We start from the raw sequence: 57671 nt of genomic DNA on the forward strand, positions 1-57671 counted from the left end.
AAAATGTTCAGTTCCTTTAGGCAAATTTAATATGGCTTCTAAATTTATGATTTCAGCAATTAGTTCATTGGATTGTGCATTTTTCATCTAGAGAACTCCTAACTATTGTCTTTGGGCTAGATCCTCAATAATCGTTGTGGTTTCTTCAATCGACTTTTTATCAACATTGATGACGAGTGCATTGTATTTTTCAAAAACAGTGTTGGCATAATCTAATTCTTCTTGAATCCGATCAGCATTCGTATAAGCAGAGTCTTCTTTTAAACCTAGGGAATGCAAACGAGACTTGCGAATGTCCATTAAGCTTTCAATGCTAGTCGTTAGACCAATAATTTTTTTAGGATCGATTTGATCTAATTCAGCTGGTAAGGGAACCTCAGGAATTAAAGGCAAGTTTGCCACTTTATGATTTCGATTGGCCATATACATACTTAGGGGCGTTTTTGATGTACGTGAAACGCCCAATAGAACATAATCTGCTTCTAGGAAACCTTTTGAATCTTTACCATCATCATATCTAACCGCAAATTCAATTGCTGAAACACGGCTGAAATACTGTTCATTCAACTTATGGATTGCTCCTGGTTCTTGCAACGGCTGAATTCCAAAAGTACCTTCAACAATTTCACTTAGAGGACTCATGTAATCAACATATTGTAAACCAGTTCGATTAGCAAAATCTTTGACTAAATTGACTAGTTCCTTATTAACTAACGTGATGACAACGATTGCCTTGTCGTGTAAAGCATCTTTTAAAATTGGTTGTAATAGTTCTTCGTCTGTAATAAATGGAAAACGTTGAATATCGGTCATATCAACACTTGGGTATTGTGCTGAAACGGCTGAGATGATTTTTTGAGCGGTTTCTCCAACTGAGTCTGAAACTAAATAAATTTTGATTTTGTCCTTTTGCATGAGTACACTCTCCTATTTTTGAATGATTTACTTACACAATTTAAATGGAAGTAAATGAAATGGATCATTGTTTCCTAATAATTTTCTTTTTCAACATCATTACCTGCGTTGATAAAATAAGACATTATTCGAGTTTTTGTGACTTTCCCGATAACTTTTTTTGGCTGATCCAACTCGACAACAGGTATGGTATCGATACTATGTTGCATCAACAAGCCACCAGCTTCTAAAATCGTACGGTCTTGTGTTATTGTGATGATATTTGGCATCCGACTCATGATCATAGCGACCGGTGTCTTTTCAGTATTTGGATTACTGATAGCTGCACGGAGTAAATCCTTCCGCGATAAAACGCCATTTAATTCATCATTATCATCTTTTACGTATAACGAGCCAACATCATACATAAATAGATTTGTTACAGCATCATAAACTGTTGTGCTTTGATGAATTAGGATAGGGGGCAGCATGATGTCTTCGACGGTCTTTTTATACAGTTTTTCATATAATAATGGCTCAATTGTTTGGCCTGTATAAAAATAGCCAACTTTTGGTCTTGCATCAAGCAAACCAGTCATCGTCAAAATAGCTAAATCGCTTCGCAAAGTTGCTCGACTTAAACCAAGCGTCTTAGCAATGCTATCACCACTGATAGGCTCATTTTCTTTAACGATCTTGATGATCTCTAATTGCCTTGAGGTAAGTTTCATTCTATCGACCTACTTTCTAAATGTGACACACTAATTATTATATATTTCTTATAATAATAAATCAACAATAAAAAAAAGACACACTAATTATTATTGACATCCAATGTGATACACAATATAATCGTATTTATATAAATGTGATACACTATATGAAAATGAGAAGGAGAGTTTGCTTGTGCAATATGTGATTGATTTTTTCGATGGAAGTAAAGAACAAAATGATTTGTTAGGAGGTAAAGGAGCAAATTTAGCTGAAATGACGAAAATGAAGTTGCCAGTTCCAACGGGCTTTACGATCACTACAGCTGCTTGTTTAGATTACTTAAAAAAACAAGAAAAAGTTTCAAATGAGCTCAATGAAGAGATTCGTCAACATGTTCGTAGCATGGAACAAAGAACGAGAAAACGTTTAGGAGATGGGGTTGATCCATTACTGGTCTCAGTGAGAAGCGGGTCAAAATTTTCAATGCCTGGAATGATGGATACAATTTTAAATCTAGGACTTAATGATGAAACCGTTCTTGCGTTAACACAAAAAACTGGAGACGCTCGTTTTGCTTATGATTGTTATAGAAGACTTTTGCAAATGTTTGGTGATGTAGTTTGCGATATCGATAAGAATCGATTTGAAGAGCAATTAGATTTTTATAAATCAAAAAACGGTTATACTGTGGACACTGATATGCAAGCGGATGATTGGAAAGAATTGGTAGCGGTTTATAAAGATATTTTTCTTGAAGTGACCCATCGAGCATTTCCACAAGATCCATATGAACAATTAAATTTAGCTGTAGAAGCCGTTTTTCGATCATGGAACAATCGAAGAGCGATCACGTATCGTCGTTTACATGATATTTCAGACTCATTAGGAACGGCGGTCAACATCCAAGAAATGGTTTTCGGAAATTTTGGCACTGAAAGTGGTACTGGGGTTGCATTTACAAGAAACCCTGCAACAGGAGAAAAAGGGATTTTCGGTGAGTTTTTATTGAATGCACAAGGTGAAGATGTAGTTGCGGGGATACGTACCCCACAACCAATAAGCGAGTTGGAAGCACTGATGCCAGAAGTTTATCAAGAATTTTTGAAATTAGGCCATCTATTAGAACGTCATTATAAAGATATGCAGGACATTGAATTTACGATCGAAAATAGAAAGTTATATCTGTTACAAACAAGAAAAGGCAAAAGAACGGCTAAATCGTCTTTTAAGATTTGTATTCAGCTAGTTGAGGAAGGGATCATTTCTAAGAAAGAAGCGATTCAACGAATCAATCCAACAATGGTGACGCAACTACTGCATCCCGTTTTTGAACCAGAGTACTTAAAAAATGCAGAAGTATTTGCTAGAGGGTTGCCAGCAAGTCCAGGAGCAGCAAGTGGAGCCATTTATTTTACTGCAGAAAACGCCAAAAAAGCGAGTGAACAAGGAGAAAAGGTCATTTTGATCAGACAAGAAACGTCTCCAGAAGATATTGAAGGGATGGTTGTAAGTGAGGCCATCGTTACTTCTAGAGGAGGGATGACTTCTCATGCCGCTGTAGTAGCGCGTGGTATGGGTGTCTGCTGTGTTGCAGGGTGCGAGGAAATTTATGTAGACGAGTTTCTTGAACAAGCAACAGTAGGTTCAGTTATCTTACATCAAGGAGATACGATTTCAGTAGATGGAACAACAGGAACCATCTATCATGGCAGTATTCCTTATGTGGACGGAGATGAATGGCAATTACTAGAAACAATCACTAATTGGGCTAAAGAAGAAGCAAGCATTGGTGTTAAAGCAAATGCTGAAACACCAATAGATATTCAAACGGCTCTAAAATTAGGAGCGGAAGGGATTGGTTTAGCGAGAACAGAGCATATGTTTTTTGGAGAAGAGAGAATTGGGGAAATGCGGAAAATGATCCTTGCCCAAAATGAAGAATCACTCATGGCTCCATTAAATAAGCTAAAAGAATTTCAAAAAGAAGATTTTCGGGCAATGTTTACATTACTCAAAGGAAAAGCGTGTACGATTCGTTTATTAGATCCACCCTTACATGAATTTTTACCTCAAACAGTTGAAGAAATTAACCATCTAGCGGATGAAACGAAACGGACGGTTGCACAAATCAATTATCGAATCGAAGAATTACATGAACAAAACCCGATGCTAGGGCATAGAGGTTGCCGTCTAGCCGTTACTACACCTCAGATTTATGAAATGCAAGTTGCTGCTATAATCGAAAGCGCAATCGAAGTGACACAATTAGAAGAGGATCTAGTGATCGTACCAGAGATTATGATTCCGCTGATTGGTAGTCAAGAAGAAATGAAGTGGTTGAGAGAGCGATTAGAACAAACCATCCAGGAAATTTTTGATCAGACAAATTGCGTCATTTCTTATAAAATCGGAACCATGCTAGAAATCCCTAGAGCTTGTTTGACTGCTGAAAAAATAGCCGAAGAAGCTGACTTTTTCAGCTTCGGAACAAATGATCTAACGCAACTGACTTATGGTTTTTCTCGCGATGATTCAGGAAAGTTTATTGCAGCGTATCAAGATAATAAATTGTTGAAAGAAGATCCATTTCAGCATATCGATGAAGAAGGTGTAGGAGCTTTAATGAAAATTGCAGTAGATAAAATTAGAAATTTTGATCCTTCAATCAAAATTGGTGTATGTGGTGAAGTTGGCGGTGACCCACAATCGATTCGATTCTTAAAGAAAATCGGTGTAGATTATATATCATGTTCGCCATATCGAATTCCATCGGCTATTTTGACCATTGCACAAGAACAGTAGAAAAAATATAGGAAAAAGTGTTTCACTTAAAAGATCAAAAACCGTTGCTTTATAGTGCTATCTAATCAACTAAAAAGGTTCTGAAAGATGACTTTTGCGTTATCTCTCAGAACCATTTTTTTATAGTAAATGGTATACTTTAATAGAATTGGTTTGAAAAGGAAGTGAATGAAGTGAAAAAACAATGGAAAATTGGTATCCTGATTGGAGCAACGCTTTTATTCGTGACAGTATTAGGTGGTTGTTTTTTTACGAAAGAGAACAGCGTGTTTAAAAAAGACATACCAGAAAAAAATCAAAATAGCACCGTAGATCAAAAAGATGCTAAAAAAAATAGTGACGATTTACTAGAAAAATCCCATTTTCAAGGAACAGCATTACTCGTCAGTGGGGATCAAATTTTGTATCAAAAAAGCTACGGGTATGCCAATGTAAAAGAAAAGCTGCCTAACAAGGTAAAAGGAACATTTCCAATAGCATCATTACAGAAAATAATCACTGGATCAATTATTTTAGAATTAGTAGAAGAAGACAAACTGACATTAAATACAACGTTAGATACCTTTTATCCCGAGGTAGATTTTGGAAAGTCCATCACAATACAAGATTTGCTTGACCATAAATCAGGTATTTTGATGGATGAAAAAGAACCTAGTGAACTCTTGAGTGATCAAAAAAGTCAAATCAATTATGTCTTGGATACGTTATCTGTTGTTGGGAATAAAGAATTTAATTACACAAATAGCAACTACAGTCTTTTAGCTGGGATTATATCTAAAATTATGGGGAGTCCATACCAAGAAGTTGTAAAAGAACGCGTAATTGATAAATTATCATTGCATGATACTTATTTTTGGGATGATATACCCAAAAATGAAATACTCCCTAAGCCATATTATTATATGGAAAAGGATTATGTTGAGGATCCCTCGCCTACAACTGAAAAATTATTATCAAGTCTTTTGGGGGCTGGTAACATGTATATGTCAACAGAGGATTTTTTGGTTTTCATAAGGAGTCTGGCAAATGGGCAACTGTTTAAACAAGATGAGTATGAGCGACTTACTGGTGCAAAACAAGAAGGATATCGAGCTGGGATAATCTATTTTGATGACTTAAAATATTCAGAAGGAAGTCTAGGAGGCTACGATACAGTTATTTATGGCGATCAAGACAATAAAAATCTAGTGATTCTTTTCGCAAACCAGCCTGCAAAAAATGGAATGAGAACATTAAGTGAAGCACTCTATGATCAGTTGTAACCATTGTTTCTATTCATTGGTGAAAATAATGAAAAAGAGATAGGAAGTTTTTCATTTTTATGCTATTATTTTTAATAAATCGATTAAAGAAGGTGAAGAGATGCCACTATTATTTGGAACGGCGAAATTTAATGAACAGGAACATCTAACAATTGGCGGGTGTGATACAGTTGATTTAGCTGAGAAATATGGGACGCCATTATTCGTTTATGATGTTGCGCATATTCGAGAACGCGCTAGAGGATTTAAACAAACATTCAACTCTTTAGGAGTAAAAAATAAAGTTATATATGCAAGTAAAGCATTCTGTTGTTTGGCAATGTACAAACTTTTAGAAGAAGAAGAACTAGGGTGTGATGTGGTTTCTGCTGGTGAAATCTATACGGCAATCAAAGCAGGCATGTCACCTGAAAATATTGAATTCCATGGAAATAACAAAACAAAAGAAGAATTAGTTTATGCAGTTGAGCAAGGTGTTGGAACAATCATTATTGATAATTTTTATGAAATTGAGTTATTAAGTGCTGTATTAAAAGAAAAAAATCAAAAACAGAACGTGATGTTTCGTATCACGCCAGGAGTAGATGCCGAAACACACGAATATATCTTAACGGGACAAGTAGATTCAAAATTCGGTTTTGATGTTAATAGTGGGCAAGCAACAGAAGCTCTGGAAAAAATAATAGCAGATGATCGTCTGGTTCTTAAAGGTGTACATTGTCATATTGGCTCACAAATTTTTTCTGCAGAAGGGTTTTTAGCTGCTGTAGAGAAGATGCTTCTTATTTTAAATGAGTGGAAAACAAAATTTGACTATACCGTTGATAGTTTGAATATGGGCGGTGGCTTTGGTGTTCAATATACAGAAGCTGATGACCCCTTAGAACCAGAAGCCTTTGTAAAAGCCATTGTTAATGCGGTGAAAGGCCAATGTGAATTATTGGATTACCCATTACCAGAAATATGGATTGAACCAGGTCGTAGTATCATTGCAGAAGCTGGAACAACTATTTATACAGTTGGCTCCCAAAAGGTCATCCCAAATGTTCGTCACTATGTTTCAGTTGATGGCGGTATGGGGGATAATATTCGGCCTGCTTTATACGATGCACTATATGACGGTTTTTTGGCAAATAGAATCAGTACAGAATCACCTGAAACTGTGAGGGTTGTCGGTAAATATTGTGAATCAGGCGATATTTTGATTAAAGAAATCGATCTGCCTCCGCTTAAACCCGAAGATTTATTTGCAATGACAAGTACAGGAGCATACGGTTATTCAATGGCAAATAATTATAATCGTAATTTAAAACCTGCTGTGGTTTTTGTTGAAAATGGACAGGATAAATTAGTTATTCGTCGTGAAACGTATGCTGATTTGATTTCATTAGATTGTGAGTAAAAAGGATTCAGAACTTCTCCAAATTGGAGAAGTTTTTTTGTTTTCGAGTGCATTCATATATTTTTTCATAAATAAGCGTATAATTAAAATAGAAATAGAATTTTTAGAATTGAGGTGTCATGTTTGAAGTGGATTGTGTTGATTTTGGTGATTGTGTTACTTTTGCTTATTGCTATTTCGGTTTATGCGGCAAATTTTTTCTTGAACGTTGCACTTTTTAGAGAGAATGATTGGTATGATAAGGCAGGTCACAAGATGATGAATCCTGATAATTTTAATAAAGGAAAGTCTAAGTATGACCTTATTGAAGAGCAACAAATTCAGGACGGCGATATTTTTTGGAACCGAGATTTTGCGAAAGATTACTGGTTGGAAATAAACGGAGAAAAGTTATATAGTCGTTTGATTACGCCACATCCCACTAGTAAAAAATGGGTAATTTGCGTTCATGGTTATCGTTCATTTGGGAAACGCGATATGGCGTTTGTTGCTTCGAAGTTCGCTGATCAAGGCTATAATATTTTGGTTCCAGATTTAAGAGCCCATGGTAAAAGTACAGGGAACGTGATTGGTATGGGCTGGTTAGATCGTTTGGATTTGATGAATTGGATCCAAGAAGTAATGAGGATTGAACCGCTAGCTGAAATTGTCCTATTTGGAGGATCGATGGGTGCTGCAACAGTGATGATGACTAGTGGAGAAGCGCTACCCAATACAGTTAAAGGATTAGTTGTGGATTGCGGATATTCATCTGTTTATAACGAATTTTCGGCTATGCTACGTTCAGCTTTTAAGTTGCCTGCATTTCCGATTTTAACGATCGCAAATGTCATGGCTAAAAAAAGAGTAGGATACTCGCTTAAAGAGGCGTCATCAATCAGACAGTTAACAAAAAATAAATTGCCAACACTTTTTATACATGGGACAGGGGACAAATTCGTTCCACATCAAATGCTTTATGACAACATGGAAGCAACCAATGGTGTAAAGGAAAGTTTGATTATTGAAAAAGCGCCTCACTTATCTTCGTTTATTTATGAACCAGAGCACTATTTTGATACGGTATTTGAGTTTATTCATCGTTATTGTTAGGAGAGGGGAAATCATATGGAAACTAAAAATCAACAAAAGCTAAGTTTAGGCGTCTTACTCATATTGATTGCGGCAGCTTTGAGTAGTTTAGGTCAATTAGCGTGGAAATTTGGTGCGGATGGAACAAGGGCAAACGCTATTATCTTGTATGGACTTGGTTTTTTAGCTGCTGGAGCAGGTATGTTTTTTATGATGGCAAGTTTTCGTTATGGTCAGGTGTCGATTTTACAGCCGATGATGAGTTTGGGTTTTGCACTGTCGATTGTTTTAGGTGCCTTGTTTTTAGATGAGAGTATCACGTGGTATAAATTGTTAGGAACAGCATTTATTATTGCGGGATCGATTCTTTTGGGGATAGAAGGAAATGAGGAATCGCTATGATTGATTATGCAGCGATTTTGACTATTTTAGTTGTGACAACTTTTTCTGGCAGTGCAGGTGCTTTGGCACTGAAGAAGGGGATGAATGACTTACCAAAACTCAGTCTTAACTCCGTGTTAAAAAATGGTTGGATTTATTTAGGTTCATTTTTATATATTTTGAGTGCTATTACAAATATTATTTTGTTGAAATTTTTAGATTATTCAATCGCTTTTCCAATGACATCTTTAACCTATGTTTGGACTGTGATTATCAGTTATTTTATTTTTAAAGAAAGCCTAAGTTTCCGAAAAGTTCTAGCAGTGATTTTGATTATTATTGGTGTTTTTATTATTAGCCAATAAGACGTGGTGTTGGCAATGAATTAGTTCTGGTTGTAGTATAGAGAGTAGACAACAGGAGGGATTACGATGACAGTCAACTCAAGAAAAATCGATAAAATCAAGTTAGTCCAGGCAGTAACAACGATCGTGACAGGCATCATCATGTTGAGAGCAGTACTGAAAGCCACTAAAAAGTAGACTTGGCATTATGAGTGTTACTATTGTAATTAAATAAGAAATGGAACAACTCTGCTTATAACGTTATGCAGAGTTGTTCCATTTTTATCGACTTAAATGTTTAAAAAAAGAGGTTGATGAACTATCCCTGGAAATCTAGGCTCTTAATCAAAGAGCGAGCTAAAATTATGCGTAAAAGATGCTTCTTCTTTCATTTTACGGATTAAAAGCCGTAACTTTTCTGTTACTATTACTGTAAAGGAGTGTGAAATTATTGAGTAAAAATTATCCAGGTACAATAAAAGAATTTTTTCAATGGTTAGAAGATGGTGGTTATAATCAGTTTGGGATTCATTTGAGTGCAAACACAAATCCAGAAGGGTATGGCGTAAGAAGAATCGGACCAACATTAGAATTATTTTATTCTGAAAGAGGCCAAGCTTATCCAGAAAAAGAATTTAATACGGAAAAAGAATTAGTCGGTTACTTAGCAGCAAAATTAGAGAAAAGTGATTGGGCGAGAACACATTGCATTTCTGCTACAGAAAATAAAGACGAATCAGAGGCTTTAGCGAAGAAGCTGAGCAAACTAGGAATCAAATTTGACCAACAAGAACTATTATATTCAGATGATGGAAGAATGTTGTACAGAACGATGGTTTATGGAACAGATATAAAAAAAGTAGCTCACTTGAAGTAGGAATAGTGGCGGTAAACAAATAAGAGTTTGAGTAATCACTTTGATTACTCAAACTCTTATTTGTTTAAAGGTGTGTTACTTATTAGCGAATACCTAAAGCGATTCGCGCATAACGAGACATTTTATCAGTTGTCCAAGCGGGATACCAGACAAGTTTTACTTCTGGGTTTTTCACTTCGGGGATTTCTTTTAAGGCTTCATGGATTTGTTCTGTAAGAACATCGGCTAAGGGACAACCCATAGTGGTTAACGTCATTTTGATGACAGTATCACCATTTTGAGCAAAATCGACTTCATAGATCAACCCTAAATTTACAATATCAATTCCTAATTCAGGGTCAATCACCGTTTCCAGTGCTGTTAAAATCTGTTCTTTGATATCTTCTATTTCTTCAGCAGACCATTCTTGATTTGTTTCAGTCATTGTATCTACTCCTTTTTCTTATTCGTCCGTTGAACCGATTCGGATAAATCCGTAACAGAAACGGGACTCCTTTACAGTTTGTTCTTTCCATATGATACCTTTTTTTAAAAGCTTTGTAAATGAGAATCTTTTTCAATAGTGGAAAGCGTATATGGATCTTCAAGTGAAATTTCAGCTCTGATCAATGTTTATTTTCAAGAGAAGTTCGTTCGTTGTTTACACTATTAAAATTGCAGAGTGAAGAGCATCAATTCATTATCTGTTGCATTGATAATATTATGTTGGGTAAACGCTTCTAAAAAGATTGCATCACCTTCTTTTAAGGTGAGTACCTCTTCGTTTAGTTCAACTGTTGCTTCCCCTTTAAGAACGTAATTAATTTCACAAAGATTATGAGCAATCTTTCTTCCACTAGATGATGATTGCGCATCAATATAAATCTTTGAGATAACCATATTGTTTGTATGTACTGGTAAATTAAACAAAGTATCATAGTAAGTTGAGTTCGTTTGCCATGGATTATAAATAGTGCCAGAAGAGTTTCGAATCACTTTATAACCATTTTTAGAGCTTTCGTCATCTTGTATGACTTGAGGTGCTTCGTTAGCTAGAAGGGAAGCTACTGTAACATCTAATGAATCAGCTATTTTTCTTAAAGCTTCAAGAGAAGGTCTGTTTGTACCACGTTCAATTTGTGATAAAAAACTGGCTGAATAACCTGTTCGTTTTCCTAATTCCGTTAGGGTGATTTTTTGTTCTTTCCTTAAATTCTTGATTTTTCTAAATTCCATCTGCAGCCGTCCTTTGTTTAGAATCCTTTTTTCATTCATATTATCTCGAATTCGTTACAAAATTACAAGCACTTGAATTTTGATGAAAAAAGGCACATCAAAATCTCATTAATATGTTGACATTTCCATAGACTAAATTTAAAATTGGAACAAATAATTCAATTTTTGAACAAGAATTTAATTTCAGATTAAAAAAAGACTGGTTATTGTTTCATTTAGGCTTGTTTTGTTTTTTGAGAGTGATTAAACGAAAATTAGAAATGAGTTTTAAGTTAGAGTAATGAATAGTGGAGGAATTAAAGTGAAAATAACAAAAATCAATGTAGAACCAAAGGCAGCCAAATTAAAAGAGCCTATTACAATTTCTCTGGGGACGATCAATCATTCGATGAGTGCTGTTGTAGAAATTGAGACAGACGAAGGAATCATTGGATACGGGGAAGGATCACCAGGAATTTTAATTACAGGTGAAACATTAAAAGGTACAACAGAATGTATTCAATTATTTGAAAAACAACTTATTGGTGTCGATCCGTTAGATATCGAGAAAATTCACAGTATCATGAATTCTGTCGCTGCCCAAGCACCTTCAGCTAAGACGGCGATCGATATTGCGTGTTATGATTTATTTGGAAAAAAAGCGAATTTACCTGTATATAAACTTTTAGGTGGTTTTGATTCTAGTGTAAAAACAGACATGACAATCGGTCTTGATAAGGCTGAGATAATGGCTGAAAAAGCAAAATTAGCTGTTTCCCAAGGGTTTGATACATTGAAAATCAAGGTCGGAACTGGTTTTGATGCCGATGTTGCACGGATTAAAGCGATTCGAGAAGTTATCGGTAGTCACGTAAACCTGCGTTTAGATGCAAATCAAGGTTGGAAACCAAAAGAAGCTGTAAATACAATCAATCACTTAGCGCAGTATGGAATTGAATTGGTTGAGCAACCTGTTGCTTATCATGACATAGAAGGCTTAGCGTTTGTGACAAATCACGTATCAACACCCATTATGTCGGATGAAAGTTGTTTCAATTCAAAAGATGCACTTCGTTTGATTAAAGATCGTGCAGTCGATTTTGTTAACATCAAATTGATGAAGTGCGGTGGTATTCATGAAGCGTTAAAAATCAATAGTATTTGTGAGGCCGCTGGTGTTGAATGTATGATTGGTTGTATGGTAGAAGAAACCAATATTGGTGTTACGGCAGCGGCTCATTTAGCTGCTGCTACTAAAAATATTACTAGAGCCGATTTAGATGCAACATTCGGTTTGAATGAAGTAGCTATCCCAGGTGGTGTTGGTTTGAATCCGACAAGCATGATTTCTTTATCTGAGCAGGCTGGTTTAGGGTTAAGCAAATAAGAAAGGTGAGGGTGTTAGATGTATTACGATTTAAAGTATATGAGCGTACCGCTACCTGAAGATGTGATCAAGCTAAAAAGTTATGGAGACTTTGATGGCGCTGAAAAACGAATTGAGCTTCTGCTATCACAAGAATTACCAGAAGCATTGAGAAAACGGTTAGAGATCGAGCAAGACATTATCCGAATCGTGGGAATAGATGAATACCCATTTGATTTTTCAAAAGCAAACAGTATGATGAAAAAAACGTTCAAAGACTATCAAGAACATGAATTAAGTGAACTAAAAGAGAGCGGAAAAGTTGATTGGCTTTATATTGATGGGGAAATTCATTTCCAACGGCGTTTCCTAATGAATCTGATCAAGACACAAGCTGATTATGAAGCAAGGTTACTCGTTAAAGAAGACAATGAGGTAGATCGCCTGCGGAAACAAGAATTGACCCAAAATGTTCAACTAATGAAAGAACAAGGCTATAGAAAAGTAAAAATACAGTTGATAACAAGTATTCAAGTGAAAAAGGAATATGAGCGACCAGGGGAAACAGTCAGAGTGTATCTTCCTTTACCAAAGGAGTGTAAACAAGTATCAGACATCCAAATTTTGAAGACCACTCCAGAAGCGACCTTTATTGCACCAGAAAATGAAGCGCAACGAACGGTTTACTTTGAAACGACTTTAGAAAAAGATCAAGTTTTCTCTGTTGAATATAGCTATATCAATCATGTGGAGTATGTGGAGCTAGATCCAGAATTAGCTGCTGAAATACAACCAGAATATTCGTTAGGTGAAGAACTACCTCATATTCGTTTTACACCTTATTTGGAACAAGTACTTGCTGAAATCTTATCAGGAGAAACGAATCCTGTAAAAAAAGCGAGAAAGATCTATGATTTTATCACAACAAAAGTCAATTATTCTTTTATGCGCGAATATTTTACGATCGATAACATCTCAGAGTATGCTGCAGTCAATTTAAAAGGGGACTGTGGCGTTCAAGCGATATTGTTCATTACATTATGCCGGATGGCTAAAATACCGGCTAAATGGCAATCAGGACTTTATGTATCGCAATATTATACGGGGTGTCATGATTGGACGCAATTTTATGTGGCACCGTACGGTTGGATTTTTGCAGATTTATCTTTTGGTGGAGGCGCACGCAGGGCGGGGGATTTAGATCGTTGGAATTATTATTTTGGTAATTTGGATATTTTCAGAATGCCTGCCAACAGTGAAATTCAAAGAGATTTTAACCCATCAAAACAATTTTTACGAGCAGATCCAATCGATAATCAACGAGGAGAATTCGAGTATGAAAATCAAGGGCTTCCATATGCATATTTAGATGTAAAACAAGAATTGGTGTCAATGGAGGAACTTGCATAATAAATAAAAAAGAAGGAAAAGGTGGAACGTATGAAAAAAGGGGTAAAACAAAGTATTACATTGATCACAACAGTACTGTTACTTTCAGCTTGCGGGGGAAATACAAGCGATAAGTCAACACAAAACACAGATAATAAGACAGCAACAGATCAAAAATCAACAAAAGTACTGAATTTAATGGAAGCGTCTGAAGTAGGGTCAATGGACACTATTTTTACTCAAGACGAACCAAGTGTTAATGCGCAATCTAATGTTTTCGAAGGGCTTTATCAATTAGATGAAAAAGATAACGTTATTCCAGCTGTGGCAAAAGAGATGCCTGAAATTTCAGAAGATGGAAAAACATATACCGTCAAACTCAGAGAAGATGCTAAGTGGTCGAATGGAGACAAGGTCACAGCAAATGATTTTGTCTTTGCTTGGAAAAAAATGGCGGATCCTAAAAATCAAGCCAATTACTTTTTCTTAATGGATGGTACCATTCTCAATGGAACTGAAATCGTAAATCAAGAAAAATCGGCAGATGAATTAGGGGTAAAGGCACTTGACGATTATACACTTGAAATAAAAATGGCCAAACCTGTGACTTATTTTACTTCGTTATTGGCATTTTCACCTTTCTTTCCACAGAATGAAAAGTTTGTAACAGAAAAGGGAAAAGAATATGGAACGTCTAGCGATAATATCGTGTCTAATGGTCCTTTCTTAATGGAAAACTGGGATCAATCTTCAATGTCATGGGATTTAGTTCAAAATCCAAACTATTATGATGCTGATAAAGTTAAATCAGAGAAGATTCATTTTGAAGTCTTGAAAGAAACGAACACGGTGTTTAATTTGTACGAATCTGGTGAATTGGATGTCGCAATCTTAACAGGAGATTTTGCAAAGCAAAATAAAGAAAATCCTGATTATGAAGCAATCCAACGTTCAAAAGTCTATTCATTAAGAATGAATCAAAAAAGAAATGACAAGCCCTCTATTTTTGCCAATGAAAATGTCCGAAAAGCTGTTGCCTACGCACTTGATAAGAAGAGTCTAGTTGAGAATATTTTAGCAGATGGCTCTAAAGATATTTATGGCTATATCCCAAAAGACTTTGTTGCTAATCCTGAAACAGGAGAAGATTTCCGAAAAGAAGCGGGCGATTTAGTTAAAACGGATGAAAAATTAGCAAATGAATATTTAGATAAAGCGAAAAAAGAGCTGAATGGTGATGTGACAATCGAATTGCTATCAAAAGATGGCGATGGTGATAAAAAAGTAGCAGAGTTTATTCAAGGTCAATTGGAAAAGACATTACCTGGCTTGAAAATCAACGTAAAAACAGTGCCATTAAACAATTCAATTGAATTAATGAAAAAAGGCGACTATGAATTGTCTGTCAGCATGTGGGGACCAGATTACCAAGATCCGATGACTTTCTTAGAAAGTTCAGTAAGTACAAAAAATAAAACGAACTACCGCAGTGAAAAATATGATCAGTTGATCGATGATGCATCAAATAAATATGCTAATGAACCTGAAAAACGTTGGGAAGCATTGATAGCTGCTGAAAAAGTATTAGTTGAAGAAGATGTAGCGTTGATTCCACTGTATCAACAAGCGAGAGGACAATTAGTTCGGCCAGGTGTCGAAGGAATCGAATACCATAACTTTGGCGCAACAAGTACGTATAAAAATGCTTACATCAAAGAGTAAATGTGTGTAGAGTTAAAACTTGACTAAAAAAATAAAAATCTTCCAATAGAAAAACTTGACCTCAAACTGATTTGCTTGTATTATACTACTTGGGCACCTTTGAGAAGGTCAGAAGTTTACAACGAATTTCAGCTCCCTATTCATTTTTTGGATAGGGAGCTTTTGTTTTTTTATGGCTGTTAAAAACAATTGATTCGTTGTTCACTCATCTCTACAATTCTATTTTGAGAAAGGGTTTTTTATATTATGACAAAATACATCTTTGTTACAGGTGGCGTAGTTTCTTCCATTGGGAAGGGAATCGTTGCAGCATCTTTAGGACGTTTATTAAAAAATCGTGGCTTGAAAGTAACGATTCAAAAATTTGATCCGTATATCAATGTGGATCCAGGAACAATGAGTCCTTACCAACATGGAGAAGTTTTTGTCACTGATGATGGTGCCGAAACAGACTTGGATTTAGGTCACTATGAACGATTTATTGATATCAATCTAAATAAATATTCAAACGTGACAACAGGGAAAATTTATTCAGAAGTACTGAGAAAAGAGCGTAAAGGCGAATATTTAGGTGCAACAGTACAGGTCATTCCTCATATTACAAATGAAATCAAGGATAAAATCATGCGTGCAGCTACCATGACAGATGCAGATATCATTATTACAGAGGTTGGCGGAACAGTTGGAGATATTGAATCTTTACCATTTTTAGAAGCACTGCGCCAAATGAAAGCGGAAGTAGGGAGCGACAATGTCATGTATATCCATACAACATTGATTCCTTACCTAAAAGCAGCGGGTGAAATGAAAACCAAACCAACACAACACAGCGTAAAAGAATTACGTAGTCTTGGTATCCAGCCAAATATTCTTGTTATTCGTACAGAATTACCAGTTTCTCAAGGAACAAAAAATAAATTAGCTCAATTTTGTGATGTAGCACCAGAAGCGGTCATCGAGTCACGTGATGTAGAAACGCTTTATTCTATTCCATTAGCCTTACAAGCGCAAAATATGGATCAGATTGTCTGTGATCACTTGAAACTTGATGTGCCAGTTGCAGATATGACAGAGTGGCAAGCTTTGGAAGAAAAAGTATTAGGCTTGAAAAAGACAACCAGAATTGCATTAGTTGGTAAATATGTAGAACTTCCAGATGCCTATCTTTCTGTGGTAGAAGCGTTGAAACATGCAGGTTTTGCTTTTGACTCTGATATTGCGATCGATTGGATCGATTCACAAGAATTAACACAAGAAAATGCTGATGCTATGCTGAAAGATGCCGATGGAATCTTGGTGCCAGGAGGATTTGGTGATCGTGGAGTAGAAGGGAAAATCGAAGCAATTCGTTATGCACGTGAAAACGATGTACCATTTTTAGGTATATGTTTAGGGATGCAAATGGCTTGTGTTGAATTTGCTCGTAATGTGGTAAATCTAGAAGATGCAGGATCGGCTGAAACCAATCCAGATGTTCTAAATAACATTATCGATTTGATGGCGGATCAAGAAAATGTTGAGAATCTTGGTGGAACGTTACGATTAGGTTTATATCCATGTAAACTTAAAAAAGGCAGTGTTACAGCTGCAGCATACGAAGGACAAGAAGTCGTGCAAGAACGTCATCGTCATCGCTATGAGTTTAACAATAAATACCGTCAATTATTTGAAGAAAATGGGTTAGTCTTTTCGGGAGTTTCACCAGACAATCGCTTAGTTGAAATAGTTGAATTGCCAGAGAAAAAATTCTTTGTTGCTTGTCAATTCCATCCAGAATTGATTTCTAGACCTAATAGACCGCAACACTTATTTAAAGGGTTTGTTGAAGCAGCTTTAACGAATCAATAAAAAAAAGGTATGATGTCATTTTCATAGACATCATACCTTTTTTATTGATGTGTCAGTCAGAAGATGTTCGTCTTCTGACTGTATTAACTGGTTCAGGTGGAGCAGAGGAAGGTTCCACCGGTTGATCGCTACTTGCAGGTGGATCAGTAGGTGCGGATGATATAGGTGGTTCAGATTGTTGAGTAGATGTAACGGGCGGTTCTTCACTTGATTGAGAGACAGGTGGCTCTGTTTGTGAAGAAGCAGTAGAACTAGTACTCGTTGATGAGTCTGAGCTCACTGGGCTTTCCCAGGATGAAGTACTTTCATAGCCAGTATTTGAAGGCAATAATTGTTCTTCATATGCGCCTTTAACATATAATTCACTTCCTGAACGTATCACAGAATCTGGCATGAACCAATCATCATTTGAAACACCTTCAGAGAGATAAGTCATCATTTCTCTGTAGACATCAGAAGCAGTTCCCCAATATTCATACGGAATAGGGGTTAATCGTTGTTTGTATCCAGTCCAAACGGAAACCGAATAATGAGGTGTATAACCAACGAAAGTACTATCAGGTGCGATACTAGACGACGCTGAGGCACCAATTTTTGCAAGGTCTTCTTCAGTGTAGTTTGCTGTTCCGGTTTTACCAGCTTGAATCAAACCTGGAACGCCTGCATTAAAGGCAGTACCGCCTGTGATAACATCTTTGAGCATATCCGTCATCATATACGCGGTAGAATCTTTCATCGCACGTTTACTTTCAGTTTCAGTAACATCTTCTGAACCGTCTTGATACACTATTTTATTCACGTAATAGGGTTTGTTATAAACACCCATATTTCCAAATGCGGCATAAGCTGCAGCCAATTTTAAGGAAGAAACGCCGTATTTATTTCCGTCTAACTCACTGGTATTACTAGAAATTGCATTTGCTGCAACGATCTCTTTAAATTCAATGCCTAAATCTTTAAGGAAAGCAGCAGATTTATCACTTCCAACAGCATCGAATGTCCGAATGGCTGTTGTGTTACGAGAATACATGATGGCCTTACGCATTGTGATAGCGCCATAGTATTGCATATCTGCATTTGTTACAGGAATAGTAGTTCCTTCATAAGTAGTCGGCTGATCCATCATGATACGACCAGTTGAATAGTTTAAGTTTTCAATAGCAGGACCATAATCTGCAATAGGTTTCATTGTAGAACCAACATCGCGATCTGTTTCTATTGCTGAGTTAGTACCAAGTTGTACATCGTCAGGAATATTCCGACCACCGATTTGAGCTTTGACTTGACCTGTTTTTACATCGATTACGGTTGAAGCAACTTGAAAATCAGGATCTGGGTATTCTACATACGTATCAGTATTGATAATGTCATAAAGACGTTTTTGCGCATTCATGTCGAGATTGGTATGAATATCTAAACCATCTGTGTACGGATTTTTACCCATACTTTCTACTTCAGCAATAACTTCTCTAATATAGTTATCAACGATTTTACGGTTTTCATTTGATTGTTTTAAAGGTTGTAAACCATCATCGATAGGAGTCGCTTTAGCCTCTTCATATTCTTTTTGAGTGATTTTCTCATTTTCTTTCATTGTAAACAAAACAACGTCACGTCGTTCTTTAGCCACATCGGGCTTCAGATAAGGATCATAATCATTAGGCGCTTGAGGCATTCCAGCCAGTAATGCTGTTTGAGGAAGACTTAGCTCAGATAATGGTTTTCCAAAGTAGGATTGAGCGGCTGTTTCCATTCCATACAGGCCATTGGCCATATAAACTTTATTGATGTAATACGTCAAAATCTCTTCTTTTGATTTTTCCTTCTCTAACTGTATCGCAAGCCAGGCTTCCTGAGCTTTTCGTTTAAGGTTTTGATCTTTTTCTTGTGTAGAGAAATAAGAAAGCTTGATCAATTGCTGTGTTAGTGTACTACCACCTTGAAGGCCGCCTGTTTTAAAATTTGAGAATGCAGAACCCAATATCCGAATTGGATCTACACCACTATGCTTGTAAAAACGTTTATCTTCTACCGAAACAACTGCATCTTTGAGCAGTTGGGGAACATCTGTTGGCTTGATCATTTCACGTTTTTCAGCACCGAGTTCTTCAAAAACTTCATTGTTAGCATCATATAATTTTGAAGAAACAGTGGCACTTAGTTTATCGTCTTCTAGTTTTGGTGCATCTTTAGCATACGACCAAAAAAGACCTAAACCAGCTAAAAGACCTAAGATTCCAAGGAGAACTAATCCAAGAAAGATTTTTAGAAGGATTCTTTTTTTCTTTGGTTTTTTACCGCCATTTGTCGATAGATTTCCAGTGTTGCTAGATGCAGGGGTATGCCCATGTCTTGCAGCACGTGAACTTATTTCATCAGTTGTCATTAATCGCAACTCCTTTGCTTGATTGAATATGTTGCCGGACTGCATCTAAGTAAGGGACTCTAGGTGCAATGCCGATTGAAATCTCTATTCCATTTTTTTCAATAGTAGATAAAGGCAACGATTTTTTTCCAGTATCTTTTTGTTCAGACCAATAGGTTACTAATTTCTCTCCACTAAAAAAGAAACATCTATTCAATGAAGAGAACCACAATAGAACAAAGCAAATTCCTTTTTGGCCCAAACATTGCTGGATATGATCAATCTGGTGTTGATGAAAGTTTTTGAAAGGAAAAGAGGTTTTATTCTTCGTTTCCTTTGCTTCAAAATCCAGATAGTATCCATCGTAAACGCCGTTATAATCAGTAGTGGAGGCTTGTCTAAAGTAAGCTTCCTTGATGACGGCAGCGCTGCGGCTGGGATAATCAACTTTAACAATTTGGACGGGGGTAGGCTTTTTGTGAACGACTGCGATGTTACGGTCTAAGTAAAACGCATTACTTTTATTGATTTCTTCTTCAAAATCCATTCCTCGTTTACCAAATTGAATTGATTTTTGGTTTTTTACTTGTTTTTTTGATTTAGGTGCTTCATGATTATTATAGGGAGTACCATTAGGATAATGAAAAGCCATTTCTATCACACTCCTAGCAAATATTATAACAAAAAATCTTTATGAAAGAAAAGGAATGTCTATGGAAAACGTAAAAACACTTTATGTGACTGGTTATAAAAGCTTTGAAATCGGGGCTTTTCAAGACAATGACCCTAAAATTACAGTTATTAAAAATGTATTAAAAAAGGAAATTATGGGCTATTTGGACACTGGATTGGAGTGGGTTTTAGTTTCTGGCAATCTCGGAACAGAGATTTGGGCAGCCGAAGTTGTGGCTGAATTGAAAAATGATTATCCGGAATTAAAACTAGGCATTATTTTTCCATTTAAGGATTTTGGCAGCAATTGGAACGAAAAAAATCGAGCCAACTTGGAAAAAATTGAACTTTTAGCAGATTTTGTAGATTCAGTGAGTCATCAACCTTATAAATCACCAGCACAATTAAAAATGCATACGCGATTTTTATTGGAACATTCTGGAGCAAGTTTACTCGTTTATGACAAAGAATATCCAGGAAAGACGGAGTATTTCCTAAAAGATGCCGAACTTTTTTCTGAGAAATTCCCTTATGAAATTCGGCTAATTACAATGGATGATTTACAAAACTCGATGGAATCGTGAGAATCTGTTTGATTTTCTGACGATTTTCCTATACAATAATGCTGTTGAACTATGAACTTTTATCCTAATCAAAGAAAATAATGAGGTGTAAATATGGCAAATTTAGTATACAGTCCAAAAGATATTTTACAAAAAGAATTTAAAACGAAAATGCGTGGCTATGACCCAGTTGAAGTTGATGAATTTTTAGACAACGTAATTAAAGATTATGAAGCTTATAACAAAGAACTTTTGACGCTTCAAGAAGAAAACAACCGTTTATTAGCGAAGATCGATCAAGCTTCTAAAGTACAACAAGCAATGCCATCACGTGGCACACAAGAAATGCCTAAGAGTGCTGCCGTGACAAACTTTGATATTCTAAAACGTTTATCTAATTTAGAGCGTGAAGTATTTGGCAAAAAATTAGATGATACTCCAGCATCAAACCCTATTTCAGGTATGAGTCACTCTAATTCATATGAAAGCAGTCTACATAATCCATATGAACGTGAGATCGATCATTCAGAAACACGCCAATTTTAATTGATTCAATGAAATATTTGTAATTTTCGGGTGATCGCGGTTTGAATTTATTCAGGCTGAGGAAAGTCCATGCTCGCACAAGCTGAGATGCTTGTAGTGTTCGTGCTTAGCGAAATCATAAGCTAAGGTATTCTAGCAATAGAATAACGGCAGGAAAAATGACTAAGGTCTAGGCTATGTCAAAGTACCCTTGAAAGTGCCACAGTGACGAAGCAATTTTGGAAACGGAATTGGTGGAACGCGGTAAACCCCTCGAGCGAGCAACCCAAACTATGGTAGGGGCGCTCTTCTAAAGGAAATGAACGAGTAGAAGAGGCAGAATTATTTCTGCAGATAGATGATGACCGTCGAATGTTTTCTCCTGAGAAGCATTTGATACAGAACATGGCTTACAGAAAATTACAGTTATTCAGGATGACCTTCCAACTTTGTTGTGAAGGCTTTTTTTAAAGTAAGAGATAAATTAGTTTTATATTTAGATAAAGAATCAATATGTTCTTATTACAATAACAAGGACAAGAGGAGATATAATGACAAACGAAAAAACATTTAAACTTGTTGCAACAGCAGCCAGTGGACTAGAAGCTTTAGTTGGCAAAGAATTAAGAGATTTAGGAATTCCATGTGAAGTAGAGAATGGAAAAGCTTTGTTTGAAGGGACAATGGAAACAATCGCTACAGCCAATTTATGGTTACGTACAGCAGATCGAATCAAAATCATCGTAGGAGAATTTGATGCATTTAGTTTTGATGAATTATTCGAGAAAGTCAAAGCGTTGCCGTGGGAAGACTATTTACCAATGGATGCTGAATTTCCTGTAGCTGGAAAATCAATTAAGTCCAAATTGTATAGCACTCCTGATTGTCAATCAATCACTAAAAAGGCGATCGTTAATCGATTAAGAGAAGTGTATCATCGTCCAGCAACTGTGCCTTTAGCTGAAACAGGCGCATTCTTCCAATTAGAAGTTGCATTGTTAAAAGACCATGTGACCTTGACGATTGATACAACAGGTCCAAGTTTATTTAAACGTGGGTATCGTATAGAAAAAGGTGGAGCACCTTTAAAAGAAAATATGGCAGCAGCTTTAGTGGCATTAACGAATTGGCGTAAAGACCGTCCGTTTTATGATCCCGTTTGCGGGTCAGGTACGATCTGTATTGAAGCAGCGCTGATTGGACATAATATTGCTCCTGGATTCAATCGTGAGTTTGTTTGTGAAACATGGGATTGGTTTGATTCAGCAGTATTTGAGAAGGTTCGAAAAGAAGCCGATGAAAAAGCAGATTATGATATTGAACTAGATATTACTGGTTCAGATATCAATGGTAAGATGATCGAGATTGCCAAAGCGAATGCAGAAGAAATTGGATTAGGCGGTTCGATCACATTCAAACAATTAGCAGTGCATGATTTTACAACAGAAAAAGAATATGGTGTAATGGTCGCAAATCCACCTTACGGAGAACGTTTAGGGGAAGAAGAGTCCGTTCGTAAATTATATAAAGAAATGGGAGAAGTATTCCGTCCTTTAAAAACATGGAGCAAATATATTTTAACGAGTGACTTAACTTTTGAGCAATACTACGGAGCGCGAGCTACTAAAAAACGTAAGCTTTACAATGGGGCTTTAAGAACTGATTTATTCCAATATTGGGGCGAAAGACCACCGAGAAAACCAAGAGAAGAGTAGGTGAGGGAAATATGAAAGAACAAGAATTTCTACAAGAAATTAAAGAAATCGAATTATTAAATGAAGCCCTAGCTTTATTAGAGTGGGACAGCCAAACAGGTATGCCAGAAGCCAGTAGCGAGTTCAGAGGAGAAACTGTAGGGTATTTGTCAGGAATATCATTTGAACGCAGTGTAGGCCCTAAAATTCAAGAAGCATTGACTTATTTTGAGACACATCAAGATGAATTATCTGAACTTGGCTTATCTGTTTATAAAAAGACGAAAGAAAACTATGAATTGAATCATAGTATCCCTGCTGAACGTATGCAGGCTTATAATATTGCACTAACTAATGCACATGCAGCTTGGTTAAAAGCAAGAAAAGCAAAAGATTTTGCTGAAATGAAAAATGAAATCCAAACGCTGATTGCATTTTTAAAGGAATTCATTCCCTATTGGAAGAAAGATGAAACGACAAATTATGATGTCCTATTAAATCAATATGAACCCGGCTTAACCGTTGAAAAGTTAGATGAAATTTTTGCGCAAGTTAAAACAGGAATTATGGAGATCAGAGCAACAATAGCTGAAAAAGGGACTGTTCCACGTACAGACTTTTTGTCTCGACGTGTAACGAAAGAGCAACAAAGAACCTTTGTAATGGGAGTTGCACAACAACTTGGTTATGATTTTACTCGTGGGCGTTTAGATGATACAGTTCATCCATTTATGCTCGATTTAAATCGCAATGATGCACGAATCACAACGCGATGGGATGAAACCAATTTTTCTATGGCTACTTTTGGTGTTATTCATGAAGCAGGGCATGGAATCTATGAACAAAGTATCGATCCTAAATATGATCATACACCACTTTCAACAGGTGCTTCGATGGGAATCCATGAATCTCAATCGCTGTTTAACGAAATTATTATAGGAAGTAACAAACAGTTTTGGGAAAAACAATTTCCTTTTTTCAAAGAATGCACTGCAGGGGCATTTGACGATATCGATTTTGAAACGTTTTATGATTCTTTAAAAGAAACCAAGGCGAGTTTAGTTCGAATCGAAGCAGATAGTTTAACTTATCCGCTCCATATCATCATTCGTTATGAGATTGAGAAAATGATTTTCAACGAGAATGTTTCAATTGATGAACTTTCGCAAATTTGGAATGATAAATATGAAGAGTATTTAGGTATTCGTCCTGAGAATGATTTAGAAGGCATCGTACAAGACGTTCACTGGTCTGGTGGTAGTTTTGGTTATTTCCCATCATATGCGTTAGGGTATATGTATGCTGCACAATTACGTCATGCTATGGGTAAGGAAATCGATGTAGATACTATTTTAGCAAGTGATGATTATTCTCCAATCAAAAATTGGTTGACAGAACATATTCATCAATATGGCGCTTCAAGAAAACCAAATCAATTGATTTTAGATGCAACGGGGGAAGCTTTAAACCCTCAGTATTTGATCGACTATATGAAGTCGATTTATTATGACGTATATAAAATCAACGAATAACAAGTTTATTTAGCAACAGAAATGAGGGAGCAGTTATGTTATCAATCAATGAATACCTAAATGCTGGTGAAACAACTGTCTCCAATTTAGTAATCGAAAATTATCAAAAAATTGGGTTGACGGATGAAGAATTTTTATTTTGGTTGCAGTTGTTTCGATCACAAGCTAAAGGCGATTTATTCCCTGATTTAGCAGCAATTAGTCTAATTATGGGGAAACCAATCGATGTTATTTATAAGCTGTTGAATCAACTTGTTTCACGAGGCTTTTTGATTATTCAAACAAAGCAAAATGAACAAGGCCAGATGATGGATACTTATGACCTATTGCCTATTTTTGAAAAAATATCCTTACTAAAACAAAAACAGACAGAACAAAAACAAGAACAATCATCGGAAGAAACAATTAAGCAACTTTATCAAGGGTTTGAAAAAGAGTTCGGTCGTCAATTATCACCGATTGAACTAGAAATGATCGGACAATGGCTGGAGACAGACCATTATCAACCAGAACTTATTCGACTGGCGTTAAGAGAAGCCGTTTTGAATCAAGCGTATAGCTTAAAATATATTGATAGAATCTTGCTTGCTTGGGAACGAAAAAACATTACAACAAAAGAGCAAGTGGCCGAAGATCAAAAACGTAGAAAACAAGCGTTGATCCAAAAAGAGATCGAACAACAAGGTACGCAAAATGAGCCGATTCCTAAAGTCACGCTACACAATTGGCTTAATCCTGAAGATAGCGAATAGGAGGTAGGTCAATGCTTTCCAAGGAAAAAACAATGGAAGCAATAGAAATCATGTATGACATGTTCCCAGAAGCGGAATGTGAACTCAAACATAGCAGTCCTTTTCAGTTGCTAATTGCTGTTATTTTAAGCGCACAAGCAACAGATGTTTCTGTAAATAAGGCAACGCCCGAATTATTTGCGGCCTATCCGACGCCTGAACTATTAGCGAAGGCTCCTTTAGAGGACATTATCCAAAAAATCAAGACAATTGGATTATATCGCAATAAGGCGAAGAATATTAAAGCTTGCGCTGCTCAATTATTAGAGCAGTTCGATGGAAAAGTCCCTGAAACACGTGAAGAACTTGTTTCTTTACCTGGTGTTGGACGAAAAACAGCGAATGTAGTAATGGGTGATGCCTTTGGTGAGCCTGCTATTGCAGTAGATACACATGTTGAACGCGTATCAAAACGGTTACGTATCTGCAAATTAGATGCGAACGTAATGGAAGTTGAACAAACGTTGATGAGAAAAATCCCTAAAGAATTATGGGTGAAAACCCATCATACGATGATTTTCTTTGGGCGTTATCATTGTTTAGCACGAAGTCCTAAATGCGATATTTGTCCGCTGCTTTATATGTGCCAAGAGGGGAAATCTCGTATCGTTAAAAAATAAAAAAGTAATGTGAACACACTTTCGTTCACATTACTTTTTTTGTTTTTTAACCGATCCCTATAACGAAATGGAACAGTTTATCTGAGTATGTTAGTTCATCTAAGTCTGTCTGAATAGTCTCATTAAGCAGTTTCAATTCATCTGTAACGATACCATCAACACCGTAAAACATCATCCGTGTCATCGTATCCTCATCATTAACTGTCCATGCATAGACTTTTTTCCCATCCTGATGTGCTGCATTGATAAAATTTCGATTCAAAGTAGTGTATTCCATTGTAAAGAAATCAACCGTTGATACAGGTGGTCCTACGATATTGAAAGGAAGAATATACCCTACATAAAAATCCGGTTCTTCTTCTTTCAATTGTGTAGCTGTATCGAACGTTAAGGTATGCAGAATGTGTTTTTCTGATAAAATGATTTCTCGGTATTGATCAGTAAATCGTTTCACCAAATCAGGACTATCCTGTGGTGTTGTTTTAATCTCAATCAATAATTTTTGATTTAAGGCTTTTGCTTTTTTTAGATAGTCATCGAACGAACAAACTTTTGCTTCCATACCGTTTTCTTTAGCCGTTAGTTTGGTTAGTTCCGCTAAAGTTAATTGGTTTGGTCGTTTATTTACACCTGTCAGATTTTTTAAGTTGAAGTCATGCATTACGACAAATTGTTTATCTTTTGTTTCTTGAATATCCATTTCTATATAAGTGGGATGTTCCAAACTAGTTTTCTCAAGAGCCGGTAACGTATTTTGAACGCCATTTGCTGCATCAACACCGCGATGTGATATTGTTAAAGGTTCGGTGACGGAGGGGTTACTTAAATAATTCGTATTGTAAGTTCCTACACCAATTCCAAATATAGCGGCGGTAAAAGAAAATAAGCCGATTTTAAATGCAGACCATTCCTTTCTTGACTGCTTAGGTTGATCGAAAAACCATTGCGGTAACTCAGGTAAAAAGCCTTCGTCATCCATGTAGTCGATCGTAATATAAAAGATACCGACTGTGGAAAAAACAATATTTAATAATAAAATAAATTGTAAGAGAGTCATCGCGATAACAGCGCTGACTAAAGCGTAACTTGGGATAGTTGTTTCAATGATTGCTTGAGCGCTCAATATTACTGTATAACTAATAATAAATAGGACGAGAATACTGCCACCAATTACGACAAATTGACCTAGAATTCTAAAAAAGTGATTTTTAGTTGAGCGCCAGCTTTCTTTAACTGCTTGACGAAATGGTACGTCTCTTAAAATCATTTCAGGTAAAGCAAATATCAAACGAATCGAAAGATAGAAGAAAATCAAGTATCCTAAAACAACTAAGGCAATAATCGTTACTCGGTTAGCGAAAATAAAATCCATGATGAACGCCGGAATCTTTATTTTTGCAAGTAAGTCTGAGTGAAAGCCTAAACCACTAAGTGGTAAAACTAAGAAAAAATAAAATAAGAAAAACAAAAGTGTACTAAACCGAATCTTTTTAAGTTGAAGAAAAGTTCCTTTAAGTAAGTTTCTCAAAGATATGGGTTCTTTTTTCTTTATAAAAAAAATACTTAACAGTAAAAAAGTAAACTCAAAGAAAACAGCGACGACAATTGTTAAAAGTACCATAATCAATGCAATCAAAACGCCAGGATGTTTTGAAAAGATTATTGGAATCGTATCATACGATAGATAATTTATTTTTCCTTGTTTTAAGATAAAACGGGTTGAGCTAGCCAAAAGAGGCAATAATACAAACAGCATGAAACCATGCATGAGTAGAACATCTCGGAAATAAGCCGACGTTCCTGCAAAAAAATCAATCATATTTTTAAAACTATTTTTTATGTATCTCATTATTTATCCACCCTTACGAAACTAAAATAAAAGAGGATAGGATACAAGTGCATCCTATCCCACTAAATACTATTATATAATTTAAATCATTAAAAACCTAATAAACCGTTCAAGAATGTACCACCATATATCAATGCTAAACTATATAAGAAAATTGAAACAGGTTTTGCTAAGATGATGATCAATGTAAATTTCTTTAAGGACATTTTAGTTAAACCAGCCATTAAACAAAGGGCATCGTCTGGTGCGATCGGAAGAAAAATCGCTAAAGCGAAAAGGCGTTCAAAGCGTTTTTCATTGTCTAACCAACCAATATACTTGTTATAAGTTTTGTCACTGACTAAACTTAAAATGAAAGGTTTACCATATTGGCGTCCCAACAAGAAAATAATGACTGAACCGATGGCAATACCTACGTAATTATAGATAAAACCTGCAAAAGGGCCAAAGATCAACACACCTGCAGCACAACTGATGCCGCCTGGGATGATAGGAATGACTACCTGAATTATTTGAATCAACATAAATAAAATTGGGCCTAAGATAACTGAGTCACCGACTAATCCTCTCAAAGCGTCTACGTCTTTAAAAACACCTAATCGTATAAAGTAAATTGTCACAGCAATCGTTGCTATTATCCCTACGATCGAAATGCAATTAATAATTTTTCTTGAAAGCGCGATGCTCATGTTTATCATCTCCTTAATTGAACTACCTTTAGTATAAAAGGCTTCTTATGATTTTACCATTGTTATTTATGATTTTTGACGAACAAAGTTGTAAGAAGTAATTTTCTATGATCATTATACTAAGATTGTATAAAAAATGCATCCTACTTTAGCCCTAAAAGATGAAACATCTACGTGTTTCCTATTTACAAGAAAGAATGAGAGGACTATAATTAATTTAAGAGTTATGGTATACCTAAAAATTAAATTACATAAACCTGATGTTTTATAAATGGAAGAAGGATAATTATGGAAGAAGATAACAATGAAAAAGAACGGTTATTAGATTACGCAAATGGTCCAAGTTTGGAAGAAATCAACAATACGGTCGATGTGCCCAAAAATGCAAGTTTTTGGCGGACGTTATTGGCTTATAGTGGACCAGGAGCGTTAGTTGCAGTGGGGTATATGGATCCTGGGAATTGGATCACATCAATTGCCGGTGGTGCAGAATATAAATACGCACTTTTAAGCGTCATTTTATTATCAAGTTTAATTGCGATGCTGCTTCAAGGAATGGCTGCTAAATTGGGCATCGTGACAGGTCGTGATTTGGCTCAAGCAACGAGAGAACATACCAGTAAGAAGACTGGCTTCGTTTTATGGATCATAACTGAGTTGGCCATCATGGCTACCGATATTGCAGAGGTCATTGGTGGTGCTGTTGCATTGCAATTATTATTTGGCTTTCCTTTATTGATTGGGGTCTTGATCACGACATTTGATGTTTTATTATTACTACTTTTAACGAAATTAGGGTTTAGAAAAATTGAAGCAATCGTAGCTTGTTTGATTGCTGTGATCTTTTTTGTCTTTGCTTATGAGGTTGCACTGGCCGATCCAAATATGGGTGAGGTGTTACGTGGCTTTATTCCTGATACAAGAATTGCTACAGATAAATCAATGTTGTTTTTGGCATTAGGAATTGTAGGCGCAACAGTAATGCCACATAATCTATATTTGCATTCATCAATTGCCCAAGCGAGAAAATTTGACCGTAATGATGATAAAGAAAAAGCGAAAGCGATTCGTTTTACTATTTGGGATTCCAACATTCAATTAACAATTGCGTTTATTGTAAATTGTTTATTACTGATTTTAGGTGGCGCATTATTTTATGGAACAAATAGTGACTTGGGAAAATTTGTTGATTTGTTTGATGCCTTAAAAAATCCTGATATCGTTGGAAACATTGCTAGTCCAGTTTTGAGTATTTTATTTGCCATTGCCTTACTTGCTTCTGGTCAAAATTCTACAATTACTGGAACATTATCAGGTCAAATCGTTATGGAAGGGTTCATCCACTTGAAAATGCCTCTTTGGATGCGTCGCGTTGTAACGCGTTTGATTGCCATTGTACCTGTTATCGTTTGTGTGATCATTTATGGAGGTAGTGAATCTGCAGTTGAGGATTTATTATTGTATACACAAGTATTCTTGAGTATCGCATTGCCAGTGTCGATTATTCCCTTGACATTGTATACCAGTGATAAAAAAATCATGGGGAAATTTGCTAATCCTACTTGGGTCAAAGTTTTGGCTTGGGTCATTGCCATTGTGTTGACTGCCTTGAATTTATTTTTGATATACGGCACATTAACCGGTGTGAATAGCTAAGAAATAAAAAGAAAGTGATTCTTCATTGAATTGCTTTCTTTTTGCGTAATATTATAATAGAAGTTGATAGAATTCAGACTACAGAAATGGTAGAATGAAAAAGACTAAAATATTGAAATGAGGGTTTTAAGTGACTGAATATTTAAATGTTGGGAAAATCGTCAATACCCAAGGCTTAAAAGGCGAAGTACGCGTGATTTCTCAAACCGATTTTCCAGAACTACGTTATAAAAAAGGAACAATTTTGACATTATTTCAAGAGAAAAAAGAACCGGTTGAATTAACAATCAAATCACATAGAAAACACAAAAACTTCGATATCGTTACATTTGAAGGACATTTTTCTATCAATGACGTCGAAAAGTATCGAGATGGTATTTTGAAAGTTTCAAAAGAGAAATTAACGGACTTACCGGAAAATGAGTTTTATTACCATCAGATCATTGGGTTAAGCGTCATTGATGAAAACGATCAAGAACTTGGTAAAATCAAAGAGATTCTTTCACCAGGTGCGAATGATGTCTGGGTCGTTCAAAGACCAAAGAAAAAAGATGTATTGATTCCTTATATCAAATCTGTTGTTCAGTCGATCGATTTAGAAAATGGTGTGGTCCATGTAGAAATTCCAGAAGGTTTGATTGACGATGAAAATTGATGTATTAACGTTGTTCCCAAGAATGTTTGAAGGACCGATGGGAGAATCGATTATTGGAAAAGCTGTAGAGAAGAATCTATTAGATATCACTGTGTCTAATTTTCGTGATTACTCAGATAATAAGCATCAATCCGTGGATGATTACCCATACGGTGGTGGAGCAGGAATGTTATTGAAAGTTCAACCAATTTATGAAAACTTACGTAGAATTGAAGAGGCTTCTCCTGACTCCAAAAAACGTGTGATTTTACTTGATCCGGCAGGGAAGCAATTTGATCAAAAGATGGCGGAAGAATTCTCCGAAGAAGAGCATTTGATTTTTATTTGTGGCCACTACGAAGGATATGATGAACGTATTCGTTCATTTGTTACAGATGAAGTGTCATTAGGAGATTACGTTTTGACAGGTGGAGAGTTAGGTGCAATGGTGATGATTGATGCAACTGTTCGCCTATTACCAGATGTATTAGGAAATAAACTATCTGCCCAAACTGACTCTCATTCAACTGGTTTATTAGAGCATCCTCAATATACTCGTCCAGCTGAATTCAATGGGATGAATGTGCCAGAAGTACTCACGAATGGTAACCACAAATTAATCGATGAATGGCAACAAAAAGAGTCATTGCGAAGAACGCTAGAACGTAGACCAGATATGCTTGAAAAGATAGAATTGACGGAACAACAAAAAATATGGCTAGAAGAAATACGAAACGAAAAACTATAGCGTAGTTGTGTAATAAGGAGGTTTTATGATGGTTATAGCAGCAAAAGTCATTGATCAATCAAGTTGGGATCGTAAAGAGCATTTTGATTTTTTCTCTGGAGATAGTGGTCTGCCTCTTTATGATATTACAACTCAAATCGATGTGACTCATTTTTATCAATATATAAAACATAACGATATTTCATTTTATTATGGATTGATAGATGCGACAACGAAAGTCATGAACCAAATTGAAAATTTTCGTTACAAAATTCGTGGAGAAAATGTGGTGTTGATTGATCATTTGATTCCTAGTTTTACAGACTTAAAAGAAGATAGTGAGTTATTTCAAATTGTGACACTTGATTTTGCGGGAGATATGAAAGAATTTTCTGATGAAGCAAAAAGAGTCAGCTCAGCACAAAAAGTTTATTTCCCAAAATCAGAATACCCAGCAGATACGATGATTCAATTTTCTTGCTTGCCGTGGTTTTCTTTTACAAATCTAGGAAATGAATCAAGTTTAGATCGAGATGATTCGATCATTAAAGTAACGTGGGGGAAATTCGAAAAACAAGGAGACCGATTAACATTACCTTATTCTATTCAAGTCAACCATCGCCTTATCGATGGAATACATTTAGGGAAGATGATAAACCAATTGCAACTTTATTTAGATCAACTTGTTAGTGAATCGACTATTTAAAAGTTATCAAGAAAATTCCTTTACAGCTCTGTTTCGCTGTGTTAAACTATTTCAGTGAGTGCAAAGCGCTCAACTATTACGATATTCCGCTGTGGCTGTAGCCATAAGAATGTTTGGAATGAGGAGAAAAAAGAATGAATCCATTAATTCAAGAATTAACACAAGAACAATTACGTACGGATATCCCTGCGTTTCGTCCTGGAGACACTGTTCGCGTTCATGCGAAAGTAGTCGAAGGAACACGCGAACGTATCCAATTATTTGAAGGAGTTGTTATCGGACGCCGTGGCGCTGGTATCAGCGAAACTTATACAGTACGTAAAATCTCTAACGGTGTTGGTGTGGAACGTACATTCCCATTACACACTCCACGTGTTGCTCAAATCGAAGTTGTTCGTTATGGTAAAGTTCGTCGTGCGAAACTTTATTACTTACGTGCATTACATGGTAAAGCAGCTCGTATTAAAGAAATTCGTCGTTAAAAACTTGTTATTAATTAACAGTGAACCCCTTGATTATCAAGGGGTTTTATTTTTGGTTCACCGTTTAAATATAAATGGAAATACAAAAATCTATACCCTTTTTCTTTATCTTTGTTATAGTTATTTAGAGAGTCTTTGTCGTATGAGTGAAACCTACCCGAATAAAAATAATGAATAGTGGAGAAAAAAATGATTACAGATGAAATAATAAGTGAATTAAAAGCGTTAGGTACAGAACAAACACGCAAAACGTTTGCAAACCATGGCGCACCAGAAAATTGCTACGGTGTCAAAATTGGGGACTTAAAAAAGTTCTTGTTAAAAAAGGTAAAGAATCAACAAGAACTTTGTATGCAACTTTTTAAGACAGGAAACACAGATGCACAGTATCTAGCAGGACTTGGTATTGACCCGCAAAAAATGACGAAAGAGGATATTACATTGTGGTTAAGTCAAAGTAGCTGGACTGCAATTGATGAGACTATTGTAGCAGGCGTTGCGGCTGAAAGTACATTTGCTTTGGAACTAGCACGTGAGTGGCTTTTATCATCAGATTCAAGCGTACAAAATGTAGGCTGGTTGACCTTTGGAAAATATCTGTCTTTTCGTTCTGATAATCAAATTCCTCAAGAAGAAGTTAAACAACTATTAAAACGATTGAAAAAAGAGATCCATACAGCTCCAAATGAAATTAGATACAGTATGAATCAGTTTATTATTTATACGGGAATCTATTGTTCAAATCTAACCAAGGATGCATTAGAAGCGGGTAAAGACATTGCTGAAGTTGAAATCACACTCCCTACAAAAGGATGTCGCTTACCAGATCCAATTGCAAAAATTCAAAAAGCTAGCGTAAGTAATCGTATAGGTGTTAAACGCAAACGAATAATTTGCTGAGTAGGGAATAAAAATCAACTTTATGTAAATATGTAATGAGAAATAAGACCAACAACTAGAGAAAAGACAAAATAGGTTAGTGCAATATATAAACATAAAATCTCTCTTGTTTTTCTATATTTAAGTAATAAACTGATACCCAATAAAAAAAATAATATAGATAAAATCATTTTCAACCACCTCTGAAAAATATTGTAACAGCTTAAAGTGAAAATTGATAAAATTAAGCAATCTGAGACAACATAATAATGGTCGGAGGGAGGGCACTCGGTTAAAAATTAGGTTGGAAAAGTCCGGTTCAATTTAGAAAGAAACGGAGTGTCCCAACCGTTTATTCGGATACTAAGAGCCTTGAACATAACTAAAATAGTTATGTTCAAGGCTCAAAAAGCTTAATTTTTTTGGCACACATCAAAGAGGCCTTTTATGTTTAATTTCCCTGTGAATCAGTTAGATTTACTTCTCCATTCGGTGTAACTCTGTAAAAACCAACGGTACCGGAACCACCTTGTTCACTGAGGCTTTTACTCTGTGCTTTAATCAGATAGTCACCATCGATTTTTCCCCAAGGGATAAGGGTAATATCAGCATCGTTTTCAAATTGTTGAGTGTCTCTGATTTTTTCAACAGCTTTTTCTTCACTATCGATTGTGCTACTAGATGATTCCTGGGTACTTGTCTCTAGTACAACATCAGAAGGAACCGTAGTTTGAATAGCTGAACTGGAAGCCGTTGATTCAACGATAGTCGATTCAGAGGATAGCGTACTATTTACGACCGTACTCGTATCAGTTGTAGACTTAGTGTTTTTTGAAGATTCTGTTTTTGGTCCGCAAGCAGTTAGAAAAATAGCTGAAATAAATAGAGCAAAACTAATTTTTTTCAATGGGATCCACCTCACATATCATTTATCTATTTGAATTATAGCACATAAAAAGTAATAAAAATAAAGCTGTATAGTAGTTTAGTCGAAAACTATGATACAGCTTATTTTATCAACACAAGGCTTAACTCTGTTACTGTCTTAATTCTGTCAGAAACACTAGAGCTTGTTCTTGATTCATCACACTTGATTTTAGTTTTTCTGCAATAATCTCGATTTCAGGTCCTTTTGCTCCGATACTCATGGCCAAGGAGCGGGCTTGTAGGGACATATGACCTTGTTGGATGCCATCTGTAACCAAAGCGCGTAATGCGGCAAGATTTTGAGCTAAGCCAACAGCTGATAGTACTTCAGCTAATTCTTTTGCAGAAGCTACATCTAAGATTTCTAAGGCTGCTTGCGATTTAGGTAATACACGGATTGCACCACCAACAGTTCCGATAGCTAATGGTAATTCAATTGTACCTTTTAAGCCGTCTGAAGTTAGTTCCCATTGGCTTAGTCCACGATACGTACCTTTTACGGCATAAGCATGAGCGGCGGCCGCTACAGCACGAGTATCATTGCCAGTTGCTAAGACAACTGCCTCAACACCATTCATAATCCCTTTATTATGCGTAGTTGCCCGATAAGGGTCTAGTTGAGCAAATTTAGAAGCAGCAGTAATTTTTTCAGCTACTACTTTACCCGAGTCTAGATCTCCAGTCTTACTTAAATGAGCAAAAGGAATAGTACAAGTAGCTGTCACTAATGATTCAGCAGCGTAGTTACTCAAAATACTAAATAAAATTTCCTCGTTAAACCATTGACGGAATAAATCAGCAACTCCTTCTAAAATGGAATTCAGAATATTCGCGCCCATAGCATCTTTTGTATCAACCAATAAATCAACTGATAAGAAACTATCATCTTCTAGGAAATCTCTCACTTGGATCCGTTTTAATCCTCCTCCTCGTTTTACGATAGAGGGGTAGCTTTTTTCGGCCTGTTCAAAAATGTCTTGTGTTGCTTGCTCAATTTTTTCTTTAATCGGTGTTTGATCAGAAACATTCATAAAGACGATTTGGCCACGCAGCAAGCTTTCAGACATTGTACTTTGTAAACCACCACATTTTCCAATTATTTTAGCACCATTACTGCAAGCTGCGATGACGGAAGGTTCTTCCGTTGCCATTGGAACTTGGTAGTTTTTTCCGTTTACTAAAATATCAGGAATAACACCCATTGGAAGGGCCATTTCACTGATTTGATTTTCGATCAAGTGACTTGAAATATCCACATCTAATGATACATTTTCTAATTCTTGTCTATTCGCTAAAGAAAGAGCACCTGTGTTTTGCAAGAAAGATAAACGTTCCTCTGTGGAAAGTTGGTAAAACTTTTTATCTTTTGACGTTTTTTTTGGTCGTTCAATGAGTAAGGCAAGGCCTAAACCGCCACCAACACACAAGGAAGCAATACCATAGCGACTGTTTGTATCTTCTAACTGGTATGCCAAAGTTGAGACGATTCGAGCACCAGAAGCACCGATTGGATGACCTAAACTAATACCGCCGCCCCAAATATTGAGTTTATTTTCGGGGATGTTTAATTTAGTTTGAACAACAATCGAAGATGCAGCAAATGCTTCATTTATTTCAAACAAATCAATGTCCTCAATGGTGAGATCATTGCGTTTTAAAAGAGATTGAATTGCTTTGATTGGCGAGATACCCATTACGCTTGGATCAATTCCGATTTCAGTCATATCTTTTACGATCGCAATATATGGAAGATGATGTGCTTCTGCAAATGATTTTGAAGACAATATCATAGCAGAAGCAGCATCATTAATCGTTGAGGCATTTCCTGCTGTAACAGAACCATTTTCTTTGAAGACTGTTTTTAATGTTCCCAATTTTTCTATAGTCGTATCTTTTCTTACACCTTCATCATAATCAAATAGTGTTCCCTCGATAGACAAAGGGACTATTTCTTTCACAAACTTTCCTTCTTCTTGTGCTTTAGCCGCTTTCATTTGAGAATGAGCCGCAAAGGTATCTTGCATTGTTCGTGTAATTTCAAATTGTTCAGCAACATTTTCAGCAGTCAATCCCATTGCTTTGCCGCTGAATGCATCTGTTAAGCCGTCAACCATCATAGTTGGCGCGGGTTTTGAATAGCTATCCTCTTCTTTGTATGTGATAGCAGGGGCCGTTGTCATGCTTTCCGTTCCACCCGCGATGACAACATCAGCTTGGCCCAACTGAATGGCTTGTTTGGCTAAGCTTATCGCTTTCATACCAGACCCACACACTTCATTGACCGTGAAAGCTGGAACATCAAAGCCTAGTCCACTGTTGAGTGCAATTTGTCTCGCAGGATTTTGGCCATTTCCTGCTTGTAATACATTTCCAAAAACCACTTGTTTTATATGTTCTGCCGCTTTAGTATTTCTTGTAAGTAACTCTTTTGTAACAGCTGTTCCTAAATCAACTGCAGATAATGATTTTAATTGTCCTCGATATTTCCCTATAGGTGTTCTCAAGGCGTCGATTATTACGATTTCCACGACGTCACCTCCAATATGAAATATACCATGCTTTGTGAAAAAATAATACTCTATAAATCAGAATAAAAAAACTTCTGAAATTCTTTAACAAATTTTAAATTATCCTTTTTTCTACCAAACTTACTCGAATTTATGATAAATTATACTATGTAGTGAATGAGAATAATGATAGAGGAGATAGAAAATGAACGTTGGCATAGATAAAATAAGTTTCTTTGTTCCACCATATTATGTTGATATGACTGATTTAGCATTAGCAAGAGAGGTAGACCCCAATAAATTCCACATCGGAATTGGACAAGACAAAATGGCTGTTAATAAAAAAACACAAGATATCGTGACTTTCGCTGCAAATGCTGCAAAAAATATTTTAACAGATGAAGATAAAAAACAAATCGATATGGTGATTGTAGGGACCGAATCAGGAATCGACGAGTCAAAAGCTTCTGCGGTGGTTTTACACCGTTTGTTAGGTGTTCAACCTTTTGCTCGCGCATTTGAAATGAAAGAAGCTTGTTATGCTGGAACAGCCGCATTACAATATGCACTGGCTCATATTAAAAGTCATCCACAAAGCAAAGTATTGGTGGTTGCTTCAGACATTGCTAAATATGGAATAGCTTCAGGTGGTGAACCTACACAAGGAGCAGGAGCGGTGGCAATGCTTGTTTCAGCTGATCCCAAAATTCTACAATTGAACGACGATAGTGTGGCATTAACACAAGATATCTATGATTTTTGGCGACCAGTTGGATATGAATATCCTATGGTGGATGGGCAATTATCTAATGAAACATACATCCAAGCTTTTCAAAAAGTATGGGAAGAATACCAACATCGCAACCAAAAATCAATTGCTGATTTTGCTGCTTTAGCGTTTCATATTCCGTATACAAAAATGGGTAAAAAGGCTCTACTTGCTACTTTAGAAGATGAATCATCCAACGAGCAAGAGCGTATTTTAACTAAATATGAAGCAAGTATTGTGTATAGCCGACAAGTTGGGAATTTGTATACAGGTTCTTTATATCTAGGGCTAATTTCATTGTTAGAAAATAGTGAATTAAAAGTTGGTGATCAGATTGGTTTATTTAGTTATGGATCAGGTACTGTAGCGGAATTCTTTAGCGGTACGCTTGTTGAAGGCTATCAAAATCAGTTGCTTACCATGCTTCATCAAAAACAATTAGCTGAACGAAAAGGATTATCCATTGCTGAATATGAAAAGATGTTTAATGACCGTTTAGATATAAATGAAGATAGTGATTATGAGGATTCACTTCTGTATAGTATCACTTCTATTTCTAATACGGTTAGAGCATATAAGGAAAATTAATTGATTCGAATGAATTAGACGTTTAACGATAATTTAAGGTGCAGTGTATTTACTAAGTAGATACATTGCACCTTTTTCGTTTTGAAGTGGTCACAATAAAAGATACTTGTAAGTATGAGTGCAAATGAAAAAGACAGGTTGTTGTGTCTTAGTAAACAGTTAATAAGGCTTGTCTATTAGCTATATAATTGGTTTAAGTGAAATCCAAGTCAATAAGAAAGTTTGTAAAAGGGAACAAATTTGTTTTATAATAAAAAGATGAGTGAGATATTTTTAAGAGTTCGCAGAGGAGGAAAAAGCTTGAATATAAAGAAAGTAAGTGAACTAAGTGGAGTATCTGCAGACACAATCAGATATTATGAACGAATTGGGTTGATCCCACCTGTGAAACGTAACGATAACGGGATTCGTAATTTTGATGAGGAAGATTTACGCTGGATCGTTTTTAGCAGACAAATGAGAAATGCGGGCTTATCTATTGAATCCTTAGTGGAATATTTAACCTTATTTCAAGTGGGAAATGAAACAGTTCCTGCTCGTAAAGAAATTATTGCCGACCAAATTGTGGAACTGAAAGAAAAAGCATCAGATTTAAATACAGCGATTGAGCGGTTAGAGTTTAAACTAGCCAATTATGACGAGCATATGATTCCTGCTGAAAATGCATTAAGAGAGTTTAAGAGGAATAGATAATAGAACATGAATGGCTTTTAAAACGTCCTTTCTTCTAAAATTATTTTAGAAAAAGTCTGATTTAAAAGCTTTTTAATTTATTTTAACAAATTTCTTGACTTGGAGTGAACTTCAAGCGCTAAACTGTTGTTGTTAGTAAAAAAGCTGTTCATTTAGTCGGTACCACGCTTGTATTAACTAGCTATGTGGGTGAGTTACTAAGCTTTACTGGTCCTAAGAGCAAAACACTAAGGATTGAAAGTTTTGGAAAAAAGACAAAAATTGATTGTGGCAAAAAGCATCATAGTCAATTTTTGCTGTTTTTCAGTTACGCAGAGGAGGGAGACTACGTCGATCAGTCAAAATGCACAGAAAAATCAGGATGAATAAATTTCAAAAACGGCATTAAATTGTATCAGTGACGTATTACCCGAAGAAAACGAAAACTAAAAATAGAGGAGGAAATACAATGGAGTATGTAAAATTTGGCAATACAGGAATGGAAGTTTCAAGAATTTGTTTAGGAGCAATGGGTTTTGGTGATCCGAATAGTGGCTTTCATGAGTGGGTTTTAGAAGAGGAAGAAAGTAAAAAAGTCATCAAGAAAGCATTGGATTTAGGAATCAATTTCTTCGATACAGCTAACGTTTATTCCTACGGAGCTAGTGAACGGATTCTTGGAAAAGCATTGAATGAATACGCAAATCGTGATGAAATCGTTGTAGCTACTAAATTATTCACTACAATGAAAAAAAATGTTCCAAATAGTGGTGGACTGTCAAGAAAAGAAATCTTCCATCAAATTGATGCGAGTTTAGAGCGTTTAGGGATGGATTATGTTGATTTATATATTATTCATCGCTGGGATTACAATACCCCAATTGAAGAAACAATGGAAGCTTTACATGATGTCGTGAAATCTGGAAAAGTTCGTTATATTGGTGCTTCTGCAATGTTTGCGTGGCAGTTTGCTAAAGCACAAGCAGTAGCAGAAAAGAACGGTTGGACAAAATTTGTTTCTATGCAAGATCATTTGAATTTGTTATATCGTGAAGAAGAAAGAGAAATGTTACCGTTATGCGAAGATCAAAAAATTGCCGTGACCCCTTATAGTCCATTGGCTTCTGGTCGCTTAACTCGTGATTGGAGTGCCCAAACCAAACGTTTTGAAACAGACAAAATGGCGCAATCAAAATATGATAAAACGGCTGAACAAGACGGCATCATCGTTAAAAGAGTTGCTGAAATTGCGGAAAAGCGTGGCGTGGAGCGTGTACAAGTTGCATTAGCATGGTTGCTTCAAAAAGGACCAGTGGTTGCACCAATTATTGGCGCAACGAAAGAAAGTCATTTAACGAATGCGATTCCTGCTTTAGACTTGATTTTGTCTGAGGAAGAAGTACAGTTCTTAGAAGAGCCATATGTGCCACATGCCATTGTTGGTCATCAATAAATGGACAAGAAGATTTGTATACAAAACTACTAATTATTGGTGCAGCAGGTCAAATATAAAAAATGGTTACAGAACACAAAAAAGGGTTCTTTAGAGATACGTTCTGTTTTAATGTAAAATAAGCATATGAACATAAAGGAGAACCATTATGGAATTAAGAGAACTACGTTATTTTTGGACCGTTGCAGAAGAAAGAAATTTTTCTAAAGCAGCAAAAGTTCTGCATATTACACAGCCGACATTAAGCCGACAAATCAAAGAATTTGAAGAAAAATTAGGCACACCGCTTTTTAGTAGAGAAAAAAAGCAATTGACTTTAACTGAGCAAGGTTATTTTCTAAAAGAACGTGCGGCTGAGATCCTAATTTTAGCCGAACAAACAGAACGTGAATTTGAAGAGCAAAGCAAAGGATTTTTCAGCGGACATTTTTCAATTGGTTGTGTTGAAGCCGATAATTCAGATACGATGGCGATGATGTTAGAGGAATTGGTGAGCGATTATCCTCAAGTAACCTTTAATATTGTGTCGGGGACTAGTGATGATATTAGTGATAAGTTGGAAAAAGGAATGTTGGATTTAGCTATTTTATTAGAACCTATTGCTACGACCAACTTTGAAAAGATTGTTTTACCGAGAGAAGAAAAATGGGGTTTGTTAGTTTCCAATGATTCTTTTCTTGCACAAAAAACAGTTATTCAGCCTAATGATTTAGAAGGGATCCCACTATTAAGCTCAAATCGTTCAGAGGTTCAATTAATGCTTGAAAACTGGCTAGAGAAACCGTTAAATGCTTTAAATGTTGTAGGTACCTTTAACTTGATTTTTAACGTTTTTTCTTTAGTGGAAAATCGTGTAGGTTCTGCTTTAACGATTGAAGGGGCAACAACCAATGGGCAACACGATGAGCTGATATTTATCCCATTAGCTCCTGAAGTCAAAACAAATTGTGTTCTTGTTTGGAAAAAAAATCGGATTCAAACACCAGTAGTAAAAGAATTTATCAAACGATTCAATGATGCTTTTAAGGCATAGTAGATCAGTGATTTAGGCATTAGACGTGTAGAGAAACAGGTTGTATCATTTACTTGTAAGTAGATGGTAGAGCCTGTTTTTTTGTATAACTAAAGGATAAAAGAAGGTGATCAAATGACTGTAATTTTATATTTTTCTCGATCTTATGAAAATTTGATTGTTGGAAAGAAAGAGTATTTACGAGTAGGCAATACGAAAATCGTTGCGCAAAAAATTGCTAAGATACTCGATGCTGAAGCGCTTGAAATTATTCCACTAACAGCATATCCAAAAGTTTACGAAGAAGTGGTTACTCAAGCAGAACAGGAAAAAATAACGAATGAGCGACCAAAATATCAACCACTCTCGCTTAACTTAGTAAAACATCAAACGATTTATCTAGGCTATCCCAATTGGTGGGGCACTTTTCCAATGGTTGTTGCAACTTTTCTAGAGGAAAATGATGTATCAGGAAAAAACATTTATCCCTTTTGTACACATGAAGGCAGTGGAATGGGGAATAGTATCAGTGATTTACAGAAATTATGTCCTAATGCAACTATCCATGTTGGGTTACCCATTCGTGGGTCCAGAGTTGAAAAAGCAGATATCGCAATCAAAAATTGGTTACAACATAACCAATCAAAAGATAAATCAATTGGAGGAATAAAAAAATGGCAAAATTTGAAGAAGTAAAAAATGGTGTGATTTTTCCTGTAGGAGAAAAAAATGACGTATATGCGAAATACTTTATCGGTCAAAGCTATTTAAACAATTTAATTGCAGATCCCAAGCTCAGTGTAGGTGTAGGAAATGTCACCTTTGAACCTGGTTGCCGTAATAATTGGCATATTCACCATAATGGGTTTCAACTGTTATTAGTAACTGGCGGTGAAGGCTGGTATCAGGAAGAGGGCAAGCAAGCTCAATTTTTAACTGCTGGAGATGTGATTGTGACTCATGATGGTGTAAAACATTGGCATGGTGCAGCAAAAGATAGCTGGTTTGAGCATTTAGCTATTACAGCGGGTACACCAGAGTGGTTAGAACCAGTTACTGACGAAATATACAATCAATTAAAAAAATGAATAAGAGATGGGAGTCCTACCTAATGAAAAAACAAACTGCAGGCAGAGATCAATTAGGCGCATTTGCACCAAAGTTTGCGGAATTAAATGACGATATTTTATTTGGCGAAGTTTGGTCAAGAGAAGAACAACTTTCACCACGTGACCGTAGCTTAATTACTTGTTCAAGCTTATTAACCCAAGGCGTACCGCAACTAGAAGCTCATATGAAAATCGCCAAACAAAATGGTGTGACAAAAGAAGAAATGGTGGAATTGATCACGCATTTAGCTTTTTATACAGGCTGGCCAAAAGCGTGGTCAGCATTTGCTCTAGCAAAAGAAATTTTTGGAGAATAAAAAATACGGACTATCTTTTGCGTATCTTAAAGGAGACAACTCAGTGAATAAAACAACCAAGCTTTCGTTACTATCTGTGTCGTTACTTGTGGTATCAGGTGGCGCAATTGCTGCGAATATTCCAGTGATTATGATTGCATATCCGACTATCAATCCCACTCTAATCGAATTAATTACGACCATTCCCTCGTTGTTTATCATTCTGACAGTACCATTTAGTCATAGATTTGCTAAAAAATTTGGGTATAAGTTTTCTGTTCAACTAGGTATTATAATTGTATTGGTTGCAGGGATTTCCCCGATTTTCACATCGTCTTTTTGGCTTCTCTTTCTCAGTAGAATAATATTTGGTATCGGTGTTGGCTTATTTAATCCGCTACTTTTTGCCTTGGCTAAAAAACTATACCAAGGAAAAGAACGTTCGTCTATTATTGGCTTTCAAAGTGCATTTGAAGGGATTGGCGGGATGATCATCACATTTACCGTAGGTCAACTATTAAGAATGAATTGGCGTCTTTCATTTTTAGCTTACGGCTTAGCATTACCAATTTTTCTTCTATTTACATGGTTTGTTCCAAATGTTTCTCGAGAAACTGATGAAAATGAGTGCAAGGTAGAAAATGAAAGAATTCCCTCTGTGACATATGTTTACGTTGCATTATTGATTTTAGTTGTTACCATTTATATGTCGGTTACGGTGAAAATCACATCTTTACTGCTTGAAAAAGGATTTGGAAATGCGACAGATGGGAGTAATTTATTAGCGTTGGTTGGATTAGGCGCAATGATTGCAGGTGTCCTGTTTGGTTCAATCGTTTTAAGAACAAAGAAATGGACATTGCCGATTTCATTCTTTGTTTTAGGGGCATCCTTGTTTATGATTGCCCAGTCTAAAAATCTTATGTCAATCTCTTTTGCTGTAATCGTTTGTGGTTTTTCTTTTCGTACATTTATCCCGTATCTATTTAATGAGGTGAATCAAGAGAAGAACGGGAATTCGGAAAAAAGCACTTCTTTGCTGTTGATAGGATTCAATGTCGGTGCAGCGTTCGCTCCAGTTTCAATTTCATTATTCGGGAAACTTCTTCCGACGAAAGAAAATATGAACCTGTTCTTAGCAGAAGGAATAATTATGATGTTGTTAGCTTTTAGTACTCTAATGATCAATATAAAAACTAAAAAGGAGTCAAGTCTATGAATAACAATATAAAAGATAAAGTTGTCGTTATTACAGGTGCTTCATCTGGAATCGGAGAAGCAACAGCCCAACGATTGATTGAGAATGGTGCAAAAGTAGTTTTAGGTGCCAGAAGAGAAGAACGATTGAAAGAACTTGTCAAAAAGTTCGGTGATAATAGTACGTATGCCGTGACAGATGTTTGTAAACTAAAAGAGGTAGAAACACTTGTTCAAGTTGCGAAAGAAAAATTCGGAAAAGTCGACGTGTTATTTGCAAATGCAGGGATTATGCCAGCTTCAAATATGAGTGAATTGAAAACAAACGAATGGAATGACATGGTTGATATTAACATCAAAGGCGTGCTGAATTCATTAGCAGCAGTTTTACCAGAATTCACAGCCCAAAAATCAGGTCATGTGATTACAACAAGTTCTATTGCAGGACTCAAAGTCTTTCCCGGGAATAGTGTTTATACTGGAACGAAACATGCAGTACGTACCATTATGGATGGTTTTCGGATGGAATCCGCAATGGAAGGGATGAATATTCGCACAACAACTCTTTATCCAGGAGCAATTGCAACGGAATTGCTTGAAACGATTTCCACGCCAGAAGTAAAAAGCGGGATGGAACAATTCTATCAAATTGCCATCACACCAGATGCAGTAGCACAAACAGTCTTATTTGCTATTTCTCAACCAGAATCAGTCGCGATAACTGAAATGACGATATTACCTACAAAACAAGCGTAATCAGGATCATATTGCGTACAATAAAGAAAGTAGAACCGGTAAGGATTTATTTGCGGCTCTCTTTCTTTTTTGTCTCTATATACTAAATTTTTATTTAAATTTCCAGGAAAAGGAATGATGCTAAGGTGAATTCAATGTAAAATAGTATAAACAGTCACGATTAATGTTATTAATCAGAGAAAGTAGGACATTATGAAAAAAAGAGCGATATTGATTATCCATGGGTTCGGTGGAGATGAGAAAGAGATTCTCTATCTACATGATTTCTTAAAGCAAAGCAGCCTTGATTCGTTTTGGATTCAACTCACTGGGCATGATGGAAACAAAGAAAATTTTTCGAAAGTGACCTATGATCAGTGGCAGTTGGATATCGAAATGAAACTAGATGAATTAGAACAAATTTATGAGCGTATTACCTGTGTGGGTTTTTCGATGGGGGGCTTATTGACGATCCATGCAGCAGATAGAGAATCTATTGATCAATTTATTCTATGTAACACACCAATCTATCTTTATAACGTCGGAATCATAACCCAAGACATCGTAAAGGGGATAGCGTTAAACAAACAGGAGACACTGGGCTACTATTTTGATTCAACAAAAGAAATCTCAATTCATTCGTGCCTGCAGTTCTTATCGTTACTTAAAAAAACAAAGAAGAAAATAAAACGCGAAACACAAACAGCGTTGAATAAAAAAGTTCTAATTTTACAAAATAGACAAGACGAAACGACCTACTATAAAAGTGCTTATTTTCTTGCAAAAGCCATTAATGCAAAAGTTTCTCTAAAAATATATGAGAATGGTAGGCACCAGCTTTTCTTAGGTGAAAATAAAAAGTTTGCGGTGGAAGATATAAAACAATTTATTTTAAATTGATTATGGTAAGGTACAATTCAATAGTTGATCCTCATTCTAGGTTTCTCATCTAGTCAATGAGGATTTTTTTGTTAAGAAAAGAGCAAAGCTCGTCAATTTAAATAACGTATAAAGTGACCTTTTTGGTGAAACGTTTCTATCTATTAGAGCAGGCGTTCTGTTATACCAAGAGATTAATGCTGGTTAAAACGGAAAGAAAACGCTTGCTTTTGATTTGAATTGGGAATATAATCATTTTTGTAGAAACGTTTCACTAAATAATATTGAGGAGTGGAAGTATGAAATCATGGAAAAAGCTTTGCTTACTTGGAACAACATTATTTGCAACTGTAGGTGTGATGGCAGCCTGTTCTTCGGGAAATAAAGAAAGCGCTTCGGATGAATTGACGTTTTGGTATATGGGTGATGGTGATCAGGGAATCAAGCCGATTGTAGATGAATTTTCGAAAGAATCAGGAATCCAGGTCAAAATCCAGAGTATTCCGTGGTCTACCTCAAGGGATAAATTACTCACAGCAGTTGCTTCAAAAGAAGGTCCTGATGTTGTTCAAATGGGTACAACCTACATGAGTGAATTTGTTGATGCTGGTGCGTTGATGGATATTACAGAAGACGTAAAGAAAAGCGATGTTATGAAGTCTGATAATTTCTTTGATGGCTCAGTAAAGACAACGACATTTAATGACAAGAATTATGCTGTTCCTTGGTATACGGAAACTCGTGGATTGTATTATAGAAAAGATTTATTAGAAAGTGTCGGGTATAAAGAGGCGCCAAAAACATGGGACGAATTAGCTGATGCTGCAAAAAAATTAGCTGCTCGTGGGGATAATAAATATGGATTTGGAGTAGAACTCAAGGAACCAACATTTGGTTTTATGTTTGCCCGTCAAAATGGTTCTGAATTATTTGATAAAAAAGATCAACCATTATTTAATGAACCAGAAATGATCGATGCTTTAAAATTTTTGGATAAATTAGTACAAGATGGTTCTGCTCCTAAAACGGATCTAGGCTTAGAAATCGGTCAAAGTTTTGGAGGTGAAGGTGTTGTGCCAATGTTTATCAGTGGTCCATGGATGATTAACAGTATTAAAGATTCAGCTCCTGATATAGATGGAAAATGGGGTGTAGCTGAATTGCCAAAAGGTCCTGTAAACAATATGTCTGTAACAGGTGGAGCCAACTTAGCTGTTTTCAATAGCTCTAAGAAAAAAGAAGAGGCAATGAAATTGATCGAATATCTTTCAAAACCTGAAAATCAAACGAAATTTTTTGAAAATACAAATTCACTTCCAACGAATAAAGAGTCATGGAATGCGGATGTATTCAAAAATGATCCACTGATTTCAGTGTTTGGTAAACAATTGAACGAATCACAACCAATGCCGCTACTAAAACAATGGGATGAAATTTCTCAAAACTTTATGAAGCAATGGGAACAAGTCGTAGTTAGTGGCAAAAACCTCCAAGAAGCAATGGATGAATTAAATGAACAAACAGCAAGCTTGATTAAATAACTGTAGGGAGAGAAAGGAATAAAAGTATAGAACCGATCGTTTATTATTTCTTTGTTAAATGATAGATAGGGACTGATCTTTTATTCCTTTTATTGATTTGTAAGGAGGAAAGAAACATGAAAAAATCAAAATCACCTTATTTTTTTATTGCACCAGCAGTTGCTTTGCTACTTATTTTTTCGATCATACCGATTTTTATTGCGGTAACGATTAGTTTCACAGATATGAGTTTAGCTGGTTTGGCCGATTTTTCTAGAATCAATTTTGTTGGTTTTGACAATTACTTAAATATATTCAATGATAAAGTTTTTGGTCAAGCAATGTTCAATACCGCTTACTACGTCATAATTGGCGTCCCACTCGTCATTATTTCTTCTTTAGCATTGGCCATTATGATCAATTTTGGTGAGAATAAATTTTTCTCCTTTATGCGTTTAGTTTTCTATAGTCCATCGATCACAAATACCGTCGCTGTCTCTGTAGTTTGGATGTATTTGTACAATCCTACGATTGGCTTATTAAATCATTTATTATCTTACTTAAATATCGGCCCAATCATGTGGCTGACAGATCCAAGTACATCGAAACTTTCATTGATCATTATCGCAGTGTGGAAAGCAATTGGATTAAACATGTTGATTTTTCTAGCTGCAATCCAAGGTATTCCCAAAGAATATTATGAAGCTGCTGAAATAGACGGTGCGAATAAATGGCAACAAATTTTAAAGATAACAATTCCCTTATTAAAATTTTCAATTTTCTTTGTAACAGTAACAACACTGATCGGTTGGTTCCAATTCTTCGATGAACCGTTTGTCATGACGAAAGGCGGTCCATTAGATAGTACATTGTCTGTGGCATTATTTATTTACCAAAGAGGATTTCAATATAATAAATTTGGCTATGCAGCAGCAGGCTCTGTTATTTTATTTATTGCGATCATCATTGTGACCAGTATTCAAATGAGAATTCAAACAAAACAAAAAGAGAATGAAGGATAAGGAGGACATAATATGAATTCACATAAAAATGCTCAGATGAGTTTCAAACTTTTTATTGGCATCCTTTTAGGCGTTCTAGGTATTATGACGTTCTTCCCTTTTCTATGGATGATTTTTTCTTCATTCAAAACAAATGCTGAGATCAACCAGATCGTACCGAGTTTATTTCCTAAGAATGCAACATTTGATAACTTCAAAGAGTTGTTTCTCAGATTGAATTTTGGCACATATTTAAAAAATACATTAATCATTACAGCTTGCTCTTTTGTCGGACTATTATTAAATGCAATGGCAGGCTATGGCTTTGCTAAGTTTGATTTTAAAGGGAAGAATGGATTGTTTCTGATGGTTTTAGCAACAATGATGATTCCTGGACAAGTAACGATGATTCCTGTGTATTTATTACTGAACTCTGTAGGATTGACCAATACATTGATCGGGATTGTTTTGCCAGGTTTGGCAGGTGCGTTTGGGATTTTTTTATTCCGACAATTTATGAATACCATTTCAAATGAAATGCTTGAAGCTGCTCGATTAGATGGGGCTAGTGAATGGTACATTTTTTTCAAAATCATTTTACCTGTCAGTCGCCCGATTCTAGCTGTTCAAGGGATTTTAACCTTTATCGGTGGTTGGAATTCATTTTTATGGCCGTTGATCATTGCAAACGATGAAAAATATTATACGTTATCTGTCGGTTTGCAACTACTTCAAGGTCAACATGGAAATAATTATGCATTGCAAATGGCTGGGGCAACATTTATGGTCATCCCAATTTTGATTGTCTTTTCGATTTTTCAAAAGTATATTTTACAAGGCTTTAATGTTTCTGGTATTAAATAACCGCAATAAAATAAACCAAAATTAAAAAAAGAAAAGGTGGATGATGATGGAACAAAAACAATTGTTTGACTTACTAAAACAAATGACGGTAGATGAAAAAGTAGGTCAGTTACTTCAATTAGCAGCAGAATTTTATTCTGAAAAAGCAGAAGAAAAAACAGGACCTATGACAGATCTTGGGCTGAGCCATGAGGATATCAACAATGCAGGAACAACACTTGGTATTTCTGGTGCAAAAGAAGCGATTCGTGTGCAAAAAGCGTATATGGAACACAATCGATTAGGAATCCCAACGATTTTAATGGCAGACATCATTCATGGTTTTCGAACAATTTTCCCGATACCCCTTGGCTTAGGAAGTTCATGGGATTTAGAAGCAGCCAAAAAAGTAGCAGAAGTTTCAGCAAAAGAAGCAGCAGTTTCTGGTTTACATGTAACATTTTCTCCTATGGTCGATTTAGTTCGTGATCCTCGTTGGGGTCGTGTGATGGAGTCAACAGGAGAAGATCATTTCTTAAACAGCCGCTTTGCTGAGGCATTTGTTAAAGGGTACCAAGGAGAGGACTTGAAAAATGACTTTTTTAGAGTCGCAGCTTGCGTGAAACATTTTGCCGCCTATGGTGCGGCAATTGGCGGACGAGATTATAATACGGTCAATATGTCTGAAAGGCAATTACGAGATAGTTATTTACCTGGTTATAAAGCAGCGCTTGATGCTGGAGCGAAATTAGTGATGACGTCATTTAACACAGTTGATGGCATTCCTGCTACAGGAAATAAATGGTTGTTTAGAGATGTATTAAGAAAAGAATTTGGGTTTGATGGTGTCGTGATTTCTGATTGGGGCGCTATAATCGAATTGATTCCCCATGGTATTGCACAAGATAAAAAACAAGCGGCAGAGCTAGCGATCAAAGCTGGCGTTGATATAGAAATGATGACAACCTGTTATACGGAAAATCTAAAAGAATTGATTGAGGAAAAAACAATTGATGAAGCGATTCTTGATGAAGCAGTTTTAAGAATTTTAACACTAAAAAATGACTTAGGTCTGTTTGAAAATCCTCACAGAGGAGCAGATGTCGCTTTAGAAAAAGAAGTTGTTTTGTCGAAAGAACATCGTGAAATAGCAAAAGATGTTGCAAAAAAATCGATGGTATTGCTAAAAAATGACTCTATTTTACCATTATCCAAACAAGAAAATATTGCGCTGATAGGACCAGCCGCTGATTCACATGACGTTATCGGGGTTTGGTCTTGGCAAGGGAAGAAAGAAGAAGCCGTTTCATTAGCAGAAGGCGTTCAGCAACTTGGTGCTGAATATCTAATTGGAACAGAGACTTTTGATTATTTTAATCCAAGCGAAGCTGCGATCACTGAAGCGATTGCATTAGCACAAAAAGCAGATACAGTCGTTTTAGCACTTGGGGAAGAAGAGTGGATGAGCGGTGAAGCATCAAGCCGTAGTGATATACGTTTGCCTCAGGCCCAACTAGATTTATTCAAAGCAGTTCAAGCTGTTAACGAGAATGTAATTGTAACGCTTTACAATGGTCGTCCGTTAGATTTGCAAGGAATCGATTCAGCAAAAGCGATTGTTGAAGCGTGGTTTCCTGGAACCGAAGCGGGCACAGCGCTAGCCGATATTTTATATGGAGAGTACAATCCAAGTGGTCGTTTGAGTATGTCATTTCCAGAAACAGTCGGGCAAGTTCCTGTTTATTATAATTATGATAATACTGGTAGACCATATAAACCAGGTGATGAAAAATATGTATCGAAATATTTAGATGTTTCCAATTTTGCGAAATATCCTTTTGGTTTTGGTATGAGTTACAGTGACATTACGTATAAAGATCTTAAACTAAGTACGAATGAAATGACAAGCGATGAAACAATTACCGCTTCCATCACATTAGAAAATCAATCTGATATAACTGGGCAAGAAACAGTACAATTGTATATACGAGATCAAGTTGGTGAAGTTGTTCGGCCAGTAAAAGAACTAAAAGGTTTTGAAAAAATAACCATAAAGGCACATGAGAAAAGGACTGTAGAATTTACAATTACAGAAGACCTATTACGGTATGTTCACAGCGATCAATCAGTTACGAGCGATGCTGGAATATTCGACATCATGATTGGTGCAAATAGCAGAGATGTCGAAACAGCTACAGTCAAATTAGTGAAATAGATAGGAAGAGTGAGATGACATATCAAAAACGAACAATTGAAAATGGCGGAACAGTGTTCTCATTTTTAGAAACGGGAGATCTATACGAAATTTTATCTGGCTCGATCATGGTAAATCAACTTCACGGTAATCCGCTGGATGGAAGTTGTAATCAACTTTATTTACGAGTACATGATCAAAATGGTATTCAAACAGCCCCAATGATTGGTTCAAACTCAGCGAGCACATTTTATATCAACAAAAATCAAGCAACATGGTCTGGACAGTTCTTAGGTATAAACTACCAAGTTGATTTTCAAATCAGCGAAACGGGTGTCTGGTTTTGGCAGGTTAACCTAACGGGTTCTGGTCAAAAAGTGGATGTGTTATACGGGCAAGATATCGGCAACGCCACAAAAGGTGCAGTGCGATCAAATGAAGCGTACATGTCACAATATGTGGACCATCATGTTTCAAAAGAAGAGGGATCGATTACGATTTCTTCTCGTCAGAATCAGCCACAAGATGGCAATTTCCCTGTAGTCGAACAAGGGAGTTTGAATTCATTAGTCGCTTTTTCTACAGATGGGTATCAATTTTTTGGTCGCCAATACAAGGAGACAAATCAAGCACAGGCATTAAAGCAAGATTTTCTAGCAAATGAAGTGTATCAATATGAGTTTGCGTATATCGCCTTACAAACTCAAATGTGTATTGTAAGTGAAGAAACCAAAATCGTTTTTTATGGTACAACCATCAAAAATCAAAGTACAGTAATTGAACACCCGTTGCTATCAAAAGTAGAGATAAAAAAAGCCTATGATTCCTTAAATTGGGAGGACAGGGTTAAGGCGGGAAGTGAGAGTTTCAAAAATTTAGGAGAACCGATCACGGGGGAACCTTTAACGGATACAGAGCTGGATGACTTATTTCCTAAGCAGGAACAAGTGGAGAGAATCAATGGAAAAGTTGCTTCTTTCTTTACTGACGATTACCACCACGTGGTATTAAAAGAAAAAGAAATTAATATGGAAAGAGCGCATGGACACATTTTACTAAGTGGTACAGAATTGGATGTAGAGCAACCAGAATTAAGTACAACGGTTTACATGTATGGTCTTTTTAATTCTCAAATTGTTTTAGGCAATACATCGATGAATAAATTAATGAGCAATAGTCGTAACTCTTTAAATATCATGAAACAATCCGGCCAAAGAATCTATATCAAAATGGGAGAGCAGTGGCGAATATTAACGATGCCATCTGCATTTGAGATGGGATTAAACTCTGCTACGTGGTATTATAAATTAGAGAATGATATAATCATTGTGAGAACATTCACGTTGAATGACACAAAAGAAATCCGTATGGAAGTAAGTAGCCAAAATGGAAGAAAATATACTTTTGCCATAACCAATCAGCTTGTTATGAATGCGGACGAAGAAGAGCCGGCATTTAACGTAACAGAAGGAAATGGACTGATCAAAGTCACAGCAACAACAGATTCAGTTATCCACGAAGAATATCCAGATTTAACTTATTATGTTTCACTAGATAAGCCTTTTGAGCTGACTGATGAGCGTTTGTTTTTATCCAGTGTTTCGGAGGAAACGCTAACTCTTTTTGTTGTTGAATCTCAAGCAGCATTTTCTATGCGGATTCAAGCCAACATGACGGGTGCGCCATTTCAAGACACAATGACTACTTATGAAAAAGAAAATCATGATTTCTTAGCTTTTGTAAATGGTTTGTTAAATAACTTTGAACTGACGCATCAAACGGAACCTGTTGAATCAATGAACAGTTTATCCCGTTGGTACACACACAATATGTTAGTCCATTACCTTTCGCCTCATGGACTGGAACAATACGGCGGAGCTGCCTGGGGAACGAGAGATGTGTCTCAAGGCCCAACAGAATTTTTCCTAGCTGTGAATAAACCGGAAGTTGTGCGATCCATCCTAAAAAATGTTTATGCAAATCAATTTAATGATGATGGAAACTGGCCACAATGGTTTATGTTTGATCGTTATGAAAAACAAAAAGCGGATGAAAGTCATGGCGATGTAATCGTCTGGCCGATGAAAATTGTAGCGGACTATTTAACGAAAACAAAAGATTTTACTATTCTTGATGAAGAAATTCCGTATACAGATCGGAAAACCTATGGAAAAACAGAGAAGACTGTTTCCTTGTTTAATCATGTGAAAAAAGAAATCCAATTCATTGAGGATAATTTTTTAGAGGGAACCTATCTCTCTTGTTATAGTGACGGCGATTGGGATGATACGCTACAACCATATGATAGTAAATTGAAAAAATATATGGCCAGCAGTTGGACGGTAGCATTGACGTATCAAGTAATCAAAAAATTATCTCAGTTATTAGTAGAAGTCGACAGTGCTTATGGAAAACACTTAGCAGAACTAGCGACGAATATCAAACAAGATTTTGAAAATTATATTTTATCGACTGACACGATTCCAGGATTTGTTTATATGGAGGATACGGAACATGTGGAATTTATGATCCATCCAACAGACAAAAAAACAGGAATTCAGTACCGTTTATTACCAATGACACGGAGTATGATCGCTGAATTACTAACAGTAGAACAAGTCCAACAGCATTATGCTATCATTAAGGAACATTTACAATTTCCTGATGGGGTTCGTTTGATGAATCGCCCTGCTACTTATCAAGGTGGGGTGAGCACGAACTTTAAACGGGCGGAGCAGTCTGCAAATTTCGGACGGGAAATTGGTCTACAGTACGTCCATGCGCATATTCGTTTTACTGAAGCCATGGCAAAACTTGGAAAAGCAGATGAAACATGGCAAGCATTATCTATCATTAATCCTATCCAAATAAGAGATCATGTGCAAAATGCAGAAATCCGTCAGGCAAATGTCTATTTTAGTAGTTCTGATGGAGATTTTAAAACGAGATACGATGCGCAAGCCAATTTTGATCAACTGAAAACAGGAAGTGTTGGAGTAAAAGGTGGTTGGCGGATCTATTCTAGCGGCCCAGGCATCTATATGAACCAATTGTTAAGTAATGTTTTAGGGATTCGTGAAGAGAAACATGAGGTGATTTTCGATCCGATTTTGCCTATAAAATTAGACGGATTAACAATGAAGTACAAAATAGCCGATAAAGAGGTGCGGATTGTGTTTCATTTAGATGGTCAAACATCAGCAGTCCTTGCAAATGGCAAAGAGGTTTCCTCAAAACGAGAGCAGAATCCTTATCGTCAAGGAGGCTATATTGTTTCACTTGCTGAACTTACAGCTTGTTTAGGGGAAAAAGAAAACCAAATAGATATTTTTTGTTAGGAGATGAGCATTCATGGTAGGAATTAAAGAAATTGCAAAAAAAGCAGGGGTGTCGATATCAACTGTTTCTTATGCATTAAATGGCAGTCCAAAAGTTACTGAAGCAACTCGGGCAAGGATCCAAGCGATTGCAGATGAATTGGACTATGTTCCTAACATGGCTGCTCGTACGTTGAAAAGACAGCAAACGAACATAATCGGTGTTTACCTTGCTGATTATGGTGGAAGTTTTTATGGCGAACTATTAGACGGCATAAAAAAAGGATTGGAAGCACAAAACTACGAAATGATCGTTTGTAGTGGGAATAAATCGCATCTATTTATTCCTGAACGAATGATCGATGGGGCGATCGTATTAGATTGGACTTTCAAAAATAAAGAAATCGAACAATATGCGGATCGAGGACATTATTTAGTCATTTTAGATCGTTTGATTACACACGAAAATGTGCGCAAAGTTCTTTTGGATAATAAAGGTGGCGCTACTCTTGCTGTTGAAAAAGCGGTTGCTTGTCAAACGAAGAAATTATATTTGATTTCAGGTCCAGAAAAAAGTTATGATGGTCAGGAACGGCTAAATGCCAGTATCAAAGAACTAGAACGCTTTGATGTTGACTATGCTATTATTTCTGGAGATTTTACAGAACCTTCAGGCTACAGAGCGGCTAAAGAGATCATGGAAAAAGAGCCAGTACTTCCGTTAGATATTTTTGCGTTGAATGATGAGATGGCAATTGGTGCGTATAAATATTTTAAAGAAACGCCTTACCAAATCGGGCAAGACATTCGCTTGATTGGGTTTGACAATATTGATATCAGTGCTTTTATTCAGCCAAGATTAGCGACGATTTCTTATTCTAAACATCGATGGGGCATGTTGGCTGCTGAAAAAATCATTCAACTGATCGCAGGAGAAGAAACCGAAGATGATCATATTTATACCAGCTTTATCGATGGTCTATCATTTCCTGAATGGGAAAATTAGACGTCAATTACAAGAAACTTATTTCAGATAAATTCTGCATGATTCTATGAAATAAACATCTTAATAAAATAAGTGAAATCCTTGATAGTCTGACGACGAATCAAGGATTTTTTTGACAACTAGAATCGACGTATTTTCGATTCTTTAAGATAGACTATATTAAAACAGTTGTAAATTAAAGTGTTTTATATTAAACTATTAAGGACGAGGTGATAAGAATGATTTCAAATCGAGATAATATATCAGAAAAGGTTTATTTGCTCAGTATGTTCCAACAAAATTATGTAGTCTCAAGTTTAAGGAAGCTGCATTTAAATAGTCTACAAGCCCGTAGTCTTAGTTATATTTTTCATCATCCAGGTACAATTCAGCGGGAAGTAGCGGATTATGTTGGGAAAAAACAAGCAACGCTCACAAATGTTTTAAAAGGATTAGAAGAACGGAATCTTGTTTACCGTGAAATACCTAAAAATAATGAACGACAGAAAAATATTTTCCTTACAGCTGAAGGGAAGCAATTAGTTGGTCAAGTAAACATTATTTTTGATCAGTTGGATGAAAAAGTTCGTAATGGGTTAACGAAAGAAGAACAAACACAACTAATGATCAATCTTACAAAAGCTGAAAAAAACTTTAAAGAATATTGAGTATATTCTTTCTAGTGTAACTAGTATTTTCAAGCTATGTACAGAAGTGTTTTTAGAGGGGGATTTTTTATGATAACAGAAAAAAAATTTAGTAACGACGAAAATGTATGGATCAATATCAATTCAGATCAGGTTTCAACTGATTCAGATTTATATAAACAATATGGGATCGATACAGAGATCATTTCTTACGCATTAGATAAAAATGAACGAGCACGGATCGAATATGATAATGAATTGGAAACGTTCATCTTAATCTACAATGTTCCTAGAAAAGGCAAGAACAATAATCATTACGAAGCAATTCCCATGACATTTTTGATTAAGGATAAACGCTTTTTAACTATAACAAATAGTGAAAATATGTATATTATTCAATATATGGAAAACTATTTAGAAAAAAATTCAGAAGTATCACTATTCAAATTTCTTTTTTCTAGTTTGTTTATCATTACAGATAAATTTTTCCCTGTGATCGAAGAAATGGATCGAGAAAGAAATCATATTAATGCTATGTTGAAGGAAAAAACAACAAAAGCCAATTTACTAGCGTTATCGGATGTGGAAACTGGAGTGGCATACTTTATCTCTGCCACAAAGCAAAATACTGTCTTGCTAGACCAAATAAAAACAAATACGGTATTTCGAACGTTAGATGAAATTGAAAAAGAGCAATTAGAAGATACACAGATTGAAGCAAGACAACTGGTTGAAATGGCTCAATTGACAGCTCAAGTTTTGCAACAATTATCGGGGACGTACAACAATATCTTGAATAATAACTTAAACGATACAATGAAAATATTAACGATTCTTTCTATTTTGTTAACAATCCCAACGATTGTAACTGGATTTTTTGGCATGAATATGCCTTTGCCTTTGGAGCATAATATTTTAGGTTGGGTAATTGCAATCGGAATTAGTTTGATTGGCTGGTTTGGTTTATCTTTTATTTTACGTCTTATTTTAAAATAACAATTATGAAACAACAGTGTTAGAAAGATTTACTTTCAGCACTGTTGTTTTTCGACTATTTTCAAAGTGTATCGAATGATCCTATTAACAAACACAAGAATGAAATAACTATCGACTATATAACAATGATAGTTATTGTTATAAAAAATAACAATTAAAACTAAAATGAGTAAAATAGAAATATCCACAATAATAGAGCGTATATATCCTAAAAATTATTTTTTCCGACATTTTTTTTGCAAATTTAACTTGTAAAAATTATATTCATGTGCTATTGTTATGACAATAAGATATAGACGGAAGGTGAAACAATGAATGATAACAGACTGCCCTTATATATTCAAATCGCAAACGATTTAAAATTTAAGATTCAT

52 protein-coding genes, 1 other RNA gene and 1 pseudogene (2 of these 54 running past the window's edge) are annotated in these 57671 nt (G+C 36.0%); 43 read left to right on the top strand and 11 right to left on the bottom strand.

Features of this window, described 5'->3' with window-relative positions; translation table 11 throughout:
• The 3 genes from I586_RS00570 to ccpN all read right to left on the bottom strand — a co-directional run.
• Positions 1–87: the 5' portion of a fructose-bisphosphatase class III gene (locus I586_RS00570; RefSeq protein ID WP_010765128.1), read on the bottom strand. Its footprint begins 1827 nt before the window's first position; 87 of the gene's 1914 nt are visible here — the first part of the coding sequence; the start codon lies at positions 85–87; the stop codon falls past the left edge of the window.
• 15 nt (positions 88–102) lie between these two features.
• Positions 103–915, bottom strand: a complete 813-nt coding sequence (locus I586_RS00575) for a pyruvate, water dikinase regulatory protein (protein ID WP_010765127.1) — start codon at positions 913–915, stop codon at positions 103–105.
• Positions 916–989: 74 nt separating this feature from the next.
• Positions 990–1625, bottom strand: coding sequence for a transcriptional regulator CcpN (gene ccpN, locus I586_RS00580; protein WP_010765126.1), 636 nt, complete (start codon positions 1623–1625; stop codon positions 990–992).
• 175 nt (positions 1626–1800) lie between these two features.
• On the opposite strand from ccpN, the gene ppdK reads away from it, so the two are divergent.
• The 7 genes from ppdK (at position 1801) to I586_RS00615 (ending at position 9747) form a co-directional block, all read left to right on the top strand.
• Positions 1801–4410 (top strand): pyruvate, phosphate dikinase, encoded by a 2610-nt coding sequence (gene ppdK / locus I586_RS00585; RefSeq protein ID WP_010765125.1) that lies wholly within the window; start codon positions 1801–1803, stop codon positions 4408–4410.
• A 173-nt stretch (positions 4411–4583) separates the two neighbouring features.
• Entirely contained in the window at positions 4584–5672 is a 1089-nt protein-coding gene (locus I586_RS00590; protein WP_010765124.1) for a serine hydrolase domain-containing protein, read from the top strand.
• A 100-nt stretch (positions 5673–5772) separates the two neighbouring features.
• The gene (gene lysA, locus I586_RS00595) at positions 5773–7074 is read left to right on the top strand and encodes a diaminopimelate decarboxylase (protein WP_010765123.1); all 1302 of its coding nucleotides are present in this window, start codon (positions 5773–5775) and stop codon (positions 7072–7074) included.
• Between the two features lie 123 nt (positions 7075–7197).
• The gene (locus I586_RS00600; protein WP_010765122.1) at positions 7198–8166 is read left to right on the top strand and encodes an alpha/beta hydrolase; all 969 of its coding nucleotides are present in this window, start codon (positions 7198–7200) and stop codon (positions 8164–8166) included.
• 15 nt (positions 8167–8181) lie between these two features.
• On the top strand, positions 8182–8547 hold the full coding sequence (locus tag I586_RS00605; RefSeq protein ID WP_010765121.1) for an EamA family transporter: 366 nt from the start codon (positions 8182–8184) through the stop codon (positions 8545–8547).
• Positions 8544–8891, top strand: a complete 348-nt coding sequence (locus I586_RS00610; RefSeq protein WP_010765120.1) for an EamA family transporter — start codon at positions 8544–8546, stop codon at positions 8889–8891. The genes I586_RS00605 and I586_RS00610 overlap by 4 nt, the downstream gene beginning before the upstream one ends.
• 430 nt (positions 8892–9321) lie before the next feature.
• The gene (locus I586_RS00615; RefSeq protein WP_010765118.1) at positions 9322–9747 is read left to right on the top strand and encodes a hypothetical protein; all 426 of its coding nucleotides are present in this window, start codon (positions 9322–9324) and stop codon (positions 9745–9747) included.
• A gap of 82 nt (positions 9748–9829) precedes the next feature.
• On the opposite strand, the gene I586_RS00620 is transcribed toward I586_RS00615, so the two are convergent.
• Positions 9830–10171 (bottom strand): metal-sulfur cluster assembly factor, encoded by a 342-nt coding sequence (locus I586_RS00620; RefSeq protein ID WP_010761560.1) that lies wholly within the window; start codon positions 10169–10171, stop codon positions 9830–9832.
• A gap of 224 nt (positions 10172–10395) precedes the next feature.
• Entirely contained in the window at positions 10396–10962 is a 567-nt protein-coding gene (locus tag I586_RS00625; protein WP_010765117.1) for a helix-turn-helix domain-containing protein, read from the bottom strand.
• Between the two features lie 301 nt (positions 10963–11263).
• On the opposite strand from I586_RS00625, the gene I586_RS00630 reads away from it, so the two are divergent.
• The 4 genes from I586_RS00630 to I586_RS00645 all read left to right on the top strand — a co-directional run bounded on the left by I586_RS00630 (position 11264) and on the right by I586_RS00645 (position 17266).
• Entirely contained in the window at positions 11264–12328 is a 1065-nt protein-coding gene (locus I586_RS00630) for a dipeptide epimerase (RefSeq protein ID WP_010765116.1), read from the top strand.
• A gap of 18 nt (positions 12329–12346) precedes the next feature.
• Positions 12347–13717: a transglutaminase-like domain-containing protein gene (locus I586_RS00635; protein WP_010765115.1), complete on the top strand. Its 1371-nt coding sequence runs from the start codon at positions 12347–12349 to the stop codon at positions 13715–13717.
• Between the two features lie 30 nt (positions 13718–13747).
• A complete protein-coding gene (locus I586_RS00640; protein ID WP_010765114.1) occupies positions 13748–15418 on the top strand; it encodes a peptide ABC transporter substrate-binding protein in 1671 nt (556 codons plus the stop codon).
• A gap of 246 nt (positions 15419–15664) precedes the next feature.
• Complete coding sequence (locus I586_RS00645; RefSeq protein ID WP_010765113.1) at positions 15665–17266, top strand: CTP synthase; 1602 nt, start codon at positions 15665–15667, stop codon at positions 17264–17266.
• Between the two features lie 52 nt (positions 17267–17318).
• Here the strand turns inward: I586_RS00645 and I586_RS00650 are convergent, their stop codons facing one another.
• Both I586_RS00650 and recU read right to left on the bottom strand, forming a co-directional pair.
• Positions 17319–19652, bottom strand: a complete 2334-nt coding sequence (locus I586_RS00650) for a PBP1A family penicillin-binding protein (protein WP_010765112.1) — start codon at positions 19650–19652, stop codon at positions 17319–17321.
• Positions 19642–20283 (bottom strand): Holliday junction resolvase RecU, encoded by a 642-nt coding sequence (gene recU, locus I586_RS00655; protein WP_010765111.1) that lies wholly within the window; start codon positions 20281–20283, stop codon positions 19642–19644. The genes I586_RS00650 and recU overlap by 11 nt, the downstream gene beginning before the upstream one ends.
• A 61-nt stretch (positions 20284–20344) precedes the next feature.
• On the opposite strand from recU, the gene I586_RS00660 reads away from it, so the two are divergent.
• From I586_RS00660 to nth, 7 genes are all read left to right on the top strand, one after another.
• The gene (locus tag I586_RS00660; protein WP_010765110.1) at positions 20345–20887 is read left to right on the top strand and encodes an SLOG family protein; all 543 of its coding nucleotides are present in this window, start codon (positions 20345–20347) and stop codon (positions 20885–20887) included.
• Positions 20888–20980: 93 nt separating this feature from the next.
• On the top strand, positions 20981–21412 hold the full coding sequence (gene gpsB, locus I586_RS00665; protein WP_010765109.1) for a cell division regulator GpsB: 432 nt from the start codon (positions 20981–20983) through the stop codon (positions 21410–21412).
• 22 nt (positions 21413–21434) lie between these two features.
• Positions 21435–21809, top strand: an RNA gene (rnpB, locus tag I586_RS17035) — RNase P RNA component class B.
• A gap of 133 nt (positions 21810–21942) precedes the next feature.
• Positions 21943–23106 carry a THUMP domain-containing class I SAM-dependent RNA methyltransferase gene (locus I586_RS00670; protein ID WP_010765108.1) on the top strand — a complete coding sequence of 388 codons (1164 nt, stop codon included), beginning with the start codon at positions 21943–21945 and terminating at the stop codon, positions 23104–23106.
• Positions 23107–23117: 11 nt separating this feature from the next.
• Complete coding sequence (locus I586_RS00675; RefSeq protein WP_010765107.1) at positions 23118–24617, top strand: carboxypeptidase M32; 1500 nt, start codon at positions 23118–23120, stop codon at positions 24615–24617.
• A 35-nt stretch (positions 24618–24652) separates the two neighbouring features.
• Positions 24653–25369 carry a DnaD domain protein gene (locus tag I586_RS00680; RefSeq protein ID WP_010765106.1) on the top strand — a complete coding sequence of 239 codons (717 nt, stop codon included), beginning with the start codon at positions 24653–24655 and terminating at the stop codon, positions 25367–25369.
• 11 nt (positions 25370–25380) lie between these two features.
• Positions 25381–26028, top strand: a complete 648-nt coding sequence (gene nth, locus I586_RS00685) for an endonuclease III (protein ID WP_010765105.1) — start codon at positions 25381–25383, stop codon at positions 26026–26028.
• Positions 26029–26074: 46 nt separating this feature from the next.
• Here the strand turns inward: nth and I586_RS00690 are convergent, their stop codons facing one another.
• Both I586_RS00690 and I586_RS00695 read right to left on the bottom strand, forming a co-directional pair.
• Positions 26075–27877, bottom strand: coding sequence for a glycerophosphoryl diester phosphodiesterase membrane domain-containing protein (locus I586_RS00690; protein ID WP_010765104.1), 1803 nt, complete (start codon positions 27875–27877; stop codon positions 26075–26077).
• Positions 27878–27966: 89 nt separating this feature from the next.
• Positions 27967–28356 (bottom strand): annotated as a pseudogene (locus tag I586_RS00695) (TVP38/TMEM64 family protein); the annotation flags it as partial.
• Between the two features lie 498 nt (positions 28357–28854).
• Between I586_RS00695 and I586_RS00700 the strand changes: the two are divergent.
• The 6 genes from I586_RS00700 (at position 28855) to I586_RS00725 (ending at position 33671) form a co-directional block, all read left to right on the top strand.
• Entirely contained in the window at positions 28855–30222 is a 1368-nt protein-coding gene (locus I586_RS00700; protein WP_010765103.1) for an Nramp family divalent metal transporter, read from the top strand.
• 130 nt (positions 30223–30352) lie between these two features.
• Entirely contained in the window at positions 30353–30877 is a 525-nt protein-coding gene (rimM, locus tag I586_RS00705; protein WP_010765102.1) for a ribosome maturation factor RimM, read from the top strand.
• Complete coding sequence (gene trmD, locus I586_RS00710) at positions 30867–31604, top strand: tRNA (guanosine(37)-N1)-methyltransferase TrmD (RefSeq protein ID WP_010765101.1); 738 nt, start codon at positions 30867–30869, stop codon at positions 31602–31604. Before rimM ends, trmD begins: the two co-directional genes overlap by 11 nt.
• 28 nt (positions 31605–31632) lie before the next feature.
• On the top strand, positions 31633–32289 hold the full coding sequence (locus I586_RS00715; protein ID WP_010765100.1) for a chloramphenicol acetyltransferase: 657 nt from the start codon (positions 31633–31635) through the stop codon (positions 32287–32289).
• A gap of 134 nt (positions 32290–32423) precedes the next feature.
• A complete protein-coding gene (gene rplS, locus I586_RS00720) occupies positions 32424–32771 on the top strand; it encodes a 50S ribosomal protein L19 (protein WP_010761540.1) in 348 nt (115 codons plus the stop codon).
• Between the two features lie 189 nt (positions 32772–32960).
• Complete coding sequence (locus I586_RS00725) at positions 32961–33671, top strand: DNA alkylation repair protein (protein ID WP_010765099.1); 711 nt, start codon at positions 32961–32963, stop codon at positions 33669–33671.
• Positions 33672–34101: 430 nt separating this feature from the next.
• Here I586_RS00725 and I586_RS00730 read toward each other — a convergent pair whose 3' ends face one another.
• Together I586_RS00730 and I586_RS17040 are read right to left on the bottom strand one after the other, a co-directional pair.
• On the bottom strand, positions 34102–34557 hold the full coding sequence (locus I586_RS00730; protein ID WP_010765097.1) for a hypothetical protein: 456 nt from the start codon (positions 34555–34557) through the stop codon (positions 34102–34104).
• A gap of 130 nt (positions 34558–34687) precedes the next feature.
• Positions 34688–37105 carry a hydroxymethylglutaryl-CoA reductase, degradative gene (locus I586_RS17040; protein WP_010765096.1) on the bottom strand — a complete coding sequence of 806 codons (2418 nt, stop codon included), beginning with the start codon at positions 37103–37105 and terminating at the stop codon, positions 34688–34690.
• A 184-nt stretch (positions 37106–37289) separates the two neighbouring features.
• Between I586_RS17040 and I586_RS00745 the strand changes: the two genes are divergently transcribed.
• The 19 genes from I586_RS00745 to I586_RS00835 all read left to right on the top strand — a co-directional run.
• Positions 37290–38441 (top strand): hydroxymethylglutaryl-CoA synthase, encoded by a 1152-nt coding sequence (locus I586_RS00745; RefSeq protein ID WP_010765095.1) that lies wholly within the window; start codon positions 37290–37292, stop codon positions 38439–38441.
• A 300-nt stretch (positions 38442–38741) separates the two neighbouring features.
• Positions 38742–39134, top strand: a complete 393-nt coding sequence (locus I586_RS00750) for a MerR family transcriptional regulator (RefSeq protein ID WP_010765094.1) — start codon at positions 38742–38744, stop codon at positions 39132–39134.
• 448 nt (positions 39135–39582) lie between these two features.
• Positions 39583–40566 (top strand): aldo/keto reductase, encoded by a 984-nt coding sequence (locus I586_RS00755; RefSeq protein ID WP_010765093.1) that lies wholly within the window; start codon positions 39583–39585, stop codon positions 40564–40566.
• Between the two features lie 148 nt (positions 40567–40714).
• Positions 40715–41599, top strand: a complete 885-nt coding sequence (locus I586_RS00760; protein ID WP_010765092.1) for a LysR family transcriptional regulator — start codon at positions 40715–40717, stop codon at positions 41597–41599.
• 114 nt (positions 41600–41713) lie between these two features.
• Positions 41714–42274 carry a flavodoxin gene (locus I586_RS00765; RefSeq protein ID WP_010765091.1) on the top strand — a complete coding sequence of 187 codons (561 nt, stop codon included), beginning with the start codon at positions 41714–41716 and terminating at the stop codon, positions 42272–42274.
• Positions 42253–42666 (top strand): cupin domain-containing protein, encoded by a 414-nt coding sequence (locus I586_RS00770; RefSeq protein ID WP_010765090.1) that lies wholly within the window; start codon positions 42253–42255, stop codon positions 42664–42666. Before I586_RS00765 ends, I586_RS00770 begins: the two co-directional genes overlap by 22 nt.
• A gap of 23 nt (positions 42667–42689) precedes the next feature.
• Positions 42690–43004: a carboxymuconolactone decarboxylase family protein gene (locus tag I586_RS00775; protein WP_010765089.1), complete on the top strand. Its 315-nt coding sequence runs from the start codon at positions 42690–42692 to the stop codon at positions 43002–43004.
• A 43-nt stretch (positions 43005–43047) separates the two neighbouring features.
• Positions 43048–44202, top strand: a complete 1155-nt coding sequence (locus tag I586_RS00780; protein WP_010765088.1) for an MFS transporter — start codon at positions 43048–43050, stop codon at positions 44200–44202.
• Positions 44199–44936, top strand: a complete 738-nt coding sequence (locus I586_RS00785; protein ID WP_010765087.1) for an SDR family oxidoreductase — start codon at positions 44199–44201, stop codon at positions 44934–44936. Before I586_RS00780 ends, I586_RS00785 begins: the two co-directional genes overlap by 4 nt.
• 192 nt (positions 44937–45128) lie before the next feature.
• Entirely contained in the window at positions 45129–45815 is a 687-nt protein-coding gene (locus tag I586_RS00790; RefSeq protein ID WP_010765086.1) for an alpha/beta hydrolase, read from the top strand.
• 278 nt (positions 45816–46093) lie between these two features.
• Entirely contained in the window at positions 46094–47335 is a 1242-nt protein-coding gene (locus I586_RS00795) for a sugar ABC transporter substrate-binding protein (RefSeq protein ID WP_010765085.1), read from the top strand.
• 116 nt (positions 47336–47451) lie between these two features.
• A complete protein-coding gene (locus tag I586_RS00800) occupies positions 47452–48336 on the top strand; it encodes a carbohydrate ABC transporter permease (protein ID WP_010765084.1) in 885 nt (294 codons plus the stop codon).
• 12 nt (positions 48337–48348) lie between these two features.
• Positions 48349–49179 (top strand): carbohydrate ABC transporter permease, encoded by an 831-nt coding sequence (locus I586_RS00805; RefSeq protein ID WP_010765083.1) that lies wholly within the window; start codon positions 48349–48351, stop codon positions 49177–49179.
• A gap of 46 nt (positions 49180–49225) precedes the next feature.
• Positions 49226–51373: a glycoside hydrolase family 3 N-terminal domain-containing protein gene (locus tag I586_RS00810; protein ID WP_010765082.1), complete on the top strand. Its 2148-nt coding sequence runs from the start codon at positions 49226–49228 to the stop codon at positions 51371–51373.
• 14 nt (positions 51374–51387) lie between these two features.
• Positions 51388–54690: a GH36-type glycosyl hydrolase domain-containing protein gene (locus tag I586_RS00815; RefSeq protein ID WP_010765081.1), complete on the top strand. Its 3303-nt coding sequence runs from the start codon at positions 51388–51390 to the stop codon at positions 54688–54690.
• A 13-nt stretch (positions 54691–54703) separates the two neighbouring features.
• A complete protein-coding gene (locus I586_RS00820) occupies positions 54704–55675 on the top strand; it encodes a LacI family DNA-binding transcriptional regulator (RefSeq protein ID WP_010765080.1) in 972 nt (323 codons plus the stop codon).
• Between the two features lie 218 nt (positions 55676–55893).
• Positions 55894–56322, top strand: coding sequence for a MarR family winged helix-turn-helix transcriptional regulator (locus I586_RS00825; protein ID WP_010765079.1), 429 nt, complete (start codon positions 55894–55896; stop codon positions 56320–56322).
• 69 nt (positions 56323–56391) lie between these two features.
• Positions 56392–57297 carry a magnesium transporter CorA family protein gene (locus tag I586_RS00830; protein WP_010765078.1) on the top strand — a complete coding sequence of 302 codons (906 nt, stop codon included), beginning with the start codon at positions 56392–56394 and terminating at the stop codon, positions 57295–57297.
• A 311-nt stretch (positions 57298–57608) separates the two neighbouring features.
• Positions 57609–57671 carry the 5' portion of a GntR family transcriptional regulator gene (locus I586_RS00835; RefSeq protein ID WP_010765077.1) on the top strand. 645 nt of this gene lie beyond the right edge of the window, so 63 of the gene's 708 nt are visible here — the first part of the coding sequence; the start codon lies at positions 57609–57611; the stop codon falls past the right edge of the window.

Origin of the sequence: Enterococcus moraviensis ATCC BAA-383, from assembly GCF_000407445.1 — a bacterium.
Taxonomy (GTDB): Bacteria; Bacillota; Bacilli; order Lactobacillales; family Enterococcaceae; genus Enterococcus_L; species Enterococcus_L moraviensis.

Bases quoted from the DNA above. Each gene is read 5' to 3' on its own strand.
- I586_RS00575 (WP_010765127.1), bottom strand. From the start codon at position 915: ATGCAAAAGGACAAAATCAAAATTTATTTAGTTTCAGACTCAGTTGGA.
- ccpN (WP_010765126.1), bottom strand. From the start codon at position 1,625: ATGAAACTTACCTCAAGGCAATTAGAGATCATCAAGATCGTTAAAGAA.
- lysA (WP_010765123.1), top strand. From the start codon at position 5,773: ATGCCACTATTATTTGGAACGGCGAAATTTAATGAACAGGAACATCTA.
- I586_RS00605 (WP_010765121.1), top strand. From the start codon at position 8,182: ATGGAAACTAAAAATCAACAAAAGCTAAGTTTAGGCGTCTTACTCATA.
- I586_RS00610 (WP_010765120.1), top strand. From the start codon at position 8,544: ATGATTGATTATGCAGCGATTTTGACTATTTTAGTTGTGACAACTTTT.
- I586_RS00620 (WP_010761560.1), bottom strand. From the start codon at position 10,171: ATGACTGAAACAAATCAAGAATGGTCTGCTGAAGAAATAGAAGATATC.
- I586_RS00625 (WP_010765117.1), bottom strand. From the start codon at position 10,962: ATGGAATTTAGAAAAATCAAGAATTTAAGGAAAGAACAAAAAATCACC.
- I586_RS00635 (WP_010765115.1), top strand. From the start codon at position 12,347: ATGTATTACGATTTAAAGTATATGAGCGTACCGCTACCTGAAGATGTG.
- I586_RS00640 (WP_010765114.1), top strand. From the start codon at position 13,748: ATGAAAAAAGGGGTAAAACAAAGTATTACATTGATCACAACAGTACTG.
- I586_RS00645 (WP_010765113.1), top strand. From the start codon at position 15,665: ATGACAAAATACATCTTTGTTACAGGTGGCGTAGTTTCTTCCATTGGG.
- I586_RS00650 (WP_010765112.1), bottom strand. From the start codon at position 19,652: ATGACAACTGATGAAATAAGTTCACGTGCTGCAAGACATGGGCATACC.
- recU (WP_010765111.1), bottom strand. From the start codon at position 20,283: ATGGCTTTTCATTATCCTAATGGTACTCCCTATAATAATCATGAAGCA.
- I586_RS00660 (WP_010765110.1), top strand. From the start codon at position 20,345: ATGGAAAACGTAAAAACACTTTATGTGACTGGTTATAAAAGCTTTGAA.
- gpsB (WP_010765109.1), top strand. From the start codon at position 20,981: ATGGCAAATTTAGTATACAGTCCAAAAGATATTTTACAAAAAGAATTT.
- I586_RS00670 (WP_010765108.1), top strand. From the start codon at position 21,943: ATGACAAACGAAAAAACATTTAAACTTGTTGCAACAGCAGCCAGTGGA.
- I586_RS00675 (WP_010765107.1), top strand. From the start codon at position 23,118: ATGAAAGAACAAGAATTTCTACAAGAAATTAAAGAAATCGAATTATTA.
- I586_RS00680 (WP_010765106.1), top strand. From the start codon at position 24,653: ATGTTATCAATCAATGAATACCTAAATGCTGGTGAAACAACTGTCTCC.
- nth (WP_010765105.1), top strand. From the start codon at position 25,381: ATGCTTTCCAAGGAAAAAACAATGGAAGCAATAGAAATCATGTATGAC.
- I586_RS00690 (WP_010765104.1), bottom strand. From the start codon at position 27,877: ATGAGATACATAAAAAATAGTTTTAAAAATATGATTGATTTTTTTGCA.
- I586_RS00700 (WP_010765103.1), top strand. From the start codon at position 28,855: ATGGAAGAAGATAACAATGAAAAAGAACGGTTATTAGATTACGCAAAT.
- trmD (WP_010765101.1), top strand. From the start codon at position 30,867: ATGAAAATTGATGTATTAACGTTGTTCCCAAGAATGTTTGAAGGACCG.
- I586_RS00715 (WP_010765100.1), top strand. From the start codon at position 31,633: ATGGTTATAGCAGCAAAAGTCATTGATCAATCAAGTTGGGATCGTAAA.
- rplS (WP_010761540.1), top strand. From the start codon at position 32,424: ATGAATCCATTAATTCAAGAATTAACACAAGAACAATTACGTACGGAT.
- I586_RS00725 (WP_010765099.1), top strand. From the start codon at position 32,961: ATGATTACAGATGAAATAATAAGTGAATTAAAAGCGTTAGGTACAGAA.
- I586_RS00745 (WP_010765095.1), top strand. From the start codon at position 37,290: ATGAACGTTGGCATAGATAAAATAAGTTTCTTTGTTCCACCATATTAT.
- I586_RS00755 (WP_010765093.1), top strand. From the start codon at position 39,583: ATGGAGTATGTAAAATTTGGCAATACAGGAATGGAAGTTTCAAGAATT.
- I586_RS00760 (WP_010765092.1), top strand. From the start codon at position 40,715: ATGGAATTAAGAGAACTACGTTATTTTTGGACCGTTGCAGAAGAAAGA.
- I586_RS00765 (WP_010765091.1), top strand. From the start codon at position 41,714: ATGACTGTAATTTTATATTTTTCTCGATCTTATGAAAATTTGATTGTT.
- I586_RS00770 (WP_010765090.1), top strand. From the start codon at position 42,253: ATGGCAAAATTTGAAGAAGTAAAAAATGGTGTGATTTTTCCTGTAGGA.
- I586_RS00775 (WP_010765089.1), top strand. From the start codon at position 42,690: ATGAAAAAACAAACTGCAGGCAGAGATCAATTAGGCGCATTTGCACCA.
- I586_RS00785 (WP_010765087.1), top strand. From the start codon at position 44,199: ATGAATAACAATATAAAAGATAAAGTTGTCGTTATTACAGGTGCTTCA.
- I586_RS00790 (WP_010765086.1), top strand. From the start codon at position 45,129: ATGAAAAAAAGAGCGATATTGATTATCCATGGGTTCGGTGGAGATGAG.
- I586_RS00795 (WP_010765085.1), top strand. From the start codon at position 46,094: ATGAAATCATGGAAAAAGCTTTGCTTACTTGGAACAACATTATTTGCA.
- I586_RS00800 (WP_010765084.1), top strand. From the start codon at position 47,452: ATGAAAAAATCAAAATCACCTTATTTTTTTATTGCACCAGCAGTTGCT.
- I586_RS00805 (WP_010765083.1), top strand. From the start codon at position 48,349: ATGAATTCACATAAAAATGCTCAGATGAGTTTCAAACTTTTTATTGGC.
- I586_RS00810 (WP_010765082.1), top strand. From the start codon at position 49,226: ATGGAACAAAAACAATTGTTTGACTTACTAAAACAAATGACGGTAGAT.
- I586_RS00815 (WP_010765081.1), top strand. From the start codon at position 51,388: ATGACATATCAAAAACGAACAATTGAAAATGGCGGAACAGTGTTCTCA.
- I586_RS00820 (WP_010765080.1), top strand. From the start codon at position 54,704: ATGGTAGGAATTAAAGAAATTGCAAAAAAAGCAGGGGTGTCGATATCA.
- I586_RS00825 (WP_010765079.1), top strand. From the start codon at position 55,894: ATGATTTCAAATCGAGATAATATATCAGAAAAGGTTTATTTGCTCAGT.
- I586_RS00830 (WP_010765078.1), top strand. From the start codon at position 56,392: ATGATAACAGAAAAAAAATTTAGTAACGACGAAAATGTATGGATCAAT.